We start from the raw sequence: 40667 nt of genomic DNA, 5'->3' as shown, positions 1-40667 counted from the left end.
GTGGTGGCGATGCTGGAGTGGCCAAGCAGCCGCTGCACGATCCGGATGTCGACGCCGCTCTCGATCAGCAGCGTCGCGGCGGTGTGGCGCAGCATGTGCGGCGTCACCCGCCGCCGCACGCCCGCCTGGCCGGCGAAGTTGCGCAGCTTGGTGCGGAACGAATGCGGCCGCAGCTTGGTGCCGTTGCGATTGACGAACAGCGGTCCGTCGCCGCCGAGCATGCGCTGCCGCTGCGCCGCCAGCTTGCGCAACTCGGTGCGGAGCGCCGCATCGGTGACGTAGACGACGCGATCGCGCGCCCCTTTGCCGTGAATCCGGATCGCCGCGCCGTCGCTGGCGACATCGCTGCTGATGATCTTGCACAACTCGCCGATCCGGATTCCGGTCGCGATCATCAGTCGGATCTCGGTGCACAGCGACGGCGCATCCGGCGCCGCATGCCGCGCCGCGCCCGGCACTCGCGTTGATTTCAAAAGCCGCGTGGTCTCGTCCCGCGACAACGTCCGCGGCAACCGCTTCCGCTTCGGCAGCTTCAGCCGCCAGCCATCGAACGGATTCGGCGTGCCATCGCGATCGGCGAGAAAACGGAAGAATGCGCGCAGACACGCAAGCCGCCGCCGGATTGTCGCGGCGGAGAGCTTTCGCTCCGTCATGTGTTCGAGATAGGCGCGAAGATGGTCGGTTTTGATCGGATTTGCAGTGGAGTCGCAAAGCTCTACAGCAGGCGACAGTGCTAAATAATCCAAGAATGTGCGATCAATAAATTGGGTTTGCAACCAAGCGCCAAAGTCCGCCAAGTCATAGCTATAGGCCTGCAGCGTACATTCCGCTAGCTGTCTCTCCACAGAACAATGATCGAGAAAGCCAGCAATCGATCTATGGAAATCCATTTCGCTCCCCTCAACGAGCAAACGAAAATGACCCAATAGCTTCATCTACGCCACCGCCCACGTGGACGAACTTGCATTCACGGTTATCGGTTGAAGACGGGTGTGGATGCATCCGAATCGGATCTGCTATCCATAACTTGGAATTATGGATGTTCTTTACCCTGCTTAAGGCATACGCAAGTTGGCTGCTTATCAGCTTTCTGGCCTTTCTCGCGGGCTTTGCGGCGACCCTTATCTTTCAAAAGGATCAAGCCCACCTTTTCCTGATGTCTTACTTATATTATTGGGACGGCTTGCTTGTCGCTACTGCAGGATTTGGGGCTCTGCAATTCTCTGTAGCCACCTTTCGTCAGCAGTTTCATTTCCTGATCTTTGGTATCCTAGATATCAAGCCGACATCGATTGCATTGGTTGCAACAAAATTGGAGCAACTCTACTCCTTCTGGAACAAGCAGAAAATTGCAGTTCCAATTTTTGTAGTTGGAGGACTAATTCTCTATATGTGCGGATACCCCATGACGGGGGTCCCGAAATACTACCTGTGGGTAACATCATCGCTCATGTTTTATGCTGGCGGATTGATGGTCGCCTACACCATTCATTCGCTTCAAGTGTTCCAGGCGCTTGAATTCTCAATTGCTGATGTCGACCTGCAGGATAACGTCAACATAGTCGAATTGGAGAATTTTAGCCTCTATCTTTCGGTTCTCCTCTTCACAGCCATCGGGGCGCTTTACCTCTCCTTCCGAGGCACCCTGACCGCTAACTTTACATTCGAGGCGCCGAGCGAACTCATAGGGGATTTTGCTGCACTCTTCGTGGGGAAGGATGGAAAATACCAAGCAGTGAGGAACTTGCTTCTTTATCCAATAGTTGTTTTTCTTCCGTTGGCACTCTTTGCGAGCTTCTACATGAAGCACGTAATTCGCCAGATCTATCTTTTCAGCATCAAGCGCAAGGTATCCGAGATAGACCGCCTCACCCAGCCAATTCTCGACAGTGTGGATCTAAAAAAATCCGAACCTGCAGTCATCGAAATCCGCAAGGCTGCAACGGAACTGAAGGAGAAGATCGTTGAGAACAACAGAGTTCTTCCGGTTCTAACCTTAAAGGACTCGCCTTCTATCGCTCTCGTGATTGTCGCGATCCTCCAGTTCTTGTGGCTTAACGACAAAGAGGTAAGAAGATTCTTAGACGGGATAATCGGGATCACAAATTGAAAAGCGTCTGAAGCAACGGGGCAAGCCAGATAGTATTGCGTGCCCGTGTAACCCGCCTCAAATTATCGGTCTGGATGAAGTGCCCAAATCCAACCTCACCAAAGATCAAATCATCCAGAGATTTTTCATTCAAGCAGTGCAGCAGCTCAACCATCGAGCGAACTTGATCCGAAGAGCAGCAGTTCAATTGGCGAAAAAGATTCTGATGAAATCGCTGTGAAAATAGGCTTGTTTGCGGAATTGCATCGGACAGGCCTACCGCAGAGACGCAGTTAGTTAGCAGTCGATGCTCTATATTTTTGGCCGTTTCTTTATAGACTTTCAGCATTCGATTTAGGCAGGTGCAACTCGCTGCGGGATGTATTTGTCCGGCTTCTCCAAAGAACAAGATTCTATCGAGCGACCTCTTTCTCATCCTTCCGATTGGAACAATTCCCTGTAATTCTTCGCTGCTTCTGAGAGGATAAAAGACGTCAGCATAGTGCGTCTTCGTGATTGCGAAATTAAAATCGTCGACCAGCACCTTGCTCAATTTTGTGGAGGCAGATGGGGATATCATAACTACGTTAGCCGTGCCGCCAGACTTCGGCATAATTTCAAGGAACAAGGGATGATCCGACAGAATCACGTTGTCTACAGCGATCGGGGCGATCGGACGTCGCAACCCCAAGGTGCGACCGTACAGATGATGATATCCCAGGATCTTGACTGAGTTTGTCGCATTTACGATCGGTGATGAATGCCCCATACAGTCTATTATTAGCGATGTATTGAATGTTTCAGAATTAGCAAAGGCACTAATTGAATCCTGCAATGGTTGATAGCCATACAGTCTGGTCTGATATTGCACCTCAGAGTTATTGAGGTGAATTTGATTGATTAGGTAGCTTTCCAGCCTCCTAGTATCCCAGAGGATGTATTGCCCTCGCGCGGTGAAGGTGGACCTGTCGTTTGCAACAAAATCTAGCTGGTCCCACTCTGAGTCCACACAGTCGATCAGCTCCATATTGCTCGTCAGACAATCTTTCTTAGTCAGCCAGAATTTTCTCGAGCAATCAGATCGAGGCTGTTTCTCAATGACTAGAACGGAACAGAACCGGGAGAGCTCCGAGGCTATCAACAAACCCGAGATTCCTGCTCCACACACGACGACATCGAACCGACGCATAATTCCAAGTTATGACCAGTTGCAAAATCAAAAAAACACTTATAGGTTGCAGTATACTGAAGAGTGCAAGCTGCTTCCACCCTCTCTTGCGTGCTACTTTCCTCTCAGTCTCTCCAGCATTTCCCCCGTCGCAAACCCGTCGGCCGGTGCGCCGATCGAGGCTTGGAAATTCCGCAGCGCTTCGCGGGTCATGCTGCCGAACTGGCCGTCGGGGGTGCCGCGGTAGAAGCCGCGCTGGGCGAGGAGCTGTTGCAATTCCAGCTTTTCGGTGCGGGACAGGGCGCGCTCCTGGCGCGGCCAGTCCTGGACGAACGGGGCGCCGCCGCGCAGCCGGTCGGCGAAATGGCCGATCGCCAGCGCATAGGCCTCGGCCGGGTTGTACTTCATGATCACCCGGAAATTGGTGAGCATCAGGAAGCCGGGACCGGCGGCGCCGGCGGGGGCGAGCAGATAGGCCTTTTCGCTCGCGCGCGGGAACGGCTGGCCGCCGGCGCGGCGCAGGCCCATCTGCTCCCATTGCGCCAGCGTCTGGGTCTGGCGGCGGTCGGCCAGCATGTAGTTGAAGCCGCGCGGCACCACGACCTCGTAGCCCCAGGTCTGGCCGGTCTGCCAGCCGTCCTTCTTCAGGTTGTTGGCGGTCGAGGCGATCAGGTCGTAGGGATTGTCGACGACGTCCTTGCGGCCGTCGCCATCGGCATCGACCGCGAAGCGCTTGAATGCGGTCGGCATGAACTGGGTCGGGCCGAACGCGCCGGCCCATGAGCCGCGCAGCTGCTCGGGACGCAGGTCGCCGTGATGCAGGATCTCCAGCGCGGTGAGGAATTCGTCCTTGAAGTACCCCTGGCGGCGGCCGACGCAGGCCAGCGTTGCGGTGGAATTCACCACGTAGCGATCGCCCATCTGGGTCGAGTAGTTCGATTCGATGCCCCAGATCGACGCGATGATGTAGCGGTCGACGCCGTAGGCGCGCTCGACGGCGTCGAACTGCGGCTTGTACTGCGCCAGGATTTCGCGGCCCCTGGCGAGGCGGGTGTCGTTGACCAGGATATCGAGATAATCCCAGATCGATTTGGTGAACTCGGGCTGCGAATCCATCAGGTCCATCAGCCGCAGGTCGGGCGACAGGCCGGCGGTGTAGCGCTCGAACGACTCCCGCGAGATGCCGCGGCGCGCCGCGTCCGGCCACATCGCCGCGACGCAATTGTCGAAATTCGCCGCGGCCTCGCGGATCGCGGCGGCGGTCATCAGCGGATGGCCCGAAGCCCCGTCCTCGCCGCTCCATGGCTGGGCGGCGGAGCTGCTGCCGGAGGGCGCGCCAGCGCCGGGCGCGGCCGGGCGGCTCGGCGACGGATTGCCGAAAATGCTGTCGAGGAAGTTCAGAGGATTGCCGGATTGCGCCTGCGCCGCCGTGGCCGAAAGCGCCACGCCGCCGAACCATGCCGCGAGCGCGGCGGCTGCCAGCCGGTTGTGTCCCGTCATCGCCGATTGCATCCCACCTGTTGCGAGGCCCCCGGGGCAGGAGGCGCCGTGATGGTTTCCATCAGCTTAACAAAGCGGCTTTTTGCCGTCCGGCCGCCCGCGCCCGTACCGAGTTTTCCGGTGCGCCGGCGGCCCTTGACGGCCGGCATGATCGCCGGAGGATGGTGGAAAACGCGCATGGGAATAGGACTGCGATGCTGGGCATTCACGACTTCTGGCTGTTCGTCGCCTCCGGGCTGCTGCTCAATGTCACGCCCGGGCCGGACACCGCCTACATCGTCGGCCGCGGCCTGCAGTTCGGCTGGCGCGGTGGGGCGGCTGCGGCGCTCGGTGTCAGCACCGGCTGCCTGGTCCACGTTGCGGCGGCGGCCGCGGGGCTGTCGGCGCTGCTGATGGTGTCGACGCTGGCGTTCGGCGTGCTCAAATGGGCCGGCGCCGCCTATCTGATCTGGCTGGGGTTGCGGATGCTGCTGTCGAAGCCGAGCGACTTCACCGCGACCGCAGGCGCTGCCCCGGCGCTGTCGCTGGCCTCGGTGTTTCGCCAGGGCATGCTCACCAATGTGCTCAATCCCAAGGTGGCGCTGTTCTTTCTCGCCTTCCTGCCGCAGTTCGTCGCCGCCGATGCAGCCAACAAGGAGCTGGCGTTTCTGGTGCTCGGGCTGATCTTCGTGGTCAACGGCACGCTGTATTGCCTGGCGCTCGCGGCCTTCGCGGCGCGGGCGGCCGATCGCCTGCGCCGCTCCGTCACGGTGCTGCAGTGGATCAATCGTGGTCTCGGCGCGCTGTTCGTTGCGCTCGGGGTGCGGGTGGCAATGGCGCGGGCCTGATCAGGCTGCGCAGCGGTCAGCCGATCAGCTTCACCAGCGTGGTCGCGGCGAGATAGAGGCCGAGTCCGATCAGGGCGATCAGGAACCAGCGCCGGAACGCGTCGGGATGCATCCGCGTCCGCACCGCCTGACCGCCGAACATCCCGCCGAACGCCGCCACCATTGCGATCACGCCGGGCAGGGCGGTGGCGGTCGACAGCAGCCCGGCGTCGGTGAGGTTCACGGCCAGCGCCAGCGTCGCGGTGGTGAAGAACACGCCGAGTGCCTGCACCAGCTCGTCCTTCTCCATCCCGATCGCCTGCAGATACGGCATCGAGGGAATCACCTGCACGCCGGTCGCCGCCGAGATCACTCCGGTGATCAGCCCGACCGGACCGCCGATCCATTTCTCACGGTTCGGCGCGACGTGGAAGCTGCGCTTGCTGAGGCCGAGAATGCCATAAGCGACCAGCAGCACGCCGAGCACCAGCGCGCCGTAGCGGGCGTAAGGACCGGTCATCAGTCCGGCGCCGAGGCGGATGCCGATCACGGTGCCGAGCAGCAGCGGCCACAGCCGGCGCAGGATGTCACGCAGATAGCTGCCGGCGAAGGTCTGCCAGATGTTGGTGACGATCGCCGGCACGATCACGATGGCGACCGCGTGCGACGGCGGCATCGCGATCGCCAGCAGTCCGATCGACACCGTCGGCAGGCCGAGGCCGATCACGCCCTTGATGAAGCCGGCAAAGGCGAACACCGCGGCGATCACGAACAGGAAGGAAACCGTCATCGGGCCAGCTAGCCCGATCCGCCAACGCCGGACAACGCCGGCGGGCGGCGGAGGTCAATGCGCTCGGCGCGCAACTCGTGTCGCGTCGGGGGCTATCGGCGTTCGGCTCAGCCGTTGAGGATCTTCATCGCGGCTTCGTGCACGCGCTTGTCGCCGGCCGCGACGATCCGGCCGCCGTTCTGCGCCGGCTGGCCGTCCCAGGTGGTGATGATGCCGCCGGCCCCGGTAATGATCGGAATCAGGGCGGCGACATCGTAGGGCTTCAGCTCGGTCTCGATGACCAGATCGAGCTGGCCCGCGGCGAGCATGCAGTAGGAATAGCAGTCGCCGCCGAAGCGGGTCAGCCGTGCGCCAGCCTGTACCTTTTCGAAGATCGCGCGGTCGGCGGCGTTCATCAGCAGCGGCGATGTGGTGAACAGCACCGCGTCCTTGATCGCCGCGCAGCGCCGCACCCCGAGCTTGCGCTCGCCGGACGGGCCCTTGTAGCTCGCCGAGGCGTTGTCGCCGGAAAAGCGTTCGCCGATGAACGGCTGGTGCATCATCCCGAATACCGGGGTTCCCTTGTGCAGCAGCGCGATCAACGTGCCCCACACCGGAAAGCCGGCGATGAAGGATTTGGTGCCGTCGATCGGATCCAGCACCCAGACATAGTCGGCGTCTTCGCGTTCGTTGCCGAACTCTTCGCCGACGATGCCGTGCTGGGGAAAGCTGGCCTTGATCAGGCGCCGCATCACCGCCTCGGCGGCGCGGTCAGCCTCGGTCACCGGATCGAAGTCCCGCCCGGGCTGCTTGTTGTCGATCGTCAGCGAGGTGCGAAAGAACGGCAGGATGGTGTCGCCCGACGAGGTCGCAAGGCGGCCGATAAAGGCGGCGAAATCGATGACCGTCACGGGCGATTCCTAGGCGAGAGTTGCGGGGTGAGGCGGGGAACCGACCATGTCCAGAATGAGCGATCGTCGAACCTATGCCTCCTTTATTATGGCGGGCGAGTCCGGGTCCATAGCTTCGCGCGTCGGCAATAAGCCTGACGCACAGCTTTGATTGCGTCGCGGCGAGACGGGAACCGGGCTGAAACAAGGTCGCAGACCGTCTCCGCGTCCATCGGCCGCGAGTATTCCATCTCATTGATGTGGCTCAAAAAAACTTCTCAGTTTCGCGGCGCGGACGGTGCTCAGTCATGCGTTTTTTGCATGAAGAAACGCCCAAAAACACTTGCGTTTTGTGCGGCGCGATTGCATATTGTTGCGGTGCGGTAGCGCCTCGCGCTATCGCTGCCCTCCTTGGGCGTTTCCTCCCTAGACTTGGGCCGCTTGCCATCGCAAGCGGCCCTTTTTTCTTGCTGGGGAGGTCTGATCGGACTTCATTCCCGATCCGCTTGACGCGATCCGAACGTCAAGGCCGCCGCGAGGGGTGAGAACGCCAGCCGCAAACCCGTGGAGCCCAGGCGTGACCGGTGCGGGTCCCTCGCGGCGGGTCTTAATCAGTTGCCACCGCCCCCACCGCCAGCGGTCGCGCCGCTCAGCTTGCCGCTGAGTTCGGTGAACTTGGAATTCAGGGTGCCGCCGATGGTCTGCACGACGGCAATGATCATCAAGGCAATGCCGGCGGCGATCAGACCGTATTCGATCGCGGTGGCGCCGGTTTCGTCCTTCCAGAATTTTTGAAGAGTGCGCTTCATTTATACCTCCAAATGTGATGTGCGGCGCAGGATGCACAACCTGAAATTGTCGTGGAGGATTTAAAGCCGACTAAATTTGTAAGCAGAAACTCGACGGTAAGTTGTGTTTTCCGAAATAAAACAACCAATGAATGGTATAATGAAGCCGCAGATTGTATCTTGATCTGATGCTCGCTTATTCGGCAGCCGCCTGGAATGGGCGAAGGTCGTCGAGCGGAATTGCCGCGAGCGCCTCGGCGAGACGGCCGAAATCCTCCGCCACCGCGTCGAACCGGTCGCTCCGCAATCGCAGCCGCTCGTCCATATAGATCGCGCGGTTGAGTTCGACCTGAACGGTGTGCAGCCCGGTGCCCGGGTTACCGTAATGCTCGGTGATGAAGCCGCCCGCATAGGGTTTGTTGCGGCCGGTCGAATAGCCGCGCGCCGCCATCGTCTCTTCGATCACGGCGGCGATCAGCGGTGAGCAACTGGTGCCGTAGCGATCGCCGATCACAACGTCCGGCCGCCTCGGCTCGTCGCGCGAGATGCCGACCGACGGCATCGAATGGCAGTCGACCAGAATTACCGAGCCGAACTGCTGGTGCGCCTGGTTGATCAGCCGGCGCAGCGCGCGGTGATAGGGTTTGTACAGCGTCTCGATCCGGCCGAGCGCGTCGTCGATCGGAATTCGCTCGTGATAGATCTCCTGGCCGTCGCCGACCACGCGGGGAATCGTCCCCAGGCCGCCGGCGACCCGCATCGACCGAGTATTGGCGAAGCTCGGCAGCCGGCCGTTGAACATCCTGGGATCGAGTTCGTAGGGCTCGCGATTGACGTCGATATAGGAGCGCGGGAAATGCACCCGCACCACCGGAAACCCGTCGTGAATCAGGTGGCCGATCAGCTCGTCCACGAACGAATCCTCGGAGCGCTGCAGCGCTTCCAGATCGATCCGCGAGGCGTTCAGGAATGTGTTCGGATAAACCGAGCCGGAATGCGGCGAGTTGAAAATGATCGGCGCGCGCCAGATCGCCGGTTCGGCAATCTCGAAGGCGGGGGAAAACTCACCGTCGAACTCGGTCATCGTTGTCCGCCACCTGTCGTCCGCCACCCGTCAGATTCGCCGTTCTCCTGTCTGGCCGACAGCGCTCTGGTGATTTGTAAGCGGTATTGTCGGCAATCGGGCCGGCGCTGCCAAGCAAAATCCTTCCAAAGGCAGAGGCAGAACGCCGAGGCCGCACAGAAGTGCCGATCTGGATTTGTTGATTCAGAAGTCGATCGGGCGCAGGATCACACGCACCTCCTGCTCGCGATGGGCCGCGGGAATTTCACCCGAAATTTACCAGACTTCGGTCTAAGTGGATCGATCGGTTCTCCTCGCCCGGATTTGAAGTTCCAGCCACCATGCACAAGATCCTTCTCGCCGAAGACGACAACGACATGCGCCGCTTCCTGGTGAAGGCGTTGGAAAACGCAGGCTTCCAGGTTTCCTCGTTCGACAACGGCATGTCGGCCTATCAGCGGCTTCGCGAAGAGCCGTTCGAAATGCTGCTGACCGACATCGTGATGCCGGAGATGGACGGGATCGAGCTGGCGCGCCGCGCCTCCGAACTCGATCCCGACATCAAGATCATGTTCATCACCGGATTCGCCGCGGTGGCGCTGAACTCCGATTCGGATGCGCCGAAGAATGCCAAGGTCCTGGCCAAGCCCGTGCACCTGCGGGAATTGGTCAGCGAAGTGAATAAGATGCTCGCCGCGTGAGATTGGCGTCGAAATCCTGCTTTGGTGTCCTTGCCTGACCGGCCCGGAGCCGATATAGGGACGCCACCCGTGAAGAAGATCTGAGGGCGCGTAGCTCAGCGGGAGAGCACCTCGTTGACATCGAGGGGGTCACAGGTTCGATCCCTGTCGCGCCCACCATCCTCAGTTCCCCTCAGTTTCAGCTGTTATCGACCCGCACAGCTCCGCCGGTTCCAGATCCGCGGCCGTTGATGGCTTTTGGGTACGATGGCGTTCCGTTCGGAACGAAGCGGCCTGCGACGAATTGGCTCGGTATCGCCATTTCGACGTATGGGAGCGACACGATGATCAAGCAGATTGCAATCACCGCCGCCGCGCTGGCGGCTGTCTCGGCCGCCGTCATCACGCCGGCCACCGCCGACGAGGTCGGCATCGGTGTCGGCCCGGTCGGGGTCACCGTCGGGACCAGCCACGGTCCGTATTACGATGGCGACCGCTACGTCGTCCGCGAGCGCCGGGTCTATCGCGAGCGAGAGCCTGACGAGACTGTCGTGGTTCGGCGCCAGTATCGCGACGAGCCGCGCCGCCGCGTGATCATCGAGCGCGACGACGATTAAGACGGCCAGCCAAAATGTCCGACGGCCTCCATTGCGGAGGCCGTTGTCGTTGGTGGGGACGTTTGCCGGAGGTGCGCTCTGTCAGGTCTCATTGGCGGGGCTTGTGGTCGCTCGTAGCCCCGTAACGCAGGCCGTCGATCAGGAGGGCGACCATGCGCCTCGTATGTTCGGAATCGCCTGGCGCCGAATTAGAGAGCTGAGCCACCGCCCTGAGCAGATCGAACGGATCGACGTCACGCCGAACTTCGCCGGCCGCGCCAGCCTTATCCAGCAGGGATTTCAGCGCCGGGACCAGCCGCTGCTCGAAATAGGCCGGCAGGTTGTCGTAGGCGGGATTGCCCGAATACAGCGCCGCCGCCAGACCGCGCTTGGTCGCGATGAAGTCGACGTAATGCTGCATCCAGCGCGACAGCGCTTCGAGCGGCGGATGTTCCTCGGCCAGCGTCTCGGCCGCATCGGCGCAGCAATCGACGCCGCTGCGGAAAACCGCGACGATCAGGTCCGACCGCTGCGGGAAGTGGCGATACAGAGTGCCGACCCCGACGCCGGCCTTTTCGGCGATCTCCCGCACCGGCGCATCCACGCCCGAGGCGGCGAACACGTCCAGCGCCGCCTTGATCAGCGTCTTGAGATTGCGCTGCGCGTCCGCCCGGACCCGACGCGGCGCGCGGGCCGCGGAGGCGCCTTTTCCGGGCGGCGTTTCAGACACGAGAATACCTCTTGATAAACGGAACAATGTTCCGTATAAGGAGTTGCTGGTTCGTTATCTCATATCGAACCCCGCCGGGCTATCCGGCCTCAACAACCAACGCATCGAACTAACCAGCCGCTCTGCGGTCAGCGAGTTTTTCGTCTCGCATTGTCGTCTCGCGCAACGTGCGCGCGCGAACATGGCCGCTTGCGCGCTTTCATCTCGTCCCCAAGGAGGTCCTATGACCGCTGATCGCACTGCCGCGCCTGCCGCGGCGATCCGCATCAATGGAGTCGACTATCCGGTCCCCGCCGATCCGCGCGTCTCGTTGCTCGATCTGCTGCGTGAGACCTTGAACCTGCACGGCACCAAGAAGGGCTGCAATCAGGGCGCCTGCGGCGCCTGCACGGTGCTGGTCGACGGCGAACGCATCGTGTCCTGCCTGTCGCTCGCTGTGCAGCACGCCGGCCGCAGCGTCACCACCATCGAAGGTCTCGCAAGCGAGGCGGGGCTGCATCCGCTGCAGCAAGCGTTCATCGAACACGACGGATTCCAGTGCGGCTACTGCACCCCCGGACAGATCTGCTCGGCGATCGGCATGGCATCCGAACTGCAGCGCGGCGTTCCGAGCCACGTCACCCCCGATCTGGCAGCCGACCATATCGCGCCGACCCACGATGAAATCCGCGAACGCATGAGCGGCAATCTGTGCCGCTGCGGCGCGCACAACGGCATCATCGCGGCGATCCGCGGCACCTATGCGGAGGCTGCAGAATGACTCCCTTCGATTACTCACGCGCCGGCGACGTCGCCGAAGCGCTGCGGCTTGGCGGCGCCGCGCAGGCCAAATTTCTCGGCGGCGGCACCAATCTGGTCGACCTGATGCGCGAGACGATCGAGCGTCCGGCGGCGTTGGTCGATATCACCCGCCTGCCCGCCGACATCGCCGAGCGCGAGGGTGGCGGCCTGCTGATCGGCGCAGCGGTGCGCAACACTGCGCTCGCGGAGCACCCCGCCGTGCGCCGGCGCTATCCGGTGCTGTCGCGCGCGATTCTGGCGGGCGCCTCGGCGCAGATCCGCAACATGGCGACGGTCGGCGGCAATCTGCTGCAACGGACGCGTTGTCCTTACTTCTACGACGATGCCGGCTCGCGCTGTAACAAGCGCAATCCGGGGCAGGGTTGCGACGCCATCGACGGCTTCAACCGCAACCACGCGATCCTCGGCGCGTCCGAGGCCTGCGTCGCGACGCATCCCTCCGACATGTGCGTGGCGCTCGCCGCGCTCGACGCGGTGGTTCATGTCGAAGGCGGTCATGGCAAGCGCCAGATGCCTTTCGGCGAACTGCACCGCCTGCCGGGCGACCGCCCGGATCAGGAGACGACGCTTCAACCCGGCGAACTCATCACTGTGATCGAGCTGCCGTCGCAGTCGATTGCGGCGCGCTCGACCTATCGCAAGGTGCGCGATCGCTCGAGCTACGCGTTCGCGCTGGTGTCGGTCGCAGCCGCGCTCAAACTCGACGGCGGCAAGGTGAAGGATGTCCGGCTCGCACTCGGCGGCGTCGCCCACAAGCCCTGGCGCGCGCTGAAGGCCGAGCAGGCGCTACGCGGCGGGGAAGCAACGGCTGAGGCGTTCCGCGCCGCGGCCGAGGCGGAGTTCACCGATGCGGCCCCGCTGCGCGACAACGCCTTCAAGATCGAACTGGCCAAACGAACCATCACTGCCGTTTTGGCCGAACTCGCAGGAGATGCAAGATGAGCATCGTCAACGAAGCCAAACAAGCCGTGCGCGGTGCCGCGATGGACGTGATGGAGAAAGCCGTTGCGCTCGCGCCCGACAGCTGGATGCCGGGCGGCGAGCCCGATCCGTTGATCCGCGCCAGGCACGGCTCGATCGGCGCGTCGATCCCGCGGATCGACGGCCCGCTCAAGGTCCGCGGCGCCGCGCGGTTCGCGGCGGAGTTCGCGCTCGACGGCATGCTCTATGCCGCGCTGATGTTCAGCACCGTGCCGAAAGGCCGGATCGCCACGCTCGACACGGCTGCGGCCGAAGCCGCGCCCGGCGTCGCACTGGTGATGACGCATCGCAATGCGCCGCGGATGAAGCCGATGCCGCTGTTCATGACGGCGGAGAAAGCCGATGGCGGCGACAATCTGCCGATCATGCAGGACGATCGCATCCACTGGAACGGCCAGCCGATCGCGGTCGTGCTGGCGGACACGCAGGAGCAGGCCGATCATGCCGTGTCGCTGATCAGCGTCACCTATGAGGCGGAAGCTGCGCTCACCAGTCTGGCCACCGCCAAAGCCAAGGGCACCGAACCCGGTCTGTTCTTGGGCCAGCCGCTCAAGGCCGAGAAGGGTGACGCCGACGCGGCGTTCGTCAATGCGCCGGTCCGGGTCGATCGCCGCTATTCGACGCCGCGCCACAACCACAATGCGATCGAGCCGCACGCCGCCACGGTGGCGTGGCAGGGCGACAAACTGATCGTGCACGATGCCTCGCAGGCGGTGCAGCACACCGCGTGGTCGCTCGGGGATGTGTTCGGCATCGCCGAGGAGCAGGTCCACGTCACCTCGCCGTTCGTCGGCGGCGGCTTCGGCGGCAAATGCCTGTGGCAGCATCAGGTGCTCGGCGCGGCGGCTTCCAAGCTCGCCGGCCGGCCGGTGCGGATCGCGCTGTCGCGGGAGGGCGTGTACCGGATGATCGGCGGCCGCACCCTCACCGAGCAGCGCTTCGCGATCGGCGCCGAGCCCGATGGCCGGTTCGTTGCGCTGATCCACACCGGCGTCGCCCCGACGTCGCGCCAGAACGCGTTCCCCGAACCCTTCATCCTGCCGACGATGAGCAGTTACGGCTCGCCGAACATCAAGCTCGATGTCGAAACCGTCCACCTCGACATGCTGGCCAACACCTTCATGCGGGCGCCCGGCGAGTCGGTCGGCACCTTCGCGATGGAGTCGGCGATCGACGAGATGGCGGTGGCACTCGGCATCGATCCGGTCGAGCTGCGCATCCTCAATCAGCCAACGGAAGATCCGCTGAAGGGCACGCCGTTCTCGTCGCGGCACATTGCGGAGGCGTGGCGGGCCGGCGCCGAACGGTTCGGCTGGTCTCAGCGCAATCCGACCGCCGCCAGCATGCGCGACGGCGAGTGGCTGGTCGGCATGGGCTGCGCCACCGCGACCTATCCGTATCACCGCATGCCGGGCGGTGCGGCGCGTATCACCCTGACCCGCGATGGCGGCGCCAGGGTCGAGATCGCCGCGCACGAGATGGGGATGGGCACCGCGACCGCGCATACTCAGGTGGCGGCCGAACGGCTCGGGCTGTCGCGCGATCAGGTGACGTTCGCCTATGGCGACTCGACGCTGCCCGGCGTGGTCCTGGCCGGCGGCTCGCAGCAGACTGCGTCGATCGGCGCCTCGGTGATCGCGGCGCATCATGGGCTGATCAAGGAGCTGCTCAAGCTGGCCGGCAACGACTCGCCGTTGGCGGGCCTCAGCGCCGACGAGGTCGGCACCGTGAATGGCGGGCTTGCCAAGCTCGACGATCCGTCGCGCCATGAAAGCTACGTGTCGATCCTGACGCGCTCGGGCCGCGATCATGTTGCGGTCGAAGGCAGTGCCTCCGCGCCGCTCGAAACCATGCATTGGTCGATGCATTCGTTCGGTGCGCTGTTCTGCGAGGTCGGCGTCAACAGCGTCACCGGCGAAATTCGCGTCCGGCGCTTCCTCGGATCTTACGATTGCGGCCGCATCCTCAATCCGAAGACCGCGGCGAGCCAGTTCCGCGGCGGCATCATCATGGGCCTCGGCCTGGCGCTGATGGAGGAGACACAGTTCGACGAGCGCAACGGGCGGGTGATGAATCCGAGTCTGTCCGACTATCACGTCCCGGTGCATCTCGACGTGCCGGAGATCGATGTGATCTGGACCGACATTCCCGATCCGCGCGCCCCGATGGGCGCCCGCGGCATCGGCGAGATCGGCATCACCGGCGTCGGCGCCGCGGTCGCCAATGCGGTGTTCAACGCCACCGGGAAACGCATTCGCGATCTGCCGCTGACGCTCGACAAGCTGATGTAACGGCATTCGGGTCGCGGGCCTTGCTCGCGGCCCGGCATCGCTCGCGGCGATCAAGTTCCGCCGCGTCGCGAAATCATGCCCGTCATTGCGAGGAGCGAAGCGACGAAGCAATCCAGGGCTCGGTGCACGGAGCTCCTGGATTGCTTCGCTACGCTCGCAATGACGGGGTTCTGGTCCGAGGGGAAACGGATGAACGCCTCAAAGGGCGCGGGGCCGCTCGATTCGGCAAAGAGAAAGCTGCTTGAACTGCGCGCTGATGAGCGGGCTAACTACAGGCGACTGCCGTGGCAATCACTCCGCGTCCGGCGGGGTGGCGCCGGTGCAGCTTCGGCACTGCCGCTTGCCATAGGTCGCGAGACTGAGGCTCTTGCAAACTAACCGCTTGGCCATCGCCTGCAGCGGGCTGCGCGCCAATTGAAGCATGAAAACCATCTCGAGCATGTTGTCGTCTCCCCGCTAGCAATGTGGAGATGGTGCCGAAGCAGCGGACGCAGTAGTCCCGCTGCAGCGCAGCAGGCATGCGATAGATGCATCTGCATTAAGTCTGGCCGGGACGGGCGGGGCGCTTGTGAGCGCCCCGCCGCTGCCGATCAGCCGTGCAGCTTGATCGCGGTTTCGGCGATGGTCTTGCCCTGATAGCGGGCGCCCGCGAGTTCGGTTTCGCTCGGCTGGCGCGAGCCGTCGCCGCCGGTGATCGTGGTGGCGCCATAGGGCGCGCCGCCGGTGACCTGGTCGAGCCGCATCTGGTCGCCGAAGCCGTAGTTGAGGCCGACCACCACCATGCCGAAATGCAACAGGTTGGTGATAATCGAGAACAGCGTGGTCTCCTGGCCGCCGTGCTGGGTCGCGGTCGAGGTGAAGGCGCCGCCGACCTTGCCGTTCAGCGCGCCGCGCGCCCACAGGCCGCCGGCCTGATCCAGGAAGTTCGACATCTGCGACGCCATCCGGCCGAACCGCGTGCCGGTACCGATGACGACGGCGTCGTAATTGGCGAGATCTTCGATGGTTGCGACCGGCGCGGCCTGATCGAGCTTGTAGTGAGACGCCTTGGCGACCTCCGGCGGCACCAGCTCGGGCACGCGCTTGATGTCGACCTGTGCGCCGGCCTCCCGCGCGCCCTCGGCGACCGCGTTGGCCATCGCTTCGATGTGACCGTAAGCCGAGTAGTAAAGAACCAGAACCTTCGCCATGGGAGTCTCCGTTTGGTGGGTGATGGGGTGGGGAGTGATTGCGTTGTTAGTCAGCCGTCATGGCCGGGCTCGACCCGGCCATCCATCCACTTCGTCAAGGCTCTCGCGAAGAAGGCTGGATGCGCGGGTCAAGCCCGCGCATGACGGTCGTTGGTTACGCGAGGCAGTGGCCTCACGCCGCGTCGACCAGCACCAGTTCGGCGTCAGCGATCGCCGTGATGGTGAGCTTGGTCTCGCCGTGGATCGCGGCGCCGTCGCGGGCGTTGACGCGGACGCCGTTGACTTCGACGCTGCCGGCGGCCGGCACCAGATAGAGGTGCCGCGCCTTCTCGGCGTCGTAGGTGGCGGTCTCGCCGGCCTTCAGCGTCGTCGCCAGCACCCGCGCGTCGGCGCGGATCGGCAGGGCGTCGGCGTCGCCCTTGATGCCCGAGGCGATGGTGACGAGCTTGCCGGAGCGATCGGCCTTCGGAAACGGCTTGGAGCCCCAGGTCGGCTGGCCGCCGCTCTGCGTCGGCTCGATCCAGATCTGGAAGATACGGGTGGTCTCCGGTTCGAGATTGTACTCGGAGTGCCGGACGCCCGAGCCCGCGCTCATCACCTGAACGTCGCCGGCCTCGGTGCGGCCCTTGTTGCCGAGCGAGTCCTGATGGGTGATGGCGCCGTCGCGCACATAGGTGATGATCTCCATGTCGCGATGCGGATGCGGCGGAAAGCCGGTGTCGGGCGCGATTTCGTCGTCGTTCCAGACCCGCAAGGCGCCGTGGCCCATATTGTTGGGGTCGTAGTAGTTGGCGAACGAGAAGTGGTGACGGGCCTTGAGCCAGCCATGGTCGGCGCCGCCGAGACGGTCGAAGGGACGGAGTTCAATCATTGAAGCCTCCTGTTGTCGGGCGCCGGGTTGGCGCCAGTGACTTGCGTTGGCTCTTGAATAGGGATCCGCTCTTGGTTCATAAATAGAAATGATTGAAACTCATTGTTTCCAAAAATGACCTGGAGCCACCATGCCGCAATTGCCGGACTTCGAAGCGCTGGCGATCTTCGCGAAGGTGGTGGAGCTGCGCTCGTTCGCGGCGGTCGCCGCTGAACTCCGGCTGTCGAAGGCGACGGTGTCGAAGGCGGTGACCCGGCTGGAGAAGCGGCTGGGCGCGCGGCTGTTCAATCGCACCTCGCGACGGCTGGCGCTGACCGATGCCGGGCATCGACTGGCCGAACGCGCCGCGCAACTGCTGGCGGATGGCGAGGCCGCCGAGGCTGAGGCGCTGGCGCAGTCGGCCGCGCCGCGCGGCTTGGTCCGGCTGGCGGTGCCGATGACGTTCGGCGTCAAAATCATCGCGCCGCTGTTGCCCGAGTTTCTGCTCGCCTATCCGGACGTGTCGATCGATCTGCATTTGTCGGATGCGATGGTCGATCTGATCGGCGACGGCTTCGACGCCGGCGTGCGGATCGCATCGTTGCCGGATTCGTCGCTGGTGGCGCGCCGGCTGTGCGCGATGCCGCGCTACACCGTGGCATCGCGCGCCTACCTGGAAGCGCACGGCCGGCCGACGCATCCAATGCATCTGGCCGAGCATCGCTGCCTCGGCTACGCCTATCTGTCGACACCGAATACTTGGCATTACAGCAACGACGCCGGGGAGCAGGTGGCGGTGCGGCTGGCCGGTCCGCTCCGCGTCAACAACGGCGAAGCGCTGCTGCCGTCGGTGATCGCCGGGCTCGGGATTGCGGATCTGCCGGAGTTCATCGTCGGCGACGCGATTGCGGCCGGCGAGGTCGAAGTGATTCTGCAGGGCTGGCACCAGCGCGAAGGCGCGGTGCATCTGGTCACACCGCCCGGCGGTCCGCGGCCGGCGCGGGTCGAGGTGCTGTCGGAATTCCTCGCCGATCGGCTCGGCCGTTTGGGACGCAGGCGGCACGGCGCGGACTGATGCCGCCCGTCTGCCTCATTCGAGCGTGGTGTTGATCTCGTAGGCTCGTTCCGGGCCGACGAGCGTGAATTTCAGCGCGGCACCCGAGGCTTGCGCTCCGGGCGGGAGGCCGTCGAGCGCGAAGCTGAAGCGGCGCATGCCGGGCGGCGCGCCTTTGATCTCCTTCGGCACCGGCAGCGCCCATTCGGGAGTCGGTCCTTCCACGAACAGGCTGATCTTGGCCTTGGGCGGTGCGACGACATCGACCTCGACATCCTTGTCGCCCTTGCGCGCCACGTCTCGGATCGCCACCGGATTGGCGTCGCCGACATTGGCGGGCACCGGCACCGAGTCGAGTGCGCTCGCCAGCGCACCGTCCTGGGTCGATGCGACGCTGGCGAAGGACAGTTCGGGCGTCGCCTGAACCGGAATACACAGCTTGTCGCAGACCGCGTAGTCCACGGTCGCACGCAATGTCACCGGCTTGTCGGCATGTTTGGTCACAATGCGCAGCGGTAAAACCACCTGTCCCTTGTAGCCCAGCGACGTGCCGCCGGCGCCATCCGGAAACGCCTGCGGCGCAGGCCACAGGATCGTGACGCTCTCGACGTTCTCCGACTTGGAGAAATCGAACCGCGGCGGCACCCCGGAATCGCCCGGGGTGCGCCAGTACGTTTTCCAGCCGGGCTGCAACTGGAAGGCGATACCACCTAGTAGCACCGCGCCGCTGCGCGACCCGGCGAGCAGCCGAACTGCGGAATACTGCTCGCTGACCCACGGGGATACGTCGTCGGCGCGTGCGCCGCACGTAGAAGCCGCAAGCAGCGCAGCGGCAGCGAACACGGTGGCACGGGACGGAACGATTGCGATCATTTGACGTATCTAGAGTTTTGGCGGCTTCGGAGCCACTGAATTGGCGGTGAAATCGCGGCCGTTTGCCGGATCGAGATTGATTGACAGGATCGGCACCCAATATCAGGATGATGGTGCAACGCGAGGATCCCCTGATGGAGACTGAATCCAAAAGGCCGAAGTCCGGCGCAGCGAAGAAGTCTCGCGCCGCCAAGGCGCGCGGCGATGGGCCGAGCTATTTGGACGGCCAGCTCCTGATCGCGATGCCGGTGATGGAAGACGAGCGGTTTGCGCGCTCGGTCATCTACATTTGCGCGCATTCGTCAGAGGGGGCCATGGGAATCATCGTCAACCGGCCCGCCGGCAGTATCGACTTTCCGGAGCTGCTGGTTCAGCTCGACATCGTCGAAAAGGCCGAACAAATTCAGCTTCCCGACCATGCCGAATCCATGAAGGTGCTGAGGGGCGGGCCGGTCGAGACCGGCCGCGGTTTCGTGCTTCATTCGAGTGACTTCTTCATCAAGGACGCCACCTTGCCGATCGATGACGGCATTTGTCTGACCGCCACCGTGGACATCCTCAAGGCGATCGCCGGCGGCACCGGTCCGAAGCACGCCATCCTGGCGCTCGGCTATGCCGGCTGGGCGCCCGGCCAGCTCGAAAACGAGATTCAGGAGAACGGCTGGCTGCATTGCGCAGCGGACGCGGATTTGGTTTTCGGCGACGACATCGAAGACAAATACGACCGCGCCTTGCACAAGCTCGGCATCGAGCCGGGGATGCTGTCCGCCGAGGCGGGGCACGCGTAAGGCAACGCCTCCGCGTCATCGCCCACGGAACGACTCCGCATCCCGCACAATCGGCTGTCATGCGCGGGCTTGACCCGCGCATCCATTGCGCGTGTCGCGCGCACTTTGAAGACTCTTTGCGAAGGATGATGGATTGCCGGGTCAAGCCCGGCAATGACGCTGTGTTTGGCTATGCCGCTCTCAGCTCGCCGCGGCCAGGCGCTGCTCTTCGGTCAGCAGCTTCATCGCCGCATCCGCATCCATCGGTTCGCCAAGGGCGAAGCCCTGGGCGTATTCGCAGCCGAGCTGGTACAGCTCCACCGCGTCCGAATCCGTCTCGGCGCCTTCGGCCACCACGTCCATGCCGAGGTCGTGCGCCAGCGCGATGATCGACTTCAGGATCACCGGGCGGGTGCCGCGGCTGGTGGTGCGGACGAACGACTGGTCGATCTTGATGGTGTCGAACGGGAAGCGCTGCAGATAGCTCAGCGATGAATGCCCGGTGCCGAAATCGTCGAGCGACATCCCGACGCCGAGCTCGCGAATCCGCTGCAGCATCTGCGCGGCGTGCTCGGGATTCTCCATCACCAGCGACTCGGTGAGTTCGAGCTTCAGCGTACCGCGCGCGACCGAGGACCGTGACATCACGGTGCGGATGTCGTGCAGCAGATCGTGGCGCAGCAGCTGCCGCGACGACACGTTGACGGAGGCGAACAGCGGTTCGCGGGCGCGCATCGCGCGCTGCCAGATCGAAAGCTGCTTGGCGGTCTGGTCGAGCACGAAGGTACCGAGTTCAACGATCAACCCGATTTCCTCGGCGATCGAGATGAACTCGCTCGGCGACATCCGGCCGAGCTTGGGGTGATCCCAGCGCGCCAGCGCCTCGAAGCCGGCGATCGAACGATCTTCCAGCCGCACGATCGGCTGATACAGGATGGTGATTTCCCTGCGCTCGATGGCGCGGCGCAGCTCGGATTCCAGCGTCAGGCGGTCCGACTTCCGCGCCCGCATCGCCGGCTTGTAGACGTCGATGCGGTCGCCGCCGATCCGCTTGGAGTGATACATCGCCAGCTCGGCGTCCTTGATGATCTCGTCGGACAGCTGGGTCTGCGGATCGGAGAGCGCGAGGCCGATCGAGGCGGTGAGGAAGATCTCGCGGTCGTTGAACGCGATCGGCGCCTTGATGGTCTTGCGGATGGTCTCGGCGAAGGCGGTGATCTTGGCCGGATCCTGCTCCGACAGCAGGATCAGCCCGAATTGATCGCCGGCAATTCGCGCCAATGTATCCTGCGACTTGAGGATGCGGCTCAGCCGGCGGGCGAGCGTCAGCAGAATGGAGTCGCCGACCGCGATCCCGACCGAGTCGTTGACCTGTTTGAAGCGGTCGAGGTCGATCACCATCAGGGTCGGACGCAGGTTCGGCATCGTCTTGGCGAAATTCGCCACCGCGCCGAGCCGGTCGAGGAACAGTTTGCGGTTGGGCAGGCCGGTGAGGTTGTCGTGCACGCTGTCGTGCAGCATCCGCTCTTCGGCGTTCTTGATCTCGGTGACGTCAGTCAGCGTACCGACAACGCGGGTGACCTCGCCGTCGGTGCCGACCACCGGGCGGGCCTTCAGTGAGAACCACATGAAGTGACCGTCCGGGGTCCGCAGCCGGAAATCCTGGGTCAGCCGGCCGCGGCGCTGGTCGAGCACCGAGTCGAGCGCGGCGCGGAAGCGGTCCTGATCGAGCGGGTGCAGCACTTCGAGCCAGCTCGCCGCCGAGCCTTCCAGCGCACCGCGCTTGAGGCCGAGCAGCGCTTCGGTCTCGGGGCTGGTGAACACCTTGTCGGCCGAGACGTCCCAATCCCAAATCAGGTCGCCCGACCCGATCAGCGCCAGCGCCCGGCGCTCGACGTCGGAGATCACGCCACCGGCGGCGCCGCCGCCGGCGAACGCGTGCTGCATCACGGTGAAGCCGATCAGCATCACGATCAGCACCAGGCCGCCGAGCAGCGCCGGGCCGACGATGTCGTTGGTGACGGCGCCGGCGACCGCCATGCCCGAAGCGACCACCCAGACCACCAGCAGGAACCAGGTCGGGATCAGCAGCACCGCGCGGTCGAAGCCGTGGGTCGACAGATAGACGATCAACGCGAAGCCCGCGAAGGCGATCAGCACCAGCGAAATTCGCGCGATGCCGGACGCGACCGCGGGATCGAACAGCGCCAAGGCGACCAGCGATCCGAGAAAGACCAGCCAGCCGAAGGTGATGTGCGAATAGCGGACGTGCCAGCGACTGAGATTGAGATAGGCGAACAGGAAGACGAGCAGAGTCGCGGCGAGGATCGCCTCGCCGGAGGCGCGCCAGATACGTTCGGCACCGGACGACATGTCCAGCACCTTGCCCCAAAAACCGAAATCGATGCCGATATAGACCAGCACCGCCCAGGCCAGCGCGGCGGCGGCCGGAAACATGATGCTGCCCTTGACCACGAACAGGATCGTCAGCACCAGCGCCAGCAGGCCGGAGATGCCGATCACGATGCCCTGGTACAGCGTGAACGAGTTGACCTTGTCCTTGTAGGCTTCCGGCTCCCACAGATAGAGCTGTGGTAGCTTGTCGGTCCGCAATTCGGCCACGAAGGTGATCACCGAGCCAGGGTCGAGCGTGACACGGAAGATGTCGGCGGTCGGCCCCTCCTGTCGCTCGGGGCGATCGCCGGTCGACGGCGTGATGGTCGCGATCCGCGACATGCCGAGATCCGGCCACAGCAGCCCCGAGCCGACCATGCGGTAATGCGGCGCCACGATCAGACGATCGAGCTGATCGTCGGAGTTGTTGGCGAGCGCGAACACCACCCAGTTCTGGCCGCCCTCGCGGGCACGCACCTCGACGCGGCGGACGATGCCGTCGTTGCCGGGCGCGGTGGAAATCTGAATCCGGTCGTTGTCGCTGTGCAGATGCTCGAGCACACCGGTGAGGTCGATCGCCGGCGCGTCACTTCGAACGCTGACGGCATCGAGGGCGTGAGCCTGCGGAGCTGCCGCAACCATCATCACGCCAAGCGCCAGCAGCGCGAGGCATCTGATCAGACGCAAGTCGGTTCTCCGCGTTCACACCGGGGCGAACGGCGCGGCCCCGCGCACCGTGAGCAACCGATAGATGACATAAAAGCGAGTGGAAACATAGATTTTACAGCGAGCCCGGGAGTTGTCCTACTCACACGGTCAACACAATTTTGCCAATATGTTGGCTGGTTTCCATTCGCCGATGGGCATCGGCAGCGTCGCGTAGCGCGAAGGTGCCGTCGATCAGCGGCTTGATCCGGCCTTGCTCGAGCAGTGGTCGCACCTTGGCTTCGATCGCCGCGACCATGGCGGCCTTGTCGGCGTTGGAGCGCGGCCGCAGCGTCGAGCCGGTGTGATGCAGACGCTTGGTCATCAGCTTGACGAAGTTGACGTTGGCCTTGGCGCCGCCCAGAAACGCGATCTGAACGATACGGCCGTCCATTGCGGCGGCGTCGTAGTTGCGTTCGATGTAATCGCCGCCGACCATGTCGAGGATCACGTCGACGCCTTTGCCGTCGGTCGCTTCCTTCGTTGCGGCGACGAAGTCCTCGGTTTTGTAGTTGATGGCGCGGCTGGCGCCGAGCTTGACGCAGGCGTCGGCCTTGTCCTGCGAGCCGACGGTGGTGATCACTTTCGATCCGAGCGCAACCGCGAGTTGGATCGCCATCGTACCGATCCCCGACGAGCCGCCGTGCACCAGCAGCGTTTCGCCGGGTTGCAAGCCGCCGCGCTCGAACACGTTGTGCCACACCGTCATCAGCGTCTCCGCCGTGGCGCCGGCTTCGATCATCGAAAACGCTGCCGGCACCCGCATCGCCTGCGCGTCCTGGGCGATGCAGTATTCCGCATAGCCGCCGCCGGCCACCAGCGACATCACCTTGTCGCCGATCTTGTGCCGGCTGGCGCCGTCGCCGAGCGCCACCACCTCACCGGCGATTTCCAGTCCCGGCAGGTCGCTTGCGCCGGGCGGCGGCGGGTAGCTGCCGGAGCGCTGTGCCACATCGGGACGATTGACGCCTGCGGCTGCGACCTTGACCAGGATTTCGCCCGGACTCGGCTGCGGCACAGCGCGCGTCTCGGGCAGAAGGACCTCAGGGCCGCCGGGCTTGCTGATCCCGACCACGGTCATTTGCGAAGGGATCGGTTCCATGGTTTTTCCTTGGCTGGCGAGGCGGGTGGGTGTCATCTGGCTAAGCAGGCTGTGATTAGACAGCCGGAGGCCGGCTGGCAACCGCAGCGGATCACGAACGGGCGAGGGACAAGATGGCGATCGAGGACGACGAAAAGCCGAGGATCAGGACCAGCCACGACATTGGGCAGGATTTGTCGCTGTTGTCGGTCGAAGAACTCGACGGGCGGATCGCGCTGCTGAAGGCCGAAATCGCCCGGCTCGAGACCGCGCTGACGATGAAGCGCGCGACCCGGGAAGCTGCGGATCGCATATTCAGATCATGAACGAAAAGTTGATAGCAGGTGCGCCGCTGTCTCGTGCCGGGACAGTTCGCGGCGGCCGGATCATGGCAAACAGAGCGTAAACAAATCCGCTCGTTTACGCCCGATTAAGCTTTCCCGCTTATTACTGTGGATGTCCATCTTTGGACCGAGTGGCTCCTGTCCACTCTGTTTTGACGCCTCCCTGTTATCAACTTAAAAGCCGCCGGAAACGGCGGCTCTTTTTTGGCCTCGGGATCGTCCGCAGTGCCGGCGTCACGCTTTGGTCATTGACCGCCACAATGCTGTATCTGAAGCTACGTTAACCTTTGCGCGCGGGTCCGCTGGACTCCGGGCGAGCGTGGCGTAATGATTTGTTCATCATAAGCCGGCGCGCAGCTTCGCGTAGCCGGTAGAAGTACACGGTAGTGTGAGGCGTTGATCATGTCTGAAGTCGCGCAGGGCGAAGCCGCCTTGGTGGTGCTCAGCGAGCGGCTGACCAGTTCGGCAGCGTTCACGGCCCTGTTTCGGGAGGGGATGGACCTGGTCGAGGAGACCGCCGCCTATCTCGATGGGGCCGGCCGTGCCGAGGCCAAACAGCTCGACCGGGCCGTCAGCCTGACTTACGCCACCGAGAGCATGCGCCTGACCACCCGGTTGATGCAGCTCGCCTCCTGGTTGCTGTTGCACCGGGCCGTCAAGGAAGGCGAGATGACGCTGATCCAGGCCAATCGCGAAAAGACCAAAGTGAAGCTTTCCGCCGCCGATCCCGGCGCGCCGGACGTGCTGGAACGGCTGCCGGAACAGCTGCAATCGCTGATCGCGCGGTCGATGAGCCTGCAAAGCCGGATCCGTCGGCTGGATTCCAGCATGCACACCCCGCCGGAGCCGATCGCGGTCGGCAATCCGCTGGTGCCGCATCTCAACATGCTCAAGGCGGCGTTCGAGAACTGACGCCCCTTAAGTTGCACTTTTTGCAGTCGCACTGGCCGGGTTCGTCCCGGCCATTGTCGTTTTGAACGGCCGCACGGCGCGGTCCCCGTCCGGACCGGTGATCACGGCCCGATCCGCCAACGCAAAACGCCCCGCGTGAGCAGGGCGTTTGTCGTATCTGGTCTGTTCGAGAGCGCGAGCGGCCGGCGAATGCCGGCGCCGGCTCAATCCTTCTTGAGGAAGCCCGAGAACTTCTTCTGGAAGCGCGACACACGGCCGCCGCGGTCGAGCACCTGCTGGGTGCCGCCGGTCCACGCCGGGTGCGACTTCGGGTCGATGTCGAGGTTCAGCTTGTCGCCTTCCTTGCCCCAGGTCGACCGCGTCTGGTACTCGGTTCCGTCGGTCATGACGACGGTAATGGTATGATAGTCCGGATGAATTTCGGTCTTCATGGGTGATCCCTTGCGCTCGCCGGCGCCTGCATCGCGATGATTTCGGGCGAATTTGCCGGGCTCTATATCCCAGCAATGCCGCCTGCACAAGGCACCGCACACGATCAGGTGACCGGGGTGTCCCGGATTTGCCACCCGCGGCGATTGCGGCCTATGTGGTGCCCGCTGAAGCGTCTTCATCGACTTGGCAGTTTCGAATGACATCACCGAACAAACCGCAGAGCTCCAACGCCGACGCATCGGCGATCAGTCTGTCGCTGGACGCGATCGCCGCGACCGAGAATGTCGGTCCGCGGACCGGCACGCTACGGGCAGATGCCGACGCCAGCCAGGTCGAGGAGGTCGCGGCGGTCGTCAAGCGCAGCCGGCTGAAGCCGTTGCTCGAGCTGATGCCTTATGTGGCGCGCTATCGGGGGCGTGCGGCGCTGGCGCTGATCGCGCTGATCGTTGCTGCGGCGACCACGCTGGTGGTGCCGGTCGCGGTTCGGCGGCTGATCGATTTCGGATTCAGCGCCGAAGGCGTCGCGCTGATCAACGGCTATTTCACCGTGATGCTCGGCGTCGTCGCGGTGCTCGCGATCGCCAGCGCGGCGCGTTATTATCTGGTCATGACGATCGGCGAGCGGATCGTCGCCGACGTTCGCCGCGACGTGTTCCGGCATCTGACCGCACTGTCGCCGGCCTTCTTCGATTCAGCGCGCAGCGGCGAGCTGATCTCGCGGCTGACCGCCGACACCACCCAGATCAAATCCGCCGTCGGCGCCTCGGTGTCGATCGCGCTGCGCAACATGCTGCTGTTCGTCGGCGCGATCTCGATGATGGTGGTGTCGAGCCCGCGGCTGTCCGGCTTCGTGCTGGCGGCGATTCCGCTGATCGTGATCCCGCTGGTGGCGTTCGGTCGCTGGGTGCGGCGGCTGTCGCGCAACGCGCAGGACACGCTCGCCGACGCCTCCGCCTATGCGTCGGAACTGGTCGGCGCGATCCGCACCGTGCAGGCCTACACCAACGAGCGGGTCGCCAATGCGCGGTTCGGCGGTGCGGTCGAAGAGTCCTACGAGGCGGCGCGCAGCTCGACCGGAGCGCGGGCGCTGCTCACCGCGATCATCATCTTCATCGTATTCGCCAGCGTGGTGGCGATCCTGTGGGTCGGATCGCATGACGTCGCCACCGGCATCATGTCGCCGGGCCGGCTCGGTCAGTTCATCCTCTACGCGGTGTTCGCAGCTTCCAGCCTCGGCCAGCTCAGCGAAGTGTGGGGCGAAGTCTCGGCGGCCTCGGGTGCGGCGGAGCGGTTGTTCGAAATTCTCCGCGTCAAGCCCCAGATCGCCGCGCCGGCGCAGCCCAAAGCGCTGCCGATGCCGGTGCGCGGCGAGGTGGTGTTCGACAATGTCAGCTTCTCCTATCCGACCCGGCCGGACTTCCTGGCGCTCGACGGCTTGTCGCTGAGCATCCGCGCGGGCGAGAAGGTCGCGATCGTCGGCCCCTCCGGCGCCGGCAAGAGCACGCTGTTTCATCTATTGCTGCGGTTCTACGATCCGATCTCGGGCACGATCTCGCTCGACGGGGTCGCCATCAACGCGGCCGATCCGCAGGCGGTGCGCGAGCGGATCGCGCTGGTGCCGCAGGACTCGGTGGTGTTCGCCGCGACCGCGCGCGACAACATCCGGTTCGGCCGCGATGATGCCAGCGAACTCGACGTCGAGCGCGCCGCTCAGCAGGCCCACGCCACAGAGTTCATCTCGCGCCTGCCGGAGGGGTTCGACACCATGCTCGGCGAGCGCGGCGTGACGCTGTCCGGCGGCCAGCGCCAGCGCATCGCCATTGCCCGCGCGATCCTGCGCGATGCGCCGCTGCTGCTGCTCGACGAGGCGACGTCGTCGCTCGACGCCGAAAGCGAAGTGCTGGTGCAGACCGCGCTGCAGCAGTTGATGCGCGACCGCACCACACTGGTGATCGCGCATCGGCTCGCCACCGTGCTGTCGTGCGACCGCATCATGGTGATGGAGCACGGCCGCATTGTCGAACAGGGCACCCACGCCCAACTCGTCGCCCGCGGCGGCCTCTACGCCCGCCTCGCCAAGCTGCAGTTCGAGGCGGCGTAGTTCGCCTCTACTTCGATCGGCCGGGGAGATTCGGATCTCGCGCCGCATGGCGGACGGCATGGATGATGATCTCGTCTGCGCCGACCTCGTAGAAGATTAGATACGGATAGGGTGTCGTGACCAAACGCCGGACCGTGGCATCGCTTGTCCGCGTTCCGACTCTCGGATGCGTTCGAAGCAGTTCGATCGCGGTTCGAATCCGCGCTTGGACAAGCTTTGCGCCGTGCGGCGAGTATTCGGCAATATAGGCAAGAACGGCACTGAGATCGGCAAGGGCCGGCTCAGTGAAGCGGACCTTCACAGGTCGTACTTGGCCCACAGCGCGCGGACATCCTCGTCTGCTGCGAAGGCTCCGCGCTTGGCTGCGGCTTTCGAGCGTTCGATGGCGGCCCGCTCATCGTCCGACAAACCGACGACGGCGTCATCGTCGCCGGTAAGCTGCAGCACCACCCGTGCAATGTCGTCCTGCAGTTCGGCAGGAAGACTGCGGGCCACTTCCAGCGCTTGATCGAGCAGCTTGGTCATCGCACGAGACTAGCAATTCCCGGCGGCATGCGGAAGCTCACGGCCGCCACAGCATGTTCAGCACCGGCCGGCCGGAGCTGTTGAGCTCTTCTCCTGTCACCGCGAAGCCGTTGCGGCGGTAGAATTTGATGGCGCGGTAGTTGTCGGCGTTGACCTTGAGGGTGACCTCGGTGGGCGAGCGCCGCTTAGCCTCATCCACCAGCGCCTCGGCGACGCCTCTGCCCCAGTGTTCGGGCTCGACCACGAGCTGGTCGAGATAGCCGGCTGCATCGATGGTGACGAAGCCGATGAGCGTGTGGTCCTGCGCGGCGACGATGATCGCCGCCTGCGGCACCAGTTCGTTACGCCAGCGCTCGCGCCACCACTCGACCCGCTTGGTGAAGTCGATCGCGGGATAGGCGAGCTGCCAGGTCCGCAGCCACAGCGCGATCGCGGGGTCTTCGTCAGCTTCGGTGTAGGGGCGGAGGGTGAAGCTGGGCATCGCCTTCACCAAGTGCCGTCATTCCGGGGCGGGCGCAGCGCAGCTGCGCGCGAACCCGGAAACTGACACGCGCACCGATCGAGATTCCGGGTTCGCTCGCTATGCGAGCGCCCGGAAATGACGAACCAGAGGTGGAGAGCCGCCAATTTCACCGCTCCGTCAGCTTCAGTTCGATCCGCCGGTTGCGCTTGTAGGCGTCTTCGGTGTCGGCGGTGTCGAGCGGCTGGAATTCGGCGAAGCCGGCGGCGACCAGTCGTTGCGCGGGCACGCCGAGTGAAATCAGGTACTGCACCACCGAAATCGCCCGCGCGCTGGACAGCTCCCAGTTCGATTTGAAACTCCCCGTAATCGGCCGCTTGTCGGTATGGCCGTCGACCCGCACCACCCAGGGGATTTCGGACGGGATCTTCTTGTCGAGCTCCTTCAGCGCATCAGCCACCTTGTCGAGCTCGGCGCGGCCTTCCGGCAGCAGCACCGCCTGGCCGGTGTCGAAGAACACTTCGGACTGGAACACGAAGCGGTCGCCGACGATTCGGATGTCGGGCCGGTCGCCCAGGATGGCGCGCAGCCGCCCGAAGAACTCCGAGCGGTAGCGCGACAGCTCCTGCACCCGCTGCGCCAGCGCGACGTTCAGGCGCTGGCCGAGATCGGCGATCTTGTTCTGGGATTCCTTGCCGCGCTTCTCCGAGGCGTCGAGCGCATCTTCGAGCGCGGCGAGCTGGCGGCGCAATGCTGCGATCTGCTGGTTCAGCACCTCGACCTGCGCCAGTGCGCGGGCCGAGATCTGCTTTTCCGAATCCAGCGCCTTGCCCAGTTCGCCGGCGCGGCCGGCGGCATCGTTGCCGGCCCCGGCGAGGCCGGCGTACAGGCCCTTGACGCGGTCGCGCTCGCTCTCGGCGGCCGACAGCCCGGCGCGCATCTGCGCGAGCTGCTCCTCGAGATTGAGCTTGCCGAGCTTCTCCAGCGACAGGATGTCGTTGAGCTGGGCGATCTTGGCGTTCAGCTCGGCCAGCGCCTTGTCCTTGCCGGTGACCTCCTGCGACAGGAAGAACTGCACCACCAGAAACACGGTGAGCAGGAACACGATGCCGAGAATCAGCGTCGACAGCGCATCGACAAAGCCCGGCCAATAATTGAAGCCGGATTCGTGCCGGCGACCGCGGGCCAGCGCCATCAGTTCTTCTCCGGCTCGCGCAGGTTCTTCTCCGGCCGTTGCACCAGGGCGGACAACAGCTCCTTGATCTCGCGGTTCTGCTCGCCCTGGGCGTCGGCCCATTCGCGGATCATCTGCTGTTCGTTGCGCATATGCGCCACCAGGCTCTGGATCGCGTTGGCGAGGTTGGCCATCGCGGCGGTGGTGGCGCGGTTGGCGCTGCCGTCTTCCAGCGTCAGCCGCAGCCGCTCCAGCGCGGCCTGCAGGTCGGCGCTGCCGGCGAGCGCGCCGTCGCCGGCCGAACTGCGCACCGTCGAGGCCAGCCAGTCTTCGAGATCGGTGTAGAACCGGTTCTGGGCCTGACTGGATTGCAGATCGAGGAAGCCGAGGATCAGCGAGCCGGCGAGACCGAACAGCGACGACGAGAACGAGATTCCCATACCGCCGAGCGGGGCGGCGAGGCCCTCCTTCAGCGTGTCGAACAGCGAGCCGGCGTCGCCGGTGACCTTCAGGCTGCCGATCACCCCGCCGATCGAGCCGACGGTTTCGATCAGGCCCCAGAACGTCCCGAGCAGGCCGAGGAACACCAGCAGGCCGGTCATGTAGCGCGAGATGTCGCGCGCCTCGTCGAGCCGGGTGGCGATCGAGTCGAGCAGGTGCCGCATCGTCTGCGGCGAGATCGCGATTCGCCCGGAGCGTTCACCGCCCAGAATCGCCGCCATCGGCGCCAGCAGGCTCGGCCGCCGGTCGAGCGCCAGCCCGGGATCGCTGATGCGGAAACTGTTGACCCAGGCGACCTCCGGATACAGCCGGATCACCTGGCGGAAGGCCAGCACGATGCCGATCAGCAGCACCGTGCCGATCAGGCCGTTGAGCCCGGGATTGGCCATGAACGCGGCCAGCACCTGCTTGTACAGCACCACCACGATCAGCGCGCACAGCACCAGGAATACCAGCATCCGCACCAGGAAGATTCGCGGCGACGACAGCTTGTCGAGTTCGATCTCCATCGCGTGGCGCGGGGAAGGGCCTGAAGCCATCGTCGGTTCGGTCTCCGGTTTGCCGGAAGCGGCTGTTTCACCCAATATGGCACAGCACGGCGCGGAAGAAAGCCGTTGCGACGGTTATCCGCTTCCGCATCGCGCGGGAACTCGAATCGAAACGCCGAAGCGGTCCGGCACGTATCTGCCGGCCCAGCATGGCAGTCGAACGATGGGTGGATGATGACGGGTATGTATCTCGGGGCGATGGCGGCAATCGCGGTGGCGCTGGCGGCGTTGATGGCGGGTGCCTGGGTGGTGCAGCAGCGGACCGGCAATTCCGGCTGGGTCGACACTATCTGGACGTTCTCGCTCGGGCTCACCGGCGCAGCCGCTGCGCTGTGGCCGATTGGCGGCGCGGCGCCCGATGCGCGGCAATGGCTGGTGGCGGTGCTGGTCGCGGCGTGGTCGCTCCGGCTCGGCTCGCACATCGCGGCCCGCACCCGGCACATCACCGACGATCCGCGCTATGCCGCCTATGCGGCCCAGTGGGGTGCGGACGCGCCGAAGAAGATGTTCTTCTTCCTGCAGAACCAGGCCTACGGCACGATCCCGCTGGTGTTTGCGATCTTCGTCGCCGCCCATGCGCCGGCAGGCGGCCTGCGGCTGCAGGACTATCTCGGCGTGCTGATTCTGATCGCCGCGATCGCCGGGGAGGGGCTGGCCGACTCCCAGCTCAAGGCGTTCCGCGAAGACCCGGCCAACAAGGGCAAGGTGTGCGACGCCGGTCTGTGGGGCTGGTCGCGGCATCCGAACTACTTCTTCCAGTGGTTCGGCTGGCTGGCCTATCCGGTGATCGCGATCCCGTTCGCCGAGCCGCTATCTTATCTCTGGGGGTACGCGGCGCTGCTGGCGCCGCTGTTCATGTACTGGATCCTGGTGTACGTCACCGGCATTCCACCGCTCGAAGAACAGATGCTGAAATCGCGCGGTGACCGTTATCGCGATTATCAGGCCCGCACCTCGATGTTCTTTCCGCTACCGCCCCGGCGCCCAGACGCATCATGACCGCGCTTTCCTCGCTGATCGACATCGCCGAGCGGGTGCCGCTGCCGGACGCGGTGATCCGCCTCGGTATCAGGGCGCTGTGCGCGCGGACCGCCGCCACGATGGCGCAGGGCAATCCGGCGACCGACGCCGCATTCGCGCAGGCGATGGCCGAGCGGGCGGTGGCCGAACACACCGATGCGGCCAACGCCCAGCATTACGAAGTGCCGGCGGCGTTTTTCGGCAAGGTGCTCGGGCCGCATCGCAAATACTCGTCCTGCTATTATCGCGAGGCCGAGACCGATCTGGCGCAGGCCGAGGCGGAGGCGCTGCGGCTGACGATCGAGCACGCCGATCTGCGCGACGGCCAGGCGATCCTCGAACTCGGTTGCGGCTGGGGTTCGCTGTCACTGGCGATGGCCCAGCGCTTCCCCGGCGCGCGCATCCTGTCGGTGTCGAACTCGGCGTCGCAGCGTCAGTACATCGAAGCCGAAGCGGCTGCGCGGCGGTTGACCAACTTGCGCGTCGTTACCTGCGATATGAACGACTTCGATCCCAACGAGACATTCGACCGGGTGGTCTCGGTCGAGATGTTCGAGCACATGATGAACTGGCGCAAGCTAATGACCCGGATCCGCGGCTGGCTGAAGCCGGACGGGCTGTTCTTCATGCATATCTTCAGCCATCGCCGCGGCGCCTATCTGTTCGACCGCGCCGATCGCGCCGACTGGATCGCACAGCACTTCTTCACCGGGGGAGTGATGCCGAGCCACCGGCTGATCCAGCAATATGCCGATCTGTTCAAGATCGACGAGCAATGGCGCTGGAGCGGTCGTCACTACCAGCGGACGGCGGAAGACTGGCTGGTCAATTTCGATCGTCACCGGGGTGATATCGAAACGATCCTGCGGCCGGTCTACGGCGACGACACCGCGCTGTGGATGCGGCGCTGGCGCTGGTTCTTCCTCGCCACTTCCGGCCTGTTCGGCTACGCCGACGGCGACGAGTGGGGCGTCAGTCATTACCGCCTGAAGCCGGCCTGACGCCGCGATCGAGAGGCGCGACGTGGTGTTGCTCTGCGCGTGCTGCACAGCTCGCGGTACGCGGGCCCGGTCATGAGATGATCGTCGCGATGAATTCACAACACGGTGAGTAAAGCCGCCAAGACCGCCCCAGCGAGCGCAAAAACCCGTTTAATAAACAGCTAACTACATGGAACTAATCGGTTCTTGGTTGTAGCCGCGGCCCGGCAAAATTGATCCGGCGCAATGCGGGCAGCGGTACTTTCCGTAGTTTTGCCTTCGACGAAAGCAGGAGGTGTACCGTGTTTCTGGATTCTGTCGGATCGCTTGTGTTGTTCCTGACGTGCGCCGTCGGACCTGCGTTGATTGCGTATCTGGTGGTGGACGATCTGTGGCGGAAGGCGACCCAGCGTGCCCAACCGCAGCCCCCGGCCCCGGTGGTCGTGGCGAAGCAGCCCGCGAAGCGTTCCGGCTGGTTCGCCTGGGCGAACTGAGTTCGGCGAGCCGAGCTTCTTGGCGTTCAGGACGGGCGCACCCGCCGTCGAGTATTCCGGGTGCTCATCGCAAACTGTGAGGAAAGAGCCTTGACCATTGTTGCATTGATCGCAGCGATCTACGGGCTGGTCGGCCTGATCGGTCTGGTGGCCTTGATCATCGGCGGCCGTGAGGTCGTGGCGCAGAACGCGCACTGGAAGCGCTTCGACGACGCCCATTATTGGGACGAAGCGGCGGAAGACTGGCGGCCGCACGAGCACTCCGCCCGGGCCGCGACCGCCTGATCGAAGGGCGATCGGTCCAGCGCCGATCGCGGCGCTGACTTGAAGATTCGAAGGGCCGGCATCTGCTTCGCGCAGTTGCCGGCCCTCTCTCTTGTTCGACGCTACTTGTCCTCGACGTATTCGAGAATGTCGCCGGGTTGGCAGTCGAGCGCCGCGCATATCCGCTCCAGCGTCTCGAAGCGGATACCCTTCACTTTGCCCGACTTCAGAAGCGAGACGTTCTGCTCGGTGATGCCGATGTGCTCAGCGAGTTCCTTCGAGCGCATCTTTCGCCGCGCCAGCATCACGTCGAGATTGACCACGATCGCCATCGATTAGACGAAGCTCGCATTCTCGTCGGCGAGCCGTGCCGCTTCGCGCATCACCGCCGCGACCGCGATCAGGACGCCGCCGACGATCACCGAGACGTAATCGTTGCTCGAGAAGGTCAGCACCAGCAGCCGCTGCCCCGGCGGATTGCCGAGCGACAGCGCGAGCGCCAACGCAGTTGCGGTGATCGGGCCGAGTGCGCCCTGCGCCAGCACCGCGATGCCGAAGCGCTGCAGGTGGATTGCGGCTGTGGCGGTGAAGACCTGGCCGCGGGCGAACTCGCTGAACAGTGCCCGCACATTCAGCAGCCCCCACAGCATCACCACGATCGGCACGGCGATGATGATCGCCGCCACCGCCTGATTGCCGGCGTCGAGCGGCAGCCGATTGCCGATCTCGCCGAGCTTCGCCAGCAGCAGATTGCGTGCCCAGCTCGGCACCACGAAGGCGGCGCCGACCAGCGCGACGATCAGCACGATTCCGACCGTGGTCACCCATTCCATTGCCCGTGACAGCCGCACCAGCTTCTCCGACGCGGGGGCGGTCAGTCCGATCGGGGGGCTTGATAGTCGCGCTTGCATTGCGCTTCTCCGTCGTCTATTGCGAGATTTAATTATCGTAAAACGATAATTTATCATCGTCAAGATAGGATAGGCGTCATGCGCTTCCCCGCTTTGTTGAACCTCGCCGCCGCCGCCCTGGCGCTCGGCGCTCTGACCGCCTGCAGCTCCGTTCCGGTCACTTCGATGCTCAAGCTGGTGCGTACTGATCTATCAGCGACCGATCCGGCGGCGCTGCGCATTGCCGTGCGGTTGCCGCAAGGGTTGCGGCCGCGCCGGGTCACTCTGCGCGTCACCGTTGCGGTGGGCGCGGATAAACGCGAGCAGGCGTTCGTACTCGCTGATCTCGACGATCCCGGCGAACTGTTGTCGCTGGCCGGCGAAGTGACGAACGACACCAAGATCTACGCCTTCCGGATTGCGCCCGAAGATGTGCCGCGGCTGCTCGCGGTCCGCGACCAAATGGCGGCCCATAAGGCGAAGGGCGAGCGCGGCTCGTTGACGATCGGGGTCGGCGCCGAAGCGTGCCGCACCGGCACGCTCCCTGCCAAGACGCTGGTCACGACCTACCTGAAGACCGAAAGCGTCGGCGACTTCTTCCCGCTGACCAGGGATGTGGATCTGCGGAAGGACGTGCCGAAGGAGGCCGTCCCTGAACGGATTCCGCTTTGCGGCTAACGCGCGGGCAGCCTAACCTCTCCCCGCGCGCGGGGAGAAGGAGCAGGCAGTGCATCGAATGATGCAGCTCAATTCTTCGGGCAGGTCGGCGGCGTGTCGTCGGACCATTCCGGCGCGGCCAGCTCCAGATCGTGCAGCCCGAGCAGCCCGATCGCGCGCAGCGCCATGTGGTCGATCATTTCAGAGATCGAGCGCGGCCGCTGATAGAACGCCGGTGACAGCGGCGCCACGATGGCGCCGATCTCGGTCGCCTGTGCCATGCTGCGGATATGCCCCAGATGCAGCGGAGTCTCGCGCAGCATCAGCACCAGCCGGCGGCGCTCCTTGAGCTGGACGTCGGCGGCGCGGACGAGAAGGTTGTCGAGATCGCCATGGGCGATCGCCGACAGGGTGCGGATCGAGCACGGCGCCACGATCATGCCGGAGGTGCGGAACGAGCCCGAGGCGATGCAGGCGCCGACATCGTCGATGTCGTGGTGGCGATGTACCAGGTCGATGGCGTGATCGAGCGCGTTCGGTCCGACCTCGTAGGCGATGGTGCGCAGGGCGGCTTTCGACACCACCAGATGCACTTCGCAATCGACCGAGACGAGCAGTTCGACCACCCGCAGCCCGACTGCGGCGCCGGATGCACCGCTGATGCCGACCGCGATGCGGTGCTGCGCGCTCACCGGATCAGCCGGCGTTGACCGGCCGCCGGTTGATGTGCCGGCGACAGCCCGAGGCTTGTCCACATCGCATCGACCCGCGCGATCACGTCCTTGTCCATCTCCAGCACCTTGCCCCACTCACGCTCGGTCTCGGTGCCGATCTTGTTGGTGGCGTCGATGCCGAGCTTACCGCCGAGTCCGGACTTCGGCGAGGCGAAATCCAGATAGTCGATCGGGGTGTCGCTGATCGACACCATGTCGCGCGAGGTGTCGCACCGCGTCGACACGGCCCACATTACGTCGGCCCAGTCGCGCACGTCGACGTCGTCGTCGACGATGATCAACAGCTTGGTGTAGCTGAACTGCGGCAGCATCGACCACAGCCCCATCATCAGCCGGCGCGCCTGGCCGGGGTAGCGCTTCTTGATCGAGGCGACCGCGATCCGGTAGGAGCACGCCTCCGGCGGCAGCCACAGGTCGACGATCTCGGGGAATTGCCGCCGCGCGACGGGCAGGAACACGTCGTTGAACGCTTCGCCGAGCCGCGACGGCTCGTCCGGCGGCCGGCCCGTATAGGTCGACAGATAGATCGGATGCCGGCGCATGGTGATGGCGGTGATCCGCATCACCGGGAATTCCTCGACCGCGTTGTAGTAGCCGGTGTGGTCGCCGTAGGGGCCCTCCGGTGCGGTTTCGGCCGGGGAGACGAAGCCTTCCAGCACGATCTCGGCGTCGGCCGGCACGCTGATCGGGATGGTCTGGCACGGCGTCAGGCTCGGCCGCTCGCCGCCGAGCAGGCCGGCGAATTTGATTTCCGACACCGTCTCCGGCAGCGGCAGCACCGCCGAGAGAATCATCGACGGATCGGCGCCGATCACGATCGCGACCGGCATCTCGCGCTTGTCGGCTTTCCACTGGTGGTGGTGCTTGGCGCCGCCGCGATGCGCCAGCCAGCGCATTATGAGGCGGTCCTTACCCAGCACCTGCATCCGATAGACGCCGACATTGTCGGTGCCGTGCGCGCCGGGCGGCGGCTTGGTGAAGACGAGGCCCCAGGTGATCAGCGGCGCCGGCTCTCCCGGCCAGGGGATCTGCACTGGCAGCCGGCCGAGGTCGACCGCGTCGCCGGTCAGCACCACTTCCTGCACTGGTGCTGATTTGGCCATCTTCGGCCGCATCGCCAGCGCGGCCTTGGCCATCGGCAGCTTGCTCAAAGCGTCGGTCAGGCTCTGCGGCGGCGCCGGCTCGCGCATTTCGGCGAGCGCCTCGCCGAGCCGCGACAGGTTTTCCGGCAGGATGCCCAGGCCCCAGGCCACCCGTTCGACCGTGCCGAACAGATTGACCAGGATCGGCATCTCCGACGGCCTGCCGTCGGCCTTGATCGGATTTTCGATCAGGAGCGCCGGCCCGCTGGCGTGCAGCACACGGCGATGAATTTCGGTGAGGTCGTGGACCACCGACACCGGCTTGCGGATCCGGTGCAGTTGTCCGCGGGATTCGAGATAGGCGCTGAACGCCCGCAGATCCGGAAAGGGCGGTTTGACGCGGCTCAGCATGATGTCTCCCTGGGGAGACCATTGGTCAGCACTTGCCATCGACCCTGTCTTTGATCAGGCGCAAAGAAGTACCGTCGGGGCCGGGCTACGCGAACTGTTCACGATAAGGTGGCCCATGTCGGTATCCAATTCATCCGTCTCCAGGATGCCCGCGCCGCTTGCCCTCGCGACGCGGGTGTTGCCGCTGTTGCCGCTGCAGGTGTTGCTCGGAATCTGCTTGCGCGAAATTCGCGCGCGCCATCCCCGGATCTTCGATCGCCTCGGTCCGCACACCGGCAAGCGTTACGGCCTCGCGCCGACCGATCTGCCGATCGCGTTCGTGCTCGAGCCGCGGCGGATGAATCCGCGCGTCACGGTGGTGCGCACGCTGCCCACCAACATCCACGCGCGGATCGCAGGTCCGCTGTCGGCGCTGATCGGCATGACCGACGGCTCCTATGACGGCGACGCGCTGTTCTTCTCGCGCGACATCGAAATCGACGGCGACATGGAAGCGGTGGTCGCGTTGCGTAATGCGATCGACGACTCCCGTGTCGATTTTCTGAAGGAGTCGGTGGCGTGGTTCGGCCCGCTGGCGGCTCCGATCGAACGGATCTTGCGCAGCCTGGTCGGCGCGCAGCCCGGCTATCGCGAAGAGCTGGGCGTCGGAGGCGGAGGTTAGAGCATGGAACTGATCTGTCCCGCTGGCACGCCCGCGGCGCTGCACGATGCCGTCGCAGCAGGTGCCGATTCGATCTATTGCGGTTTCAACGACGAAACCAACGCGCGCAACTTCCCGGGGCTGAACTTCAGCCGCGAGGAAATGCGGGAGTCGATCGCGCACGCGCATCGCTACGGCACCAAGGTGCTGGTTGCGATCAACACCTTCGCCCGCGCCGGAAATGTCGAGCTGTGGCAGCGCGCGGTCGACGATGCGGTCGAAGCCGAGGCCGATGCGCTGATCCTCGCCGACGTCGGCGTGATGGATTACTGCGCCAAGACCCATCCGGAGCAGCGGCTGCACGTTTCGGTGCAGGCGGCGGCCGCCAACCCGGATTCGATCCGGTTCTATGTCGACAGCTTCAACGCCCAGCGTGTGGTGCTGCCGCGCGTGCTCAGCGTGCAGGAAATCGCTGCGATCACCAAAGAGGTGAAGGTCGAGACCGAGGTCTTCATCTTCGGCGGCCTGTGCGTGATGGAGGAGGGGCGTTGCTCGCTGTCGTCCTACGCCACCGGCAAGTCGCCGAACATGGATGGCGTTTGCTCGCCGGCGGCTTCGATCCAGTATCGCGAGCAGAACGGCTCGCTGGTGTCGCGGCTCGGTGAATTCACTATCAACAAATTCGCCAAGGGCGAGGCTGCTGCCTATCCGACGCTGTGCAAGGGCCGCTACCAGACCGACGAAGGCTGCGGCTATCTGTTCGAAGACCCGGCCAGCCTCGATGCCACCACGATGCTGCCGGACCTCCGCGCCGCTGGCGTTGCGGCGCTCAAGATCGAAGGCCGCCAGCGCGGCCGCGCTTATATCGAGCGGGTGGTGAAGACCTTCAAGGACGTGCTTGCCGCGCTCGACGAGGGCCGGCCGCTGCCGGTCGACGCGCTGCGCGGTCTGACCGAAGGCCAGTCCACCACCACCGGCGCCTACAAGAAGACCTGGCGCTAAGGAGCAGGCGCCGACGTCCGTCGGCGCCGAGTGATTTTTCGCGAACCACAGCGAGGCTACTCCCATGCAACTCACGCTTGGACCGGTGCTGTTCAACTGGAAGCCCGAAGAGTGGCGCGACTTCTATTTCCGCATCGCCGACGAAGCGCCGGTCGACACCGTCGTGGTCGGCGAGGTGGTGTGCTCGAAGCGCCAGCCGTTCCTCGAGGAGCATATTCCGGCGGTGGTCGAGCGCCTTGCCGGCGCCGGCAAGAAAGTGCTGATGGGCTCGCTGGTGCTGATGTCGCTGCCGCGCGAGCGCAAGGCGATGGCCGAGCTCGCCGCCGACGACGGCTTCATGATGGAGGTCAACGACCTCTCCTGCCTCGGCATGCTCGGCGACAAGGCCCACGCGATCGGTCCGTTCGTCAACATCTACAACGAAGCGACCGCTGCGTATTTCGCCTCGCGCGGCGCCAGCCGCATCTGCCTGCCGCCGGAGCTGCCGCTGTCGGCGATCCGCAGCATTGCGGGGTCGCTGCCCAACGTGTCGTTCGAGGTGTTCTCGTTCGGCCGCGTGCCGCTGGCGATCTCGGCGCGCTGCTATCACGCCCGGCTCAACAAGCTGGCGAAGGATAATTGCAAGTTCGTCTGCGAGCAGGACCCGGACGGTCTTGCCGTGACCACGCTCGACGACGAGCCGTTTTTGGCGATGAACGGCGTGCAGACGCTGTCCTACACCTGCGCCAGCTTGCTCGGCGACATCGACAAGCTCAAGGATGCCGGCGTCTCCTCGATGCGCCTGTCGCCGCAACAGTGCGACATGGTGGCGGTCGCGAGGCTGTATCGCAACGTCATCGACGGCAAGCTCGCCGTCTCGGAAGGCGCGCAGAAGCTCGATCAGCTCTACCCGCTGAAGAAGTCCAACGGCTTCCTGTTCTCGAAGCCGGGCGCGGCGTTCATCACCGACGGTGGCGACGTGCGGCGGATCGTGCCGGCGGCGTAAGCGCGCATACTATTTGAAGTTCGGCGCCGTCTCCACATCACCAACCGTCATCCTCCGCGTATGCGGAGGATCCAGTACGGCGGTGCGCTGATTCTTGAAGCAAAGCTCTGGATTACTGGATCGCCCGCCTGCGCGGGCGATGACGAGCGAGGGGCGTTTGGTGTGGCACTGCGGACAATCACGCTGCCACGTCATGCGCGGGCTTGATCCGCCTGCGGGGCGAGCCCCTTCGGCGCGGCGAAGGCCCGCGCATCCATCCCGCGCGTGAGCGCGTGTTCAACAACATCAATTGAAGAAGATGGATCGCCGGGTCGAGCCCTACGACATTCACACATCTGCTTTGTCTGTTGCGGGCGGCAGCTTTCTCTGACTCGATATCGGTCGCGGACGAGGAGGAGCAGATGGATGTTGGTTTGGGACGGTTCGGTGACCGGCGCCTGGAAAA

The 40667-nt window shown here is 64.4% G+C and carries 45 protein-coding genes and 1 tRNA gene; 21 read left to right on the top strand and 25 right to left on the bottom strand.

Going from position 1 to position 40667, the window contains the following annotated elements:
• Nucleotides 1-935, bottom strand: a 935-nt coding sequence (locus DY468_RS17005; protein ID WP_246701010.1) for a tyrosine-type recombinase/integrase, incomplete at its 3' end; no start/stop codon positions are given.
• Between the two features lie 104 nt (nt 936-1039).
• Here DY468_RS17005 and DY468_RS17000 point away from each other — a divergent pair.
• The gene (locus tag DY468_RS17000; protein WP_164605983.1) at nt 1040-2110 is read left to right on the top strand and encodes a hypothetical protein; all 1071 of its coding nucleotides are present in this window, start codon (nt 1040-1042) and stop codon (nt 2108-2110) included.
• Here the strand turns inward: DY468_RS17000 and DY468_RS16995 are convergent.
• Nucleotides 2100-3278: a lycopene cyclase family protein gene (locus tag DY468_RS16995; protein ID WP_246701009.1), complete on the bottom strand. Its 1179-nt coding sequence runs from the start codon at nt 3276-3278 to the stop codon at nt 2100-2102. The two genes, DY468_RS17000 and DY468_RS16995, sit on opposite strands and share 11 nt — an antisense overlap.
• 93 nt (nt 3279-3371) lie before the next feature.
• On the bottom strand, nt 3372-4757 hold the full coding sequence (locus DY468_RS16990; RefSeq protein ID WP_164605981.1) for a lytic murein transglycosylase: 1386 nt from the start codon (nt 4755-4757) through the stop codon (nt 3372-3374).
• A gap of 194 nt (nt 4758-4951) precedes the next feature.
• Here DY468_RS16990 and DY468_RS16985 point away from each other — a divergent pair, with 194 nt between their 5' ends.
• On the top strand, nt 4952-5584 hold the full coding sequence (locus DY468_RS16985; RefSeq protein WP_164605980.1) for a LysE family translocator: 633 nt from the start codon (nt 4952-4954) through the stop codon (nt 5582-5584).
• Nucleotides 5585-5600: 16 nt separating this feature from the next.
• Here the strand turns inward: DY468_RS16985 and DY468_RS16980 are convergent, their stop codons facing one another.
• From DY468_RS16980 to DY468_RS16965, 4 genes are all read right to left on the bottom strand, one after another.
• Nucleotides 5601-6353 (bottom strand): sulfite exporter TauE/SafE family protein, encoded by a 753-nt coding sequence (locus DY468_RS16980; protein ID WP_164605979.1) that lies wholly within the window; start codon nt 6351-6353, stop codon nt 5601-5603.
• Nucleotides 6354-6460: 107 nt separating this feature from the next.
• A complete protein-coding gene (gene hisN / locus DY468_RS16975; protein ID WP_164605978.1) occupies nt 6461-7243 on the bottom strand; it encodes a histidinol-phosphatase in 783 nt (260 codons plus the stop codon).
• Nucleotides 7244-7833: 590 nt separating this feature from the next.
• Nucleotides 7834-8031 carry a Flp family type IVb pilin gene (locus DY468_RS16970; protein WP_164605977.1) on the bottom strand — a complete coding sequence of 66 codons (198 nt, stop codon included), beginning with the start codon at nt 8029-8031 and terminating at the stop codon, nt 7834-7836.
• Nucleotides 8032-8206: 175 nt separating this feature from the next.
• Complete coding sequence (locus tag DY468_RS16965; protein ID WP_164605976.1) at nt 8207-9094, bottom strand: N-formylglutamate amidohydrolase; 888 nt, start codon at nt 9092-9094, stop codon at nt 8207-8209.
• 320 nt (nt 9095-9414) lie between these two features.
• Between DY468_RS16965 and cpdR the strand changes: the two genes are divergently transcribed.
• The 3 genes from cpdR (at nt 9415) to DY468_RS16950 (ending at nt 10370) form a co-directional block, all read left to right on the top strand.
• A complete protein-coding gene (gene cpdR, locus DY468_RS16960; protein ID WP_011156442.1) occupies nt 9415-9774 on the top strand; it encodes a cell cycle two-component system response regulator CpdR in 360 nt (119 codons plus the stop codon).
• Between the two features lie 84 nt (nt 9775-9858).
• A tRNA-Val gene (locus DY468_RS16955) sits at nt 9859-9933 on the top strand.
• A 164-nt stretch (nt 9934-10097) separates the two neighbouring features.
• Nucleotides 10098-10370 carry a hypothetical protein gene (locus tag DY468_RS16950; RefSeq protein ID WP_164605975.1) on the top strand — a complete coding sequence of 91 codons (273 nt, stop codon included), beginning with the start codon at nt 10098-10100 and terminating at the stop codon, nt 10368-10370.
• Nucleotides 10371-10458: 88 nt separating this feature from the next.
• Here the strand turns inward: DY468_RS16950 and DY468_RS16945 are convergent, their stop codons facing one another.
• Complete coding sequence (locus tag DY468_RS16945) at nt 10459-11079, bottom strand: TetR/AcrR family transcriptional regulator (protein ID WP_164605974.1); 621 nt, start codon at nt 11077-11079, stop codon at nt 10459-10461.
• Nucleotides 11080-11302: 223 nt separating this feature from the next.
• On the opposite strand from DY468_RS16945, the gene DY468_RS16940 reads away from it, so the two are divergent.
• The 3 genes from DY468_RS16940 to DY468_RS16930 are packed head-to-tail and all read left to right on the top strand — an operon-like array spanning nt 11303 to nt 15152.
• Nucleotides 11303-11839, top strand: coding sequence for a (2Fe-2S)-binding protein (locus tag DY468_RS16940; RefSeq protein WP_164605973.1), 537 nt, complete (start codon nt 11303-11305; stop codon nt 11837-11839).
• Complete coding sequence (locus DY468_RS16935) at nt 11836-12822, top strand: FAD binding domain-containing protein (RefSeq protein ID WP_164605972.1); 987 nt, start codon at nt 11836-11838, stop codon at nt 12820-12822. Before DY468_RS16940 ends, DY468_RS16935 begins: the two co-directional genes overlap by 4 nt.
• Before the next feature lie 41 nt (nt 12823-12863).
• Nucleotides 12864-15152: a xanthine dehydrogenase family protein molybdopterin-binding subunit gene (locus DY468_RS16930; protein WP_205512448.1), complete on the top strand. Its 2289-nt coding sequence runs from the start codon at nt 12864-12866 to the stop codon at nt 15150-15152.
• Between the two features lie 291 nt (nt 15153-15443).
• On the opposite strand, the gene DY468_RS24650 is transcribed toward DY468_RS16930, so the two are convergent.
• The 3 genes from DY468_RS24650 to DY468_RS16920 form a co-directional block, all read right to left on the bottom strand.
• Nucleotides 15444-15593: a hypothetical protein gene (locus DY468_RS24650; protein ID WP_205512442.1), complete on the bottom strand. Its 150-nt coding sequence runs from the start codon at nt 15591-15593 to the stop codon at nt 15444-15446.
• Nucleotides 15594-15742: 149 nt separating this feature from the next.
• A complete protein-coding gene (gene wrbA, locus DY468_RS16925) occupies nt 15743-16342 on the bottom strand; it encodes an NAD(P)H:quinone oxidoreductase (protein ID WP_164605970.1) in 600 nt (199 codons plus the stop codon).
• Between the two features lie 172 nt (nt 16343-16514).
• The gene (locus DY468_RS16920) at nt 16515-17213 is read right to left on the bottom strand and encodes a pirin family protein (RefSeq protein WP_164605969.1); all 699 of its coding nucleotides are present in this window, start codon (nt 17211-17213) and stop codon (nt 16515-16517) included.
• Between the two features lie 130 nt (nt 17214-17343).
• Between DY468_RS16920 and DY468_RS16915 the strand changes: the two genes are divergently transcribed.
• Nucleotides 17344-18267: a LysR family transcriptional regulator gene (locus tag DY468_RS16915; RefSeq protein WP_164605968.1), complete on the top strand. Its 924-nt coding sequence runs from the start codon at nt 17344-17346 to the stop codon at nt 18265-18267.
• Nucleotides 18268-18282: 15 nt separating this feature from the next.
• Here the strand turns inward: DY468_RS16915 and DY468_RS16910 are convergent, their stop codons facing one another.
• The gene (locus DY468_RS16910) at nt 18283-19119 is read right to left on the bottom strand and encodes a protein-disulfide reductase DsbD domain-containing protein (protein WP_164605967.1); all 837 of its coding nucleotides are present in this window, start codon (nt 19117-19119) and stop codon (nt 18283-18285) included.
• Between the two features lie 134 nt (nt 19120-19253).
• Between DY468_RS16910 and DY468_RS16905 the strand changes: the two genes are divergently transcribed.
• Nucleotides 19254-19907 (top strand): YqgE/AlgH family protein, encoded by a 654-nt coding sequence (locus DY468_RS16905; protein ID WP_164605966.1) that lies wholly within the window; start codon nt 19254-19256, stop codon nt 19905-19907.
• 180 nt (nt 19908-20087) lie between these two features.
• Here DY468_RS16905 and DY468_RS16900 read toward each other — a convergent pair whose 3' ends face one another.
• The gene (locus DY468_RS16900) at nt 20088-22967 is read right to left on the bottom strand and encodes an EAL domain-containing protein (RefSeq protein ID WP_164605965.1); all 2880 of its coding nucleotides are present in this window, start codon (nt 22965-22967) and stop codon (nt 20088-20090) included.
• A 121-nt stretch (nt 22968-23088) separates the two neighbouring features.
• A complete protein-coding gene (locus DY468_RS16895) occupies nt 23089-24087 on the bottom strand; it encodes an NAD(P)H-quinone oxidoreductase (protein ID WP_164605964.1) in 999 nt (332 codons plus the stop codon).
• A gap of 113 nt (nt 24088-24200) precedes the next feature.
• On the opposite strand from DY468_RS16895, the gene DY468_RS16890 reads away from it, so the two are divergent.
• Nucleotides 24201-24392 carry a DUF1192 domain-containing protein gene (locus DY468_RS16890; protein WP_164605963.1) on the top strand — a complete coding sequence of 64 codons (192 nt, stop codon included), beginning with the start codon at nt 24201-24203 and terminating at the stop codon, nt 24390-24392.
• Between the two features lie 420 nt (nt 24393-24812).
• On the top strand, nt 24813-25322 hold the full coding sequence (gene rcdA / locus DY468_RS16885) for a protease adaptor protein RcdA (protein ID WP_164605962.1): 510 nt from the start codon (nt 24813-24815) through the stop codon (nt 25320-25322).
• 203 nt (nt 25323-25525) lie between these two features.
• Here the strand turns inward: rcdA and rpmE are convergent, their stop codons facing one another.
• Complete coding sequence (rpmE, locus tag DY468_RS16880; protein WP_011156453.1) at nt 25526-25753, bottom strand: 50S ribosomal protein L31; 228 nt, start codon at nt 25751-25753, stop codon at nt 25526-25528.
• 197 nt (nt 25754-25950) lie between these two features.
• On the opposite strand from rpmE, the gene DY468_RS16875 reads away from it, so the two are divergent.
• Nucleotides 25951-27855, top strand: a complete 1905-nt coding sequence (locus tag DY468_RS16875; RefSeq protein WP_164605961.1) for an ABC transporter transmembrane domain-containing protein — start codon at nt 25951-25953, stop codon at nt 27853-27855.
• 7 nt (nt 27856-27862) lie between these two features.
• Here DY468_RS16875 and DY468_RS16870 read toward each other — a convergent pair whose 3' ends face one another.
• The 5 genes from DY468_RS16870 to DY468_RS16850 all read right to left on the bottom strand — a co-directional run bounded on the left by DY468_RS16870 (nt 27863) and on the right by DY468_RS16850 (nt 31054).
• On the bottom strand, nt 27863-28156 hold the full coding sequence (locus tag DY468_RS16870) for a type II toxin-antitoxin system RelE/ParE family toxin (protein WP_164605960.1): 294 nt from the start codon (nt 28154-28156) through the stop codon (nt 27863-27865).
• Nucleotides 28153-28380 carry a hypothetical protein gene (locus tag DY468_RS16865; protein WP_164605959.1) on the bottom strand — a complete coding sequence of 76 codons (228 nt, stop codon included), beginning with the start codon at nt 28378-28380 and terminating at the stop codon, nt 28153-28155. The genes DY468_RS16870 and DY468_RS16865 overlap by 4 nt, the downstream gene beginning before the upstream one ends.
• 37 nt (nt 28381-28417) lie before the next feature.
• Nucleotides 28418-28861 (bottom strand): GNAT family N-acetyltransferase, encoded by a 444-nt coding sequence (locus DY468_RS16860; protein WP_164605958.1) that lies wholly within the window; start codon nt 28859-28861, stop codon nt 28418-28420.
• 148 nt (nt 28862-29009) lie between these two features.
• The gene (locus DY468_RS16855) at nt 29010-30035 is read right to left on the bottom strand and encodes a peptidoglycan -binding protein (RefSeq protein ID WP_164605957.1); all 1026 of its coding nucleotides are present in this window, start codon (nt 30033-30035) and stop codon (nt 29010-29012) included.
• Nucleotides 30035-31054 (bottom strand): flagellar motor protein MotA, encoded by a 1020-nt coding sequence (locus tag DY468_RS16850; protein ID WP_164605956.1) that lies wholly within the window; start codon nt 31052-31054, stop codon nt 30035-30037. The genes DY468_RS16855 and DY468_RS16850 overlap by 1 nt, the downstream gene beginning before the upstream one ends.
• A 180-nt stretch (nt 31055-31234) precedes the next feature.
• Here DY468_RS16850 and DY468_RS16845 point away from each other — a divergent pair, with 180 nt between their 5' ends.
• The 4 genes from DY468_RS16845 (at nt 31235) to DY468_RS16830 (ending at nt 33842) form a co-directional block, all read left to right on the top strand.
• Complete coding sequence (locus DY468_RS16845) at nt 31235-32062, top strand: DUF1295 domain-containing protein (protein WP_164605955.1); 828 nt, start codon at nt 31235-31237, stop codon at nt 32060-32062.
• A complete protein-coding gene (locus DY468_RS16840; protein ID WP_164605954.1) occupies nt 32059-33084 on the top strand; it encodes an SAM-dependent methyltransferase in 1026 nt (341 codons plus the stop codon). Before DY468_RS16845 ends, DY468_RS16840 begins: the two co-directional genes overlap by 4 nt.
• A gap of 281 nt (nt 33085-33365) precedes the next feature.
• Complete coding sequence (locus DY468_RS16835) at nt 33366-33557, top strand: hypothetical protein (protein WP_164605953.1); 192 nt, start codon at nt 33366-33368, stop codon at nt 33555-33557.
• Nucleotides 33558-33647: 90 nt separating this feature from the next.
• Nucleotides 33648-33842, top strand: coding sequence for a hypothetical protein (locus DY468_RS16830; RefSeq protein WP_164605952.1), 195 nt, complete (start codon nt 33648-33650; stop codon nt 33840-33842).
• Nucleotides 33843-33943: 101 nt separating this feature from the next.
• Here the strand turns inward: DY468_RS16830 and DY468_RS16825 are convergent, their stop codons facing one another.
• A complete protein-coding gene (locus DY468_RS16825) occupies nt 33944-34153 on the bottom strand; it encodes a helix-turn-helix domain-containing protein (RefSeq protein ID WP_164605951.1) in 210 nt (69 codons plus the stop codon).
• A gap of 3 nt (nt 34154-34156) precedes the next feature.
• Entirely contained in the window at nt 34157-34732 is a 576-nt protein-coding gene (locus tag DY468_RS16820; RefSeq protein ID WP_164605950.1) for a DUF2975 domain-containing protein, read from the bottom strand.
• Between the two features lie 78 nt (nt 34733-34810).
• On the opposite strand from DY468_RS16820, the gene DY468_RS16815 reads away from it, so the two are divergent.
• The gene (locus tag DY468_RS16815) at nt 34811-35389 is read left to right on the top strand and encodes a hypothetical protein (protein ID WP_164605949.1); all 579 of its coding nucleotides are present in this window, start codon (nt 34811-34813) and stop codon (nt 35387-35389) included.
• A 68-nt stretch (nt 35390-35457) separates the two neighbouring features.
• On the opposite strand, the gene DY468_RS16810 is transcribed toward DY468_RS16815, so the two are convergent.
• Entirely contained in the window at nt 35458-36060 is a 603-nt protein-coding gene (locus tag DY468_RS16810) for a UbiX family flavin prenyltransferase (protein ID WP_164605948.1), read from the bottom strand.
• Nucleotides 36057-37595, bottom strand: coding sequence for a UbiD family decarboxylase (locus DY468_RS16805; protein WP_164605947.1), 1539 nt, complete (start codon nt 37593-37595; stop codon nt 36057-36059). The genes DY468_RS16810 and DY468_RS16805 overlap by 4 nt, the downstream gene beginning before the upstream one ends.
• Before the next feature lie 115 nt (nt 37596-37710).
• Here DY468_RS16805 and ubiT point away from each other — a divergent pair, with 115 nt between their 5' ends.
• The 3 genes from ubiT to DY468_RS16790 all read left to right on the top strand — a co-directional run bounded on the left by ubiT (nt 37711) and on the right by DY468_RS16790 (nt 40222).
• Nucleotides 37711-38256: a ubiquinone anaerobic biosynthesis accessory factor UbiT gene (gene ubiT, locus DY468_RS16800; RefSeq protein ID WP_011156467.1), complete on the top strand. Its 546-nt coding sequence runs from the start codon at nt 37711-37713 to the stop codon at nt 38254-38256.
• Between the two features lie 3 nt (nt 38257-38259).
• Complete coding sequence (gene ubiU / locus DY468_RS16795; RefSeq protein WP_164605946.1) at nt 38260-39237, top strand: ubiquinone anaerobic biosynthesis protein UbiU; 978 nt, start codon at nt 38260-38262, stop codon at nt 39235-39237.
• Between the two features lie 64 nt (nt 39238-39301).
• On the top strand, nt 39302-40222 hold the full coding sequence (locus tag DY468_RS16790; protein WP_164605945.1) for a U32 family peptidase: 921 nt from the start codon (nt 39302-39304) through the stop codon (nt 40220-40222).
• Between the two features lie 191 nt (nt 40223-40413).
• On the opposite strand, the gene DY468_RS24645 is transcribed toward DY468_RS16790, so the two are convergent.
• Nucleotides 40414-40667, bottom strand: a 254-nt coding sequence (locus DY468_RS24645) for a hypothetical protein (protein ID WP_205512441.1), incomplete at its 5' end; no start/stop codon positions are given.

It is taken from the genome of Rhodopseudomonas sp. BR0M22, assembly GCF_010907035.1.
Lineage (GTDB): Bacteria > Pseudomonadota > Alphaproteobacteria > Rhizobiales > Xanthobacteraceae > Rhodopseudomonas.
Note: the sequence above shows the minus strand (reverse complement) of the source record. Positions and strands in the feature narration are given on the sequence as shown.

Bases quoted from the DNA above. Each gene is read 5' to 3' on its own strand.
- DY468_RS17000 (WP_164605983.1), top strand. From the start codon at position 1,040: ATGTTCTTTACCCTGCTTAAGGCATACGCAAGTTGGCTGCTTATCAGC.
- DY468_RS16950 (WP_164605975.1), top strand. From the start codon at position 10,098: ATGATCAAGCAGATTGCAATCACCGCCGCCGCGCTGGCGGCTGTCTCG.
- DY468_RS16995 (WP_246701009.1), bottom strand. From the start codon at position 3,278: ATGCGTCGGTTCGATGTCGTCGTGTGTGGAGCAGGAATCTCGGGTTTG.
- ubiT (WP_011156467.1), top strand. From the start codon at position 37,711: ATGTCGGTATCCAATTCATCCGTCTCCAGGATGCCCGCGCCGCTTGCC.
- DY468_RS16840 (WP_164605954.1), top strand. From the start codon at position 32,059: ATGACCGCGCTTTCCTCGCTGATCGACATCGCCGAGCGGGTGCCGCTG.
- wrbA (WP_164605970.1), bottom strand. From the start codon at position 16,342: ATGGCGAAGGTTCTGGTTCTTTACTACTCGGCTTACGGTCACATCGAA.
- DY468_RS16935 (WP_164605972.1), top strand. From the start codon at position 11,836: ATGACTCCCTTCGATTACTCACGCGCCGGCGACGTCGCCGAAGCGCTG.
- DY468_RS16990 (WP_164605981.1), bottom strand. From the start codon at position 4,757: ATGACGGGACACAACCGGCTGGCAGCCGCCGCGCTCGCGGCATGGTTC.
- DY468_RS16815 (WP_164605949.1), top strand. From the start codon at position 34,811: ATGCGCTTCCCCGCTTTGTTGAACCTCGCCGCCGCCGCCCTGGCGCTC.
- rpmE (WP_011156453.1), bottom strand. From the start codon at position 25,753: ATGAAGACCGAAATTCATCCGGACTATCATACCATTACCGTCGTCATG.
- DY468_RS16985 (WP_164605980.1), top strand. From the start codon at position 4,952: ATGCTGGGCATTCACGACTTCTGGCTGTTCGTCGCCTCCGGGCTGCTG.
- DY468_RS16920 (WP_164605969.1), bottom strand. From the start codon at position 17,213: ATGATTGAACTCCGTCCCTTCGACCGTCTCGGCGGCGCCGACCATGGC.
- cpdR (WP_011156442.1), top strand. From the start codon at position 9,415: ATGCACAAGATCCTTCTCGCCGAAGACGACAACGACATGCGCCGCTTC.
- DY468_RS16895 (WP_164605964.1), bottom strand. From the start codon at position 24,087: ATGGAACCGATCCCTTCGCAAATGACCGTGGTCGGGATCAGCAAGCCC.
- DY468_RS24650 (WP_205512442.1), bottom strand. From the start codon at position 15,593: ATGCTCGAGATGGTTTTCATGCTTCAATTGGCGCGCAGCCCGCTGCAG.
- DY468_RS16825 (WP_164605951.1), bottom strand. From the start codon at position 34,153: ATGGCGATCGTGGTCAATCTCGACGTGATGCTGGCGCGGCGAAAGATG.
- DY468_RS16875 (WP_164605961.1), top strand. From the start codon at position 25,951: ATGACATCACCGAACAAACCGCAGAGCTCCAACGCCGACGCATCGGCG.
- DY468_RS16865 (WP_164605959.1), bottom strand. From the start codon at position 28,380: ATGACCAAGCTGCTCGATCAAGCGCTGGAAGTGGCCCGCAGTCTTCCT.
- DY468_RS16905 (WP_164605966.1), top strand. From the start codon at position 19,254: ATGGAGACTGAATCCAAAAGGCCGAAGTCCGGCGCAGCGAAGAAGTCT.
- DY468_RS16790 (WP_164605945.1), top strand. From the start codon at position 39,302: ATGCAACTCACGCTTGGACCGGTGCTGTTCAACTGGAAGCCCGAAGAG.
- DY468_RS16910 (WP_164605967.1), bottom strand. From the start codon at position 19,119: ATGATCGCAATCGTTCCGTCCCGTGCCACCGTGTTCGCTGCCGCTGCG.
- DY468_RS16845 (WP_164605955.1), top strand. From the start codon at position 31,235: ATGATGACGGGTATGTATCTCGGGGCGATGGCGGCAATCGCGGTGGCG.
- DY468_RS16980 (WP_164605979.1), bottom strand. From the start codon at position 6,353: ATGACGGTTTCCTTCCTGTTCGTGATCGCCGCGGTGTTCGCCTTTGCC.
- rcdA (WP_164605962.1), top strand. From the start codon at position 24,813: ATGTCTGAAGTCGCGCAGGGCGAAGCCGCCTTGGTGGTGCTCAGCGAG.
- DY468_RS16930 (WP_205512448.1), top strand. From the start codon at position 12,864: ATGGACGTGATGGAGAAAGCCGTTGCGCTCGCGCCCGACAGCTGGATG.
- DY468_RS16915 (WP_164605968.1), top strand. From the start codon at position 17,344: ATGCCGCAATTGCCGGACTTCGAAGCGCTGGCGATCTTCGCGAAGGTG.
- DY468_RS16965 (WP_164605976.1), bottom strand. From the start codon at position 9,094: ATGACCGAGTTCGACGGTGAGTTTTCCCCCGCCTTCGAGATTGCCGAA.
- DY468_RS16850 (WP_164605956.1), bottom strand. From the start codon at position 31,054: ATGGCTTCAGGCCCTTCCCCGCGCCACGCGATGGAGATCGAACTCGAC.
- ubiU (WP_164605946.1), top strand. From the start codon at position 38,260: ATGGAACTGATCTGTCCCGCTGGCACGCCCGCGGCGCTGCACGATGCC.
- DY468_RS16890 (WP_164605963.1), top strand. From the start codon at position 24,201: ATGGCGATCGAGGACGACGAAAAGCCGAGGATCAGGACCAGCCACGAC.
- DY468_RS16855 (WP_164605957.1), bottom strand. From the start codon at position 30,035: ATGGCGCTGGCCCGCGGTCGCCGGCACGAATCCGGCTTCAATTATTGG.
- DY468_RS16860 (WP_164605958.1), bottom strand. From the start codon at position 28,861: ATGCCCAGCTTCACCCTCCGCCCCTACACCGAAGCTGACGAAGACCCC.
- DY468_RS16940 (WP_164605973.1), top strand. From the start codon at position 11,303: ATGACCGCTGATCGCACTGCCGCGCCTGCCGCGGCGATCCGCATCAAT.
- DY468_RS16820 (WP_164605950.1), bottom strand. From the start codon at position 34,732: ATGCAAGCGCGACTATCAAGCCCCCCGATCGGACTGACCGCCCCCGCG.
- DY468_RS16805 (WP_164605947.1), bottom strand. From the start codon at position 37,595: ATGCTGAGCCGCGTCAAACCGCCCTTTCCGGATCTGCGGGCGTTCAGC.
- DY468_RS16970 (WP_164605977.1), bottom strand. From the start codon at position 8,031: ATGAAGCGCACTCTTCAAAAATTCTGGAAGGACGAAACCGGCGCCACC.